This window comes from Allomuricauda sp. ANG21, assembly GCF_040705235.1.
Classification (GTDB): domain Bacteria; phylum Bacteroidota; class Bacteroidia; order Flavobacteriales; family Flavobacteriaceae; genus Flagellimonas; species Flagellimonas marina.
This window is the reverse complement of record NZ_JBFCVT010000017.1, coordinates 1-57,671: the sequence shown is the minus strand read 5'-3', so window position 1 is coordinate 57,671 and position 57,671 is coordinate 1. Positions and strand designations below refer to the sequence as shown.

At 40.2% G+C, this 57,671-nt stretch carries 46 protein-coding genes and 1 tRNA gene (1 of these 47 running past the window's edge); 8 read left to right on the top strand and 39 right to left on the bottom strand.

What is annotated here, in order from left to right; all coding sequences use genetic code 11:
• The 9 genes from AB1A65_RS16770 to AB1A65_RS16730 all read right to left on the bottom strand — a co-directional run.
• Positions 1-267: the start of an Nramp family divalent metal transporter gene (locus AB1A65_RS16770; RefSeq protein ID WP_366591085.1), read on the bottom strand. Its footprint begins 957 nt before the window's first position; 267 of the gene's 1,224 nt are visible here — the first part of the coding sequence; the start codon lies at positions 265-267; its stop codon lies beyond the left edge, outside the window.
• A 155-nt stretch (positions 268-422) separates the two neighbouring features.
• Entirely contained in the window at positions 423-1,571 is a 1,149-nt protein-coding gene (locus tag AB1A65_RS16765; protein WP_366591084.1) for a transglutaminase-like domain-containing protein, read from the bottom strand.
• Between the two features lie 111 nt (positions 1,572-1,682).
• Complete coding sequence (locus AB1A65_RS16760; protein WP_366591083.1) at positions 1,683-2,906, bottom strand: DUF4861 family protein; 1,224 nt, start codon at positions 2,904-2,906, stop codon at positions 1,683-1,685.
• 215 nt (positions 2,907-3,121) lie between these two features.
• Positions 3,122-5,653, bottom strand: a complete 2,532-nt coding sequence (locus AB1A65_RS16755) for a DUF4962 domain-containing protein (protein ID WP_366591082.1) — start codon at positions 5,651-5,653, stop codon at positions 3,122-3,124.
• An 80-nt stretch (positions 5,654-5,733) separates the two neighbouring features.
• Positions 5,734-7,425 carry a GMC family oxidoreductase gene (locus tag AB1A65_RS16750; protein WP_366591081.1) on the bottom strand — a complete coding sequence of 564 codons (1,692 nt, stop codon included), beginning with the start codon at positions 7,423-7,425 and terminating at the stop codon, positions 5,734-5,736.
• Between the two features lie 14 nt (positions 7,426-7,439).
• Positions 7,440-8,714, bottom strand: coding sequence for a VCBS repeat-containing protein (locus AB1A65_RS16745; RefSeq protein ID WP_366591080.1), 1,275 nt, complete (start codon positions 8,712-8,714; stop codon positions 7,440-7,442).
• Between the two features lie 294 nt (positions 8,715-9,008).
• Positions 9,009-10,424: a sialate O-acetylesterase gene (locus AB1A65_RS16740; RefSeq protein ID WP_366591079.1), complete on the bottom strand. Its 1,416-nt coding sequence runs from the start codon at positions 10,422-10,424 to the stop codon at positions 9,009-9,011.
• Between the two features lie 12 nt (positions 10,425-10,436).
• Positions 10,437-11,849, bottom strand: coding sequence for a hypothetical protein (locus AB1A65_RS16735; protein WP_366591078.1), 1,413 nt, complete (start codon positions 11,847-11,849; stop codon positions 10,437-10,439).
• Positions 11,850-11,894: 45 nt separating this feature from the next.
• Complete coding sequence (locus tag AB1A65_RS16730; RefSeq protein ID WP_366591077.1) at positions 11,895-12,899, bottom strand: Gfo/Idh/MocA family oxidoreductase; 1,005 nt, start codon at positions 12,897-12,899, stop codon at positions 11,895-11,897.
• 117 nt (positions 12,900-13,016) lie between these two features.
• Between AB1A65_RS16730 and AB1A65_RS16725 the strand changes: the two genes are divergently transcribed.
• The gene (locus AB1A65_RS16725; protein WP_366591076.1) at positions 13,017-14,426 is read left to right on the top strand and encodes a Gfo/Idh/MocA family oxidoreductase; all 1,410 of its coding nucleotides are present in this window, start codon (positions 13,017-13,019) and stop codon (positions 14,424-14,426) included.
• 261 nt (positions 14,427-14,687) lie between these two features.
• Here AB1A65_RS16725 and AB1A65_RS16720 read toward each other — a convergent pair whose 3' ends face one another.
• From AB1A65_RS16720 to kduI, 12 genes are all read right to left on the bottom strand, one after another.
• Positions 14,688-15,806, bottom strand: coding sequence for an amidohydrolase family protein (locus AB1A65_RS16720; RefSeq protein ID WP_366591075.1), 1,119 nt, complete (start codon positions 15,804-15,806; stop codon positions 14,688-14,690).
• 407 nt (positions 15,807-16,213) lie between these two features.
• Entirely contained in the window at positions 16,214-16,987 is a 774-nt protein-coding gene (gene agaR, locus AB1A65_RS16715; RefSeq protein WP_366591074.1) for a transcriptional repressor AgaR, read from the bottom strand.
• Between the two features lie 631 nt (positions 16,988-17,618).
• Positions 17,619-19,226, bottom strand: a complete 1,608-nt coding sequence (locus tag AB1A65_RS16710; protein ID WP_366591073.1) for an altronate dehydratase family protein — start codon at positions 19,224-19,226, stop codon at positions 17,619-17,621.
• Position 19,227: 1 nt separating this feature from the next.
• Complete coding sequence (locus tag AB1A65_RS16705; RefSeq protein ID WP_366591072.1) at positions 19,228-20,676, bottom strand: tagaturonate reductase; 1,449 nt, start codon at positions 20,674-20,676, stop codon at positions 19,228-19,230.
• 17 nt (positions 20,677-20,693) lie between these two features.
• On the bottom strand, positions 20,694-21,992 hold the full coding sequence (locus AB1A65_RS16700) for a TRAP transporter large permease (protein ID WP_366591071.1): 1,299 nt from the start codon (positions 21,990-21,992) through the stop codon (positions 20,694-20,696).
• Positions 21,993-21,994: 2 nt separating this feature from the next.
• On the bottom strand, positions 21,995-22,456 hold the full coding sequence (locus tag AB1A65_RS16695; RefSeq protein ID WP_366591070.1) for a TRAP transporter small permease: 462 nt from the start codon (positions 22,454-22,456) through the stop codon (positions 21,995-21,997).
• On the bottom strand, positions 22,453-23,358 hold the full coding sequence (locus tag AB1A65_RS16690; protein ID WP_366591113.1) for a TRAP transporter substrate-binding protein: 906 nt from the start codon (positions 23,356-23,358) through the stop codon (positions 22,453-22,455). The genes AB1A65_RS16695 and AB1A65_RS16690 overlap by 4 nt, the downstream gene beginning before the upstream one ends.
• Before the next feature lie 83 nt (positions 23,359-23,441).
• Positions 23,442-24,110 carry a bifunctional 4-hydroxy-2-oxoglutarate aldolase/2-dehydro-3-deoxy-phosphogluconate aldolase gene (locus AB1A65_RS16685; protein ID WP_366591069.1) on the bottom strand — a complete coding sequence of 223 codons (669 nt, stop codon included), beginning with the start codon at positions 24,108-24,110 and terminating at the stop codon, positions 23,442-23,444.
• A 12-nt stretch (positions 24,111-24,122) separates the two neighbouring features.
• Positions 24,123-25,163, bottom strand: a complete 1,041-nt coding sequence (locus AB1A65_RS16680; protein WP_366591112.1) for a sugar kinase — start codon at positions 25,161-25,163, stop codon at positions 24,123-24,125.
• An 18-nt stretch (positions 25,164-25,181) separates the two neighbouring features.
• The gene (uxaC, locus tag AB1A65_RS16675) at positions 25,182-26,585 is read right to left on the bottom strand and encodes a glucuronate isomerase (RefSeq protein ID WP_366591068.1); all 1,404 of its coding nucleotides are present in this window, start codon (positions 26,583-26,585) and stop codon (positions 25,182-25,184) included.
• Between the two features lie 22 nt (positions 26,586-26,607).
• Positions 26,608-27,378: an SDR family NAD(P)-dependent oxidoreductase gene (locus tag AB1A65_RS16670; protein WP_366591067.1), complete on the bottom strand. Its 771-nt coding sequence runs from the start codon at positions 27,376-27,378 to the stop codon at positions 26,608-26,610.
• The gene (gene kduI, locus AB1A65_RS16665; protein WP_366591066.1) at positions 27,375-28,205 is read right to left on the bottom strand and encodes a 5-dehydro-4-deoxy-D-glucuronate isomerase; all 831 of its coding nucleotides are present in this window, start codon (positions 28,203-28,205) and stop codon (positions 27,375-27,377) included. Before kduI ends, AB1A65_RS16670 begins: the two co-directional genes overlap by 4 nt.
• A gap of 726 nt (positions 28,206-28,931) precedes the next feature.
• On the opposite strand from kduI, the gene AB1A65_RS16660 reads away from it, so the two are divergent.
• The 5 genes from AB1A65_RS16660 (at position 28,932) to AB1A65_RS16640 (ending at position 33,694) form a co-directional block, all read left to right on the top strand.
• The gene (locus AB1A65_RS16660; RefSeq protein ID WP_366591065.1) at positions 28,932-29,879 is read left to right on the top strand and encodes a hypothetical protein; all 948 of its coding nucleotides are present in this window, start codon (positions 28,932-28,934) and stop codon (positions 29,877-29,879) included.
• A gap of 534 nt (positions 29,880-30,413) precedes the next feature.
• A tRNA-Met gene (locus tag AB1A65_RS16655) sits at positions 30,414-30,486 on the top strand.
• Positions 30,487-30,540: 54 nt separating this feature from the next.
• Complete coding sequence (locus tag AB1A65_RS16650; protein WP_366591064.1) at positions 30,541-31,899, top strand: site-specific integrase; 1,359 nt, start codon at positions 30,541-30,543, stop codon at positions 31,897-31,899.
• A gap of 74 nt (positions 31,900-31,973) precedes the next feature.
• The gene (locus AB1A65_RS16645) at positions 31,974-32,753 is read left to right on the top strand and encodes a hypothetical protein (protein ID WP_366591063.1); all 780 of its coding nucleotides are present in this window, start codon (positions 31,974-31,976) and stop codon (positions 32,751-32,753) included.
• 122 nt (positions 32,754-32,875) lie between these two features.
• The gene (locus tag AB1A65_RS16640; RefSeq protein ID WP_366591062.1) at positions 32,876-33,694 is read left to right on the top strand and encodes an endonuclease/exonuclease/phosphatase family protein; all 819 of its coding nucleotides are present in this window, start codon (positions 32,876-32,878) and stop codon (positions 33,692-33,694) included.
• Between the two features lie 28 nt (positions 33,695-33,722).
• Here the strand turns inward: AB1A65_RS16640 and AB1A65_RS16635 are convergent, their stop codons facing one another.
• From AB1A65_RS16635 to AB1A65_RS16620, 4 genes are all read right to left on the bottom strand, one after another.
• Positions 33,723-33,962: a DUF4236 domain-containing protein gene (locus tag AB1A65_RS16635; RefSeq protein WP_366591061.1), complete on the bottom strand. Its 240-nt coding sequence runs from the start codon at positions 33,960-33,962 to the stop codon at positions 33,723-33,725.
• Positions 33,963-34,107: 145 nt separating this feature from the next.
• Positions 34,108-34,719, bottom strand: coding sequence for a hypothetical protein (locus tag AB1A65_RS16630; protein WP_366591060.1), 612 nt, complete (start codon positions 34,717-34,719; stop codon positions 34,108-34,110).
• Positions 34,720-34,833: 114 nt separating this feature from the next.
• Positions 34,834-36,123, bottom strand: a complete 1,290-nt coding sequence (locus tag AB1A65_RS16625; protein ID WP_366591059.1) for a hypothetical protein — start codon at positions 36,121-36,123, stop codon at positions 34,834-34,836.
• A 108-nt stretch (positions 36,124-36,231) separates the two neighbouring features.
• Positions 36,232-37,425, bottom strand: a complete 1,194-nt coding sequence (locus AB1A65_RS16620) for a PQQ-binding-like beta-propeller repeat protein (protein ID WP_366591058.1) — start codon at positions 37,423-37,425, stop codon at positions 36,232-36,234.
• A 723-nt stretch (positions 37,426-38,148) separates the two neighbouring features.
• Between AB1A65_RS16620 and AB1A65_RS16615 the strand changes: the two genes are divergently transcribed.
• Positions 38,149-38,589, top strand: a complete 441-nt coding sequence (locus tag AB1A65_RS16615; RefSeq protein WP_366591057.1) for a LytTR family DNA-binding domain-containing protein — start codon at positions 38,149-38,151, stop codon at positions 38,587-38,589.
• 426 nt (positions 38,590-39,015) lie between these two features.
• Positions 39,016-40,839, top strand: a complete 1,824-nt coding sequence (locus AB1A65_RS16610; protein ID WP_366591056.1) for an alpha-amylase family glycosyl hydrolase — start codon at positions 39,016-39,018, stop codon at positions 40,837-40,839.
• A gap of 118 nt (positions 40,840-40,957) precedes the next feature.
• Here the strand turns inward: AB1A65_RS16610 and madM are convergent, their stop codons facing one another.
• The 14 genes from madM to AB1A65_RS16540 form a co-directional block, all read right to left on the bottom strand.
• Complete coding sequence (madM, locus tag AB1A65_RS16605) at positions 40,958-41,719, bottom strand: malonate transporter subunit MadM (RefSeq protein WP_366591055.1); 762 nt, start codon at positions 41,717-41,719, stop codon at positions 40,958-40,960.
• Positions 41,720-41,722: 3 nt separating this feature from the next.
• On the bottom strand, positions 41,723-42,103 hold the full coding sequence (gene madL, locus AB1A65_RS16600) for a malonate transporter subunit MadL (RefSeq protein WP_366591054.1): 381 nt from the start codon (positions 42,101-42,103) through the stop codon (positions 41,723-41,725).
• A gap of 5 nt (positions 42,104-42,108) precedes the next feature.
• The gene (locus tag AB1A65_RS16595) at positions 42,109-43,596 is read right to left on the bottom strand and encodes an acyl-CoA synthetase (protein WP_366591053.1); all 1,488 of its coding nucleotides are present in this window, start codon (positions 43,594-43,596) and stop codon (positions 42,109-42,111) included.
• Positions 43,597-43,716: 120 nt separating this feature from the next.
• Complete coding sequence (locus AB1A65_RS16590) at positions 43,717-44,454, bottom strand: hypothetical protein (RefSeq protein WP_366591052.1); 738 nt, start codon at positions 44,452-44,454, stop codon at positions 43,717-43,719.
• A gap of 345 nt (positions 44,455-44,799) precedes the next feature.
• Positions 44,800-45,552, bottom strand: a complete 753-nt coding sequence (locus AB1A65_RS16585) for a DUF1080 domain-containing protein (protein ID WP_366591051.1) — start codon at positions 45,550-45,552, stop codon at positions 44,800-44,802.
• Between the two features lie 247 nt (positions 45,553-45,799).
• On the bottom strand, positions 45,800-47,230 hold the full coding sequence (locus AB1A65_RS16580) for an alpha-amylase family glycosyl hydrolase (protein ID WP_366591050.1): 1,431 nt from the start codon (positions 47,228-47,230) through the stop codon (positions 45,800-45,802).
• On the bottom strand, positions 47,223-48,419 hold the full coding sequence (locus AB1A65_RS16575; RefSeq protein WP_366591049.1) for an alpha/beta hydrolase-fold protein: 1,197 nt from the start codon (positions 48,417-48,419) through the stop codon (positions 47,223-47,225). Before AB1A65_RS16575 ends, AB1A65_RS16580 begins: the two co-directional genes overlap by 8 nt.
• Before the next feature lies 1 nt (position 48,420).
• Positions 48,421-49,563, bottom strand: a complete 1,143-nt coding sequence (locus tag AB1A65_RS16570) for an alpha/beta hydrolase-fold protein (protein ID WP_366591048.1) — start codon at positions 49,561-49,563, stop codon at positions 48,421-48,423.
• Positions 49,564-49,601: 38 nt separating this feature from the next.
• A complete protein-coding gene (locus tag AB1A65_RS16565; protein ID WP_366591047.1) occupies positions 49,602-50,741 on the bottom strand; it encodes an alpha/beta hydrolase-fold protein in 1,140 nt (379 codons plus the stop codon).
• The gene (locus AB1A65_RS16560) at positions 50,738-52,717 is read right to left on the bottom strand and encodes an alpha/beta hydrolase-fold protein (protein WP_366591046.1); all 1,980 of its coding nucleotides are present in this window, start codon (positions 52,715-52,717) and stop codon (positions 50,738-50,740) included. Before AB1A65_RS16560 ends, AB1A65_RS16565 begins: the two co-directional genes overlap by 4 nt.
• A 127-nt stretch (positions 52,718-52,844) precedes the next feature.
• Positions 52,845-54,530, bottom strand: a complete 1,686-nt coding sequence (locus AB1A65_RS16555) for an alpha-amylase family glycosyl hydrolase (RefSeq protein WP_366591045.1) — start codon at positions 54,528-54,530, stop codon at positions 52,845-52,847.
• Positions 54,527-55,495, bottom strand: coding sequence for an alpha/beta hydrolase-fold protein (locus AB1A65_RS16550; RefSeq protein WP_366591044.1), 969 nt, complete (start codon positions 55,493-55,495; stop codon positions 54,527-54,529). The genes AB1A65_RS16555 and AB1A65_RS16550 overlap by 4 nt, the downstream gene beginning before the upstream one ends.
• A gap of 16 nt (positions 55,496-55,511) precedes the next feature.
• Positions 55,512-57,413, bottom strand: coding sequence for a glycoside hydrolase family 13 protein (locus AB1A65_RS16545; protein ID WP_366591043.1), 1,902 nt, complete (start codon positions 57,411-57,413; stop codon positions 55,512-55,514).
• 15 nt (positions 57,414-57,428) lie between these two features.
• On the bottom strand, positions 57,429-57,671 hold a 243-nt coding region (locus AB1A65_RS16540; RefSeq protein WP_366591042.1), incomplete at its 5' end, for a glycosyl hydrolase family 65 protein.

Here is a 57,671-nt window from a genome sequence, read left to right as displayed (position 1 = left end):
ACTCACACCAATACATATGGCAAACCATCTACCGTATTCTTTCGCTATCGCCCCCAAAATGGACTCACTATGCAAAACTCCAAAACGTGTACTCATATTTGTATAGACAATCATAAGAACGGCGGCGGCTACCACTACCCACAAAAAGGCATAGCCCTGGGTCGCTCCAATTTTGGTTGCGGTCGTTATACTGCCAGGCCCCAAAACAACAGCTGCCATTATAAAACCAGGGCCAAGGGAGCTAAATAAATCTTTAAGCTTTTTCATTTTCATTGACTCAAATAAATTGTCTTGCCACGCATATCATGTCCAATTTCTATGATTCCTACTTCAATTTTTGATCTAACAGTTCCGGCCTTTAGCTACAATAACCGTTATATTACCCAAAATATCGCTGGTTTCGAACTCCATTTTCATTCATTTCAATTCAGTTCAGAATCAAAATGTTGCACAACTAACTTATATTCAGGACCAGTGACATTAGCAATGTTTAGAGACCTGAGGAACCATATGTGCTTTTCTTTTGTTAGATTGAGAGTTGACTGCGCCTTAATGCTCCTCCACCTCCCTTCCATGCTGTCTTTGATTTGATATTCTCTTAAGTTTGGTGTCGTGGAATCAATGATGATATGAAGTGTGTCTTTCCGGATTTTTATATCTATATCAAGAACATTGGGTGTCCATTCAATCTTTTTTTCATCCTTGACCTTAATAAACCAATCCAGTTTTTCTTGTGACACCGGCACACCGTCTCGATAGTACGTGTTGCTGTTAAAATAATCATCCTGATAGACCATCAGGGCATTGGTATATTTCGCAGGATGGACTGTATGGCGATTACCGAATACATAAAACTGCACCCAAGTGTATGTTTGGGCAAATTCTTCTTTGGTTCTTCCAATTTCTTCATCAAATTCAATAGAGATTCTTCCGGGGCCTTTCATCAAATCCATATCAACTCCATTATTCTTAATAAATTCATTTCTCACCTCCAATGCTGAAAGCGGTATCCCGTTCTTTTCAAAATGGTGGTCATATTTGGAATCTGACAAGAACCACTTTCCATATTCATTGGACCATATCTCATTTACACCGTGGTTGCCGTCAGGGCCTCCTTTGGCACCAGGACCTGCATTTATTGTCCTTGTAACATAACCGTATGAATTCATTATCGCATTTTGAACCCGCATAAAGTGCGCGCAGTGAAATCCATTACCTTTTAGGGCATTATCCAAAATGCTCTCAGCATATCCTCCCCCGGGATAGCTCGGGTTATGGTCTTCAATTTTAATCACTGATTTTATCCAATGTCTCAACAATAAAATCCTTTCAAATTCACTTTCCTCTCCTTTGAAAATGGTATCCAGTTGGTATTTCTCCTTGAGATGTTCAAACCTAGGGTCATTAAGATCTTCAAATGAACGAAACTCGGTATTCGGCACGTATTCCAGATTGGTGCTGACTTTCAACCATTCATAAGTAACAGTTTTGTTCTCGCAGCCTAAAACAAGAATTAATATCAATGAAAACACCATCCCCTTCTCTCGTCTAAACCTTCTTATATCGTTCAAATGAATTTTTTTTGGGAAGACGCCTTACTCGCTGATGCTAAACTCATTTTCTTATTGTAAATCTTCATTATTTGAACTTTAGTATCCCATTATATCCAATTGGCAAATACTCTATTTTACCTCAACGACGAGGGGAGTACTAATTTTTTCGACAAATGCCGACAAGTAATTCTCCCAATCGTTCCTTATCTTAAACTGACCGCTTTCTTTCCATCCGAATCCTGCATAATAGACTACTCGATTATCAATTACCTTTAAATGTCCATATACATTGCTCAAGTCCGTTTCTTTGGTCTCGTATATTTCATACCCTTCATAATAGACTTTTGGGATGACAATCGCCATCCCCAATTCCGAATCTTCATGAGGCTGCCAATAACTCAAATAACCTTTTACTGCATTGGCGGTCACAAACCCATCATTCTCATGTAAAGTAAGTCCAGCGGAAATCCGATCGGTTCCATGAATCAATATTTCGTATTTGGCAAGGTTACTCCCATAGTCCAAAGAAATCCTCTGTGTCTCGCGTATGACCTTGTCTTCGGCATACCAATCGTCATAGGTCAGCTCAAAACTTGTACGTATTGGGCCGTTTGAAATAGTTTTCCACGATACAAAGTTTTTGGAGAAATGGTAGGAACCGTTCTCTTTTATCGCAACACCACCTACACCCCTACTTGCGCCAACATGGAAATTATCCAAGCCCTCTCCCGTATCTTTATGATAACTCCCTTTCCCCGAAAGGGTTTCTTCATACCATTTGTCAATTATGGGATATTCGACTTTTTTTAACCAAGCATCTATACCGCTTGTCAAAGTGCCTCCGGGAATCCCCTGCTCGACCATTTTCTGGGCCGAGGGTCCAAATGTCCTAAAGGCAACCTTATTGTTCTCCCAAGCATAGTCATCTGTTCTTTCAGGAACAAATCTCGAATAACATCTCATGTCCCATTTATTGCTATTGCCATTAGAATCAAAAACGACCTCATACTCTTTTTCAGAAAATCCGGATATTTTAGGCTGGAATAGAAGGCTTTCATAGACCCCATCCCCATCTTCATCGATAAGTTGGGATACTTGAATCTCATTGGTCTCCGCATCAAGTATATAGAAGTACTCCAATGGTTGGGTAATACTCAAAAGTTCTTTGTTAAGTGCTACCGTCTCGAATGACCTGTCATTCTTTAGCTGGTTTTTAATTACGATTGTTTTGTTGTTCCCCAACTTATTTGAACAGGCCATCACGATGCATAAAATGGACAAGGGCAATACCCTTCTCTTATATAGATTGTGCAAAGTGTTCAAGTTACCTCTATATGAATTGTTTTGGCCCATCGTCAAATCTTCTTAATTGATATATAAATTTTGCAATTCTTCCATATTATATAATGAACCCGATTATCAGAACATAATATCCCCAATCCAACATAATCCATCCATTTTTTGTTCCGAAACTTTGGAAAAGCGGGCAATAAATGATCTCTGAAACAAAAAATACTTTTCCACCATGAATATCTTCGCCAAATCCCAATCATGATTGTCCACTCCTTTTATTCAATAACCGTCCTTTTGATTTCATTCCCATATTTATGGTCAACAATCATTTTGGCAACCGGCGCTTCACTGCCTATTGAAAATCCTCCCTTCTCCCCTTTTCCCAACCATCCAAGTATGCTTTGTTCCCCTATCTGAAACCCGTTTATATTATCATCGTATCTAATTCTTTTTACGTCAAGAGGTTTTTCATTTACACGATGGGGAACAATAAGACTCAGAAAATGCAATTCTTTGGCTTTTTCCACATTCGAAGCAGAGAAATGCCATTGGTTGGGTTTTCCGGCAGCATTTAAATCAGGTGCCACGTCAAATTTATCGGTTTGATCAAACTGCAATTCTCCTGATGACATTATATAAATATCCAATACGGCATTTCCCTTTTTGACCTGTAACCGTTGTTCTGAACCATCCACTTTGATTCTTTCCAAAGCATGTAGTAAATAACTAAAAATTGCAGGGTCTTCTGTTTTAATATAGTCCTGTACAACAATCCACGGTTTTTCTTTATCATGGCTAAATACCACAGTTCTTCGCATCTCCTTGGTTTCAGTATCAATCCTCGGCAGAGGGTCATCCAGGTTTGCCTTCCAGTGTTCAATCTCTTTTTCACTGGTGGGCAAATTGTAGCCTTGGGGGCATTCTGCAGTCACTATCGTAAGTCCATCCGTAGTTTTATAATCTTCAATTTCACCCTTTGCAGCCATTGATTGAACGTGTTGCCCTCTGCCATTTACCAAAATTGCATTATGCGCTTTGGTCTGTCGGGTCCACAAGAAATGATGGGGGCCGCCATAATATGGATAATACCCTGAATCGATAAGTAGAGACTCGCCAAATGCGTTTATTTGAAAACTGTTCTGGTCCGCATGGCTATGGCTAAACGATCCGAAGGGGCTAGATTTGAAAAGCATCCAGACATCGTTTTCAGCATTCCCTAAATCTGAATGCATTGCAACCCAACCAATATCAGTAAAAATCTTGGATTGATCCAATGAATTAGGATTGATCGGTTCAACTTTTGTAGGCTTTGCATTAAGAACACTTATAACATCCTCCATGAAAAAACCCTGCCACAAATATTCTTTTGTTAAAAGTGGCATACCATCCTTCTTATTTGTGACAATGTTTTCAGCTTGCCATAAAAGATAAGGATCTCCATATATATTGGCATATCGCTGTAAAAGCAATTTATCCTTTGGTGAATGGGAATCTTCACCTCCATCTCCAAAGGCACCCCGGGTTGCATAGGGAGGATTGCAATAGAGTCCAAAATAACCATTGTTTCTAAAAAACGGTTTGTTATATAAATTAACATCACTGCACAAGCTCAATGCCTCGACAAAATTGGTCTGGTACAGATTGTACGTACTATTGTATGAAAGTCCCTGTGACCACCCCCCATCATCCCCGCCCCACGTCGGAAAAGATGTTATATAGCATTGAATGACGTAATCCAGCCATTTCTCTGCGTCAGGTAAATCCCCAAGTGTTGCCAATCCTGCCAAACCGGTAAACGCCAAGGACCTTACCGTGTGATTATCCCATGGCTCTGAAATAAAATTAAGGTCATGATACCTCTTCAACATTTGGTTTCCGCGCTCCTGAATACTTGACAAAACAATTTTCCGCTCATTTGAGTCCAATTCATCCTTAATCCAATCATAAACCATACCCATGCGTTCCAATAATGGCATACTCGCCTCAGTATTTCCTTCAAAACCTGTGCTTTGTGGAACCCTGAAGGATGTTATTCCATTCGGATTCCAACTGGCAAAGTGCAAAAGCCATTTTTTTGCTCCTTTTAAATATCTTTCCTCCTTGGTCAGCTTCCAAGCCAAAGCCATCCTTACCATGTTTGCAGTTCCCGTTTTGACCGGCTTATAGATTCTTCGCCATTCAGTAACATCAAAAACGCTGTCCTTATAAGGTGCCGGCTCAGGGTACAGAGATTCTGTCAGTGCCGAATCAGCAATGGAGCGGCACAATTCCCAAAAAGGGACGTCACTTGGATTTGCGTTAATTCTTTTTTGAAGGCTATTGACAAGGGTAGAACTTAAAAAAATTCTCGGTTTTACGCCCTTGACCTGTTCCTTGAGTTCAGATATATTGGGCATTACCAAAGATGGAATTCCCTTATCCACCATAAATGTCCTTAGCTTTGTACGTCCGAAAACATTCCCAACCGAATCACTGAAGGTAACCAACCAGCTATACCTTCCAGGTTCCAACGTTTCCTTCATTGCCACAACCGTATTTTTCAGCCCTACATCCTTATAAAATACTTTCTTCCCACCCTCCTCTTTGAGCAATAAAAAATTATATTTATATGCCTTTTGGTTTTTTGGCCATGTAAATCCAGGTGGATTAACTTGAATGAGCTGTTGATCTATTGGGTAGTAGGGCAAGGACCTTCCATCCGTATTACCTTCGACCACCAACAAGGAGTCATAAAAAACATTATTTGTTGATTCGCAAGCCGTTAAGCTTATCAAAAGTAAATTAATCAGAATGATCGTTTTTCTCATAAAGTAATTTCTATTGCCAATAGTGGGATTAGATAACCATGGATTGGTGTTGGACTGATTTCAAATTCCCATTTATCCATTTAAATGATTCCTTTTTTCATTTGTTCAACCGCAAAATTGACCGCTCTTGCGGTTAGCGCCATATATGTAAGGGAGGCACTCATGTGTCCTGAGGATGGCATGCAAGACCCATCGGTAATAAAAAGGTTTTGTATATCATGACATTGATTATACGCATTTAGGACAGATGTTTTTGGATCATGCCCCATTCTTGCGGTACCCATCTCATGTACAGAATCCCCCTGAATGGTAGGTCCCTCTTTGACAGTTATATCTATTAGGCCTGCAACCTCAAGGATTTCCCTTACCTGCTCCTTCATGTCATTCCTCATTTTCATTTCATTCTCACCAAAGCTCGCGGTCATCCTCAGAAGAGGAAGACCCCATTGATCTTTTCGCTCACCATCCAATTCCACTTTATTTTCGTAATATGGCAGGCATTCCCCATAGGCAGACAGCCTCATTTTCCATGGCCCAGGTTTGGTAAGAGATTCCTTGAACCCACTACCAATCCCTATCGCAGATGGGTCTATACCTTCCCTTTTTGCCGCTCCCCATATTCCAAATCCTCTCAAATAATCCATTTCTTGGCCTTTGACATTCCTAAATCTAGGAATGGCAATGGAAGCAGGCCTATATCCCATATCGATTTTATCTTCAAAACCCTCCAATATTCCAAAAGAAGAAATATTTTTATGATGGTCCATCAAATAATGTCCCAACACCCCACTAGAATTGGCCAGACCATCTGAAAACCTGGAAGTCTTTGAATTCAGTAAAATCCCAGTTGAGGCCAATGTGGATGCACATAAAAATATCACCTTTGCATAATATTCAGTACTTTCGTGGGTATTCTTATCAATCACCCTAACCCCTGAAGCTTTGTCCCTTTTCTCATCGTATATTATGGATTCAACGATGGCATCCGACCTCAAAGTGAGCTTACCTGTATCATATGCTGCAGGCAAAGTGGAACTGTTACTGCTAAAATAAGCCCCGAAAGGGCAGCCCGTATTACAGACATTTCTAGTTTGGCATTGCGACCTACCTTTGAACTGTCCAGGTTCCACTTTGGTAAGATGGGCCGCTCTATTCGGTATCAATTTGCGGTCACCGTAATGGGCCTCAATCCGTTCCTTAATTACTCTTTCCGCAAAATTCAATTCAAAAGGTGGCAAAAATTGGCCATCTGGAAAGTGGGGGATATTTTCAATAGACCCACAGACTCCAATAAATTTCTCAACATAATCATACCAAGGGGCCAAATCTCTATATCTAAGGGGCCAATCCACACCAATCCCATCCTTTAAGTTTGCTTCAAAATCAAGGTCGCTCATTCGATATGCCCCTCTTCCCCAAATTAAGGAACGCCCTCCTGTTTGATATCCCCTGAACCATCGATAAGGTTTATCCTCAGGGAAAGAGTATGGATGCTTTTTATCGTTTACAAAAAAAGGTTTGCTCGCGGGACTGAAATTATACTTCTTGCTTTGTATGTGATATTGCTCTCTATCTTCAAGAGTATCATATTTCAGATGTTTAAAATCCCATGGAGCCTTTGCAGTGTTGGGATATCCCTCAATATGTTTTACCTCCCGTCCCCTCTCAAGGACAAGTGTCCGAAGGCCATTTTCGGTCAACTCTTTGGCCGCCCAGCCACCCGTCATTCCCGATCCGACCACAATGGCATCATAGGTATGGTCATTACTCATAAAATACCGTTATATTATTCAACTTCCTCAACAATCCTGTTTATCAATATATCACCATGCTCAATCCCATGGTTTCCACTTCCTTTCCATAAGTGCCAAACTTTGGAACAGATATCCAAATCCGTATCCCCATCGATGTCACCAACAAGCGCATCATGTCCCCCAATTTTGTTGTCCAATATCACTCTTTCCACAAACTCTACCCGCTGTCCCTCACCTATATTTTCCCAGATGTACCAACGCGGAGAGGCTCCTTCGGGCAGAAGCGTTTCATCCTCCTGATCACACGTGAAAATGTCCGAATCACCATCATTGTCGAAATCCCCTACATACAGTGAATGAAAAGAGCCCCTAATTCCACTTGCTGACATGGGCAGGAAATTAGTGGTAAAATTTGGTGGTACGGATCCATCGTTTTCCAACCATGCAGCCCTTGAAGCTTTCTGATCTGAATCCGTCATTACAATGTCTTGGTCACCATCCCGATCCAAATCTATGATCCAACTTCGGGAAGACAATCCAAAAGGACCCCTCTTACCAAATGGCAATGGATGCCTCTTCCATCTTTTACCATCTCCTCCATTTTCCATCCACCTATCGGGAAGTACCAAGTCGTTGTCCCCGTCACCATCCAAATCACCTATGCCCCTTGGAAAGAAACCGGAATGGATATGGTCGTTGTCAACTAGCACATCAAGCGTCACCAATGTTCTTGACCACTTGGAAGCAGTACTCGGACTCTCTGGGACATTATACCAATAAACTCCTTCGGCCTCCCCCATCAATACCAAATCCTCTTTACCATCTTGATTCATGTCAGCCACCACAACATCGTGAATGTTGGAATCGATACTTTCATCAAACACATATCTTTCAAATTCCAATTCCGAAATGTTATGGGTATTCCTATACCAAAAACCCCCTGCGATAACATCTTCCCATCCATCCCCATCTACATCAAAGGTTGCCGAGCCCAATTGCCTTATTGGACCGACCGTACTGCTTAAAACATGTTGATACCAACCTAAACTTCCTCGGTTCTCAAACCAATAATAGACATCACGACCAGTAAAGGCATAATCTAAGTCGCCATCATTATCAAAATCCGCCAAAGCCGGACAGCCATAACCCCAATTCATTTCACCAGGTAAATCCGTAGTTATGAAAGCGTGGTCGAACATACCATCACTTATCCCTTTCTTTTCTGGGATTTTTTTTCCATTTCCTCCACAGCCAAGAACCAAGAACCCCAAAAAAAACAAACGGTATTTAAAAAACATAAAACTCATCTGGATATTTAAATTAAACAACTAAACGTAAGAATAAAGTAATTTTAAAAATATAACGAAACTTTATATTAACCAAATATATTTCGTTTTATAATTATATTATAGGTGATTATGCTCTATTATTAGCATATCGTAAGTTGTTGACCCAGGGGCACCATTGCCAGATTCTCTTGCTTCTAAATCCACTGGTAATCTTAATAATCTCTGAGATGATTTCTTCAAGCTACAATCGGCCACCTTGAATCGAAGACCTCCTATTCAGACAAGATAAACAGCAGGATTCTGGAATGGAATTTATTCATCTTTCCAATTGTCCGTCCTAAATGAAGAAGCGGGCAAACCTGACCCATTGATCAAATTGCCTTCCGTACAGTTATCAAAAGCATATCGCACCGCCAAGGGCTCATTAACTCGTTCCGACCAAACTTCTATGGTTCGGTCCGAATTGATGCGCGCCTGTGCTTTATAAAAAACCCTATCCTTTCCAGCTATTTTAAACCCTCTCAATTCACTACCTGCATGGCCAAGCCCTTGCCCGAACTTAAACCCCAATTGCACTTTCCCGCCTGAACGATCCACTATTGTATCATAAATCGGTCCGCTATATAGGACATTGTCCACTCCATATGTATTTGCCAAGGCCAAAGAAACCAATCTTTCACCAATGAGTTTTTTTTCTGCAGGGTGTATATTGTTGCATTCTCCAATGTCCAAAGTCACTACCATCCCTGTATCGTTCAAATTCAGCATCGTTTGCATTTGGGCCTCTCTTAAAAAAGCTGAATTGACTGAAGAATCTTTTTTATAACCAAAAGGGGCGAGTTGTACGAAATAAAACGGCAAATGTTCATTGCCCCATTTGTTTCGCCAAGACTTAATCAATGCAGGAAAAAGTTTTCCATACTCCTCAGGCTCGGATACATTCGACTCCCCCTGATACCAAATCACTCCACTAATGGAATAGGGGACATACGGGTGGAGCATACCATTGTACAATATTGATGGCACCACATTCTTGTGTTTTTCAGGCATTTCGGTGGGGAGTTTTATCCCATACAAAGATAGAGTCTGCCCATCCATCCAAGCCTCAACACTCGATCCGCCCCAAGCAGTCTGAATCAGACCAATAGGGACGTCCAATATTTTGTTCAACCCAGTCCCAAAGTGGTACGCCAGGGCACTGAAGTCTTCAACAGTCGAAGGTTTGGCAATGGTCCAATTTCCCGAGACATCATCCAGTGGCATTAAACCGGCCTGTAAATCAGCTTTAAAAAGACGAATCTTTTTGTTTCTAGAGTTTTTTATGGTTTCCGCGGCGCCATTTATTGGCGATGCTCCATCATGGAATCCTTTCAATGGCATTGCCATATTGGATTGTCCTGAACACAGCCATACCTCACCTATCAATACATCTTTAAAGACTATTTCATCGCTCCCGCTTATAATGACTTTATATGGCCCTCCGGCATCAGGTGTACTCAACCTTAAACTCCATTTTCCATTTTCATCTGAACGGGCTTCGGCTTTACTGCCCCAACTTCCTGTTATTTGAATACTTGTCCCGGGCTTATCATGCCCCCATATGGACACTCTTTCATTTCTTTGCAAAACCATGCCATCATTAAAAAAAGACGGCAATTGAGTTTGGGCAAAAATGGATGGTGAAAGAGCCAATACCACAGCAAAAAAAAGAATCTTGACTTGCAACATAGAGAGTTTTGATTATTTGTTAGTAAAAAGATTAGCGTAGTGTTCCAATGGAAGAAACATTCCAGCACTTTCGTCATAAAATTCATTATGGAGATGGAACATACCTTTTTCAGGTCTGTTCCATGATGATTTGCCCCTTGGGTGGTATCCCACCATTTTGTCCCAATTCCTATAGTTTTGGTGCCCATTGGTCTCCAGCAAGCCAACTCCCAGTTTAGGAAAAGGTCTCAATCTTGCCGCAATTGATTTGTTCCAGTCCACCATTACTGGGTTGACCGTCAGATCGGCACAAAAACAAGGCACCTTTTTTTCTTGGGCCAAACGTGCAATTTTCATGGTCATGCTCAAGGTCTTTGCAACAGGCTTCAATGCCATTGCCGAATACCCCATTTCTATCCTCAACAGGGCATCTTTATCAGTATGTGCACTTTCATCTGCCGCCACAATAACACCTAAATCAGAGACATCCACCTCCAAGTGTTCTGGAAATGGTTCTTCAACCATCAATATTTGATCAAAAACCCCAATTTTCCTGCATTTGTCCAAAAACTGCTTGAAGATATCCTTTGTTTCATACCGACCATTCGCATCCAAATAATAGAAAGTTTTGTCTTTGTCGGCTTTAATATCTTGGGGGGTCATATTGTTCACCTTCTCATGTATGACGACCAATCGCCGTATGTCCCTTTCCAGCATTTCCACCTGTGTACCCGGGGAACCAATTTTTATTTTTAGAATATTGTAGCATTGCCCGGCAAGCCGTTCAATCTCCGATTCGGAAGTTGAAAAGGAGATTGATGGTATACTTGCAATTTTATCGTGCCTAAAGGAAAGCCCTATTCTGTATGCATCGGGCACAAGGTCATCGAAGGATTCAATTTCATTCTGTTTTGCAAAAAGCAACCAAGCTGCATTGTCCACTGAAACCAAGGAATTCAAAGTAAAGGTTTTCCTTAAATCACCATTGTTGGTGATTCTCTTACCATATCCATGCACTTCGTCAAATATATCGTCCAACATTTGGATGGGCGAATCAAATGAACTCTCCTTTATAATCTGCACGGCCCTTCCCGTCAAGTTATACATCAGTGAATTACTTCCGCTTTCCGACCATATGGATGTAACTCCGGAATCGGACCATAACGGACTCTGCACTCCCAGACCAATAGCCTGATTTCCTTGTGGACCATGCATCTGGGCAGCAACTTGCCACAATCTGGTAATATAACCACCTTTGAATCCATAGGAATCAATCAAAGGCTCTCTCTCAAATTCAACATCAACCCTATCGATGGACAGGCGTTTTTTCGGTAAACGATTATATTTGGCACACATAATATTTGGCACTCCAAGGGTTACTGCCCCTCCCAATATTGCTATTTTTTGCATAAACTCTCTCCGGTCATTCTTCCCATTTGAATTCATAAGATTATTTTTCTTCCTATCAAATAGATACATCCCAATACATCATTACTGGGATTTAGTTGCCTTGTCCATTATTTCATCAATGAAAACCCAATCACCATTTCTTCCAACGCTCACATGTGCAGCCTCCATAAAAGCGAATAGTTCAATGGTTTCATGAGACCCTACCGGAACTTCGCCCGTATCAAAATACCTGAGAATTGCATGATGCAAAGGCTCCAAGCCTTCAAAGTCATCCATATTGACCAAACCTTCATCCGTAAAGACCCTCCCGCCAAAGCTTATTCTAGTGTTTTTAAATCCTCTATAACTGCCAATCCGATCATCCGCCCAAACCCCTATAATAAAATCAAAATTTTTACCGCTCATTCTTCGTACCTTTATACAACCTGGCTTCATTACGGTATACAATAGTTCAAGCCCATGTATACCATACCAGTAAAGCTCTGGAAGAATAGATTGGTAGGATATCGGGGCAAAAATATCTGCGCCGAGCACTTTTCCGTTCTGACCATTTCTTATCTCCAAAGCACTGCCCATAAAACGCAAAGAAGAAGATGTAAAGAAGGTACCGCCATACTTTTCTGATATTTTGGATATCTTGATAACTTCCTTAAGACTAGTCGCCATAGGCTTATCAATGAAAACTCTTTTCCCCGATCGGAATATTTCCTTTGCTTGTTTTAAATGAAGTCTTGGATCCACCGTACAAAGCAAGACATAATCCACCTTATCCAATAATTCATTCAGAGTCCTAACCACTTCAACTCCCATATCCACAATTTCCTTGGTAAACCTTTCCACTCTATTGGCACTGGGCGGAAAATCCTTGCTTACGGTCGTAAAAGCCGTTGTGACCCGATAATTTTCCGAACTATTGAAGGCTCTTACCAAAGCTGGACTATGGGAAGTATCCATGCCCACAATTCCTACTAATTTTTTGATCGGCCCCTTACCGCCAATGACCCCCGATACATTCGGCAAAGCCATCCCAATGCCAAACAATGATGCGGACTTGGCAAAACTTCTTCTATTATATTTTTTCTTCAATATGATAATTAAAAAAGGTTACAAAAGATATTATTATATTAAAAGCTTTCTTTTAAGTTTTGTTTTATTTTGCAATATAAGAAATCTATTTATCTTTGAAGTTAAAATCTAAAAATTATGGCTAAGTCAAATGATGCTAGACGAAACTTCATTAAGTCCCTTGGCGTGCTTGGAGCCGGTATGGCCACAGGATGCATATCAAACCATACTACGGAAAAGCCATACATGCCATCCCGAACGCCAGGAGCTAAATATATGGGCGGATTTTCCGCCCCTCCCTTGAATATGGTCAGGTGTGCTTTTATTGGTGTTGGTGCCAGAGGAATCACCCATGTAAGACAACTTGCCGAAATTGAGGGGGTGGAAGTGGTGGCCATCAGTGATCTTTATGAAGATTTGGTCAAAGTCGCGGAAAAGGAATGTAGGGAAAACAATAGTGGTCGGCACCAAAATATTGCACTTTTTCATGGTGACCATGAATTATGGAGAAAAATGCTGGAAGAGGTAAAGCCTGACGCGGTGTTCATTTCAACTCCTTGGCGCTGGCATGCACCTATGGCCATAGCCGCCATGGAGGCCGGGGCGCATGCATTTTTGGAGGTTCCTTTGGCGACGACAGTGGAAGATATTTGGAAAATCATCGATACCTCTGAAAAAACACAGAAGCACTGCATGATGATGGAGAATTGCAACTACGGACGAGAGGAGCTATTGTTTTTGAACATGTGTAATCAAGGGGTCATCGGAGACATCCTCCATGGAGAAGCCGCTTATATCCATGAACTTAGATGGCAAATGGAGCATGAAAATAGGGGAACAGGTTCTTGGCGAACGTACAAATATGCCCATCGCAATGGAAACCTTTACCCCACACATGGATTGGGTCCAGTTTCGCAATACATGAACCTAGTGAGAACTGAAGACAACTTTTCCCGTTTGGTTTCTTTTTCATCCCCGGCCATTGGGCGAAAAAAATATGCTGAAGTAAATTTCGATGAAAATCACAAGTGGAATAAATTGGAATATAAGGGAGGGGATATCAACACATCGATCATAAAAACTGTTTTAGGAAAGACTATTTTGGTCCAATGGGACGAAACAAGCCCCAGACCATACAGCAGATTGAACATGATTCAAGGGACAAAAGGAATTTTGGCAGGTTTTCCAACTCGTGTTTCCCTGGAACACGGAGTAGAAGGAATTACAAACGATCATCACCAATGGGTCCAAGGTGACAATTTACTAGCAATATATGAAAAGTATGAACACCCACTATATAAACGACTAGGTAGCCTTGCAGCCAAAAGAGGGGGGCATGGAGGCATGGATTTTATTATGAGGTTCAGGATTATAGAATGTTTGAGAAACGGAGAGCCTTTGGACCAAAACCTTTATGAAGGAGGCTTTTGGAGCGCCGTTGCTCCATTGTCCGAGGCCTCTGTTTCCGAAGGGGGCACACCCCAAGATTTTCCAGACTTCACAAGAGGAGATTGGAAAAAGACAGAGCGGTTAAAGATAATTACCTAGTGTACAACCATTTCATTGATTACAAAAAAAACACAAAATATGGTTTTATTGCATTAGCACATTCTCTTTGCAGACAGAACCCATACGATTCCCTAAAAACTAAATACAGTCGCAGAGATTATAAGTTAGATAGAATAAAATCGGGATACGCGTATTCCAAAACCCAACACATCGCAATTCATTGGTCAAAAATGGTCTGAAATTTCAATCAATGCCTGTGACTCTTTTTTAATAACCAAAAAACTCTCTGGCCTTTCTCATTTATTTCCAAGAATCTGGAAATAGTCTCTCGGCATTGGATCTATAAATCTTATCAACGACTTCTTTGGGAAGCCCCAATCCCTTGACTGGCCTATCTAATTGGGGTACGGTAAATATTTCCTCCGTATTAAAATAGCGCCAATCGTTTGCCCAAACCCCCATCATATATTCCTTAATTTGACCTTCATCTGTATGCTCATTTTCCTGAAAATCGGTCGCATATAATATTCTATCCTGATATTTCACAATAAAGTCTATGACTTTATTTCGATTTATTTGTGACTGATATTGCAAATGGCTAATGCGTTCCGCCAAATCAACGCTTCCGTTTGGAAAACGATCCAAAAAATCTGCCACTTCATCCGTACTCCATTCAAGGCTGGCTAAATGAAGTGCCACAAAGGACAAATCGGGATGTTTGGCAAGAGCACTGTCCCTATGTGCAATCTGCTCTTCATAAGATGGTTTTTCAGGATGCAAATACATATGGTACTGTGGATGCGCACTAAAGTAGTCTCGATCGTTTTTTACCGTCATGGAGTCCAAAGGAAGCCAACAATTACGAGGTTCCCCAGCATGTGTAAGCAAAACCTTCCCTTGCTTTTCCATGAATTGAAAAACAGGGTCGAGCTTTGCATCATCGAGAAAAATCAACTCACCGTTCCTATCCTTAAATTCCATTCCAATGTTCTTCCAAGTTTTTACTGAATTTGCCCCTAAGTCAAAATCCCTTCCCAATTGTTTGATTGCCTTGTCCGACCAATCCACATCATCCCACCCTTCCAAGGAAATATAGGTGCTAAAGGCCATAACATCAGGTCGTTCCTTAAGTTGCTCTCTTCTAAGGATTTGTTGTTCCTCAAGCGGAGGGTTCTCAGGATAATCGAAAGAAATGTTCAATAACTTAAAATTATGCTGTTTTGCCATCTCCATCACCGTCTCACCTCCATTCACATGGACGTGAACATCGATTTTTTCGACTTTGTCAAAATCTTTCATGGTATAACTATCAACCCTACTTTCATTTGGATCAGCTTTGTTCACCTTCTCCCCTCTCTCGACACAGTGAACATTGGACAGAACAACGATGGCCACCAATAATTTAACATAGCCTCCCATTTAATTGAATTTAAATTATTCGAAACATTTAACTTATACTAATTTTCTAAATTATTATTATTATTTGAATTAAACAAAATATATAAGTATATAAACATTTTCTTCTTGCTTTTAATTTCTTTTTATTGGTTTTTCGAAAGATAATTAGCCTGCGCAGCGAAACTTATTTGCTTAGCATCCCATGGCAAGTTCTAAAAATGTTACACACAACGTTTCGATTTTTGTGGATGGTTGCTGGTAAGTTTCATCCAATCAAGTACACGTTTCCCATACCAAGCGTGTACAGAAGATATAAAGGTAGGCTGTCTGTATGGTAAAGTGGGAATTAGGGCTCTCCTATTGGATTTGAAGTTCCCATTCCATTTTTAGCCTTATATAGGCCCTAGGCGATGAATACTATGAAAGCCTCAAGCTATGACAACTTTGAGGCCTAAACTTTCAATTGCCTTTTTTTGCTCATTGGTAATGCCTTCATCAGTGATAAGAATGTGAATTTTTGTCAACGGGCATATAAATGCTAGGCTTCTTTTTCCGATTTTGCTTGAATCTGCCAACACAATTATTTGATTGGACATTTCAATCATGGTCGCGTTCAAATGTGCCTCCTCTATGTTTGGAGTGGACAACCCGTTTTCAATATCCAACCCATCAACGCCAAGAAATAGTTTATCACAAAAGTAACTTCGGAGGTTTTTCTCAGCAGCGGTCCCTATCAATGAAAATGACTTGTTCCTCAAAACACCTCCCGGGATGATGACATTAATCTCATTGTTGTTGTAAAACTGATTGGCGATATTCAGTGCATTTGTTATTACGGTAATCCCAGCTTTTTTATCTATGTTTCTTACAAATTCCATGGCGGTCGTACCCGAATCCACCATTATGGTATCGCCCTCATTGACATATTCAGCCGCCTTTAAACCTATGGATTGTTTGGCCTTGATATTAATTTTATCTTTTTCAGAAATGTCATAGTCTATCCCCACAGGATCAACCCGCAAAGCCCCTCCTCTTGCCCTTATCAGGATATTCTTTTTTTCAAGCTGGGCCAAGTCATTTCTAATCGTAACTTCACTTACTCCAAATGTTTCGCTCAAATTGTTGACATTAACTTTACCTTTTTGGTTAAGCTCTTTGATAATCAACGATCTACGTTCAACAGTTGACTTTTTATTGGTCATAATCTACATTGTTTTTGATCCTAGCTAAAGACCTTTGTCAAAAGCATAGTGCCAATATATTAAAAAAAAATTGTTTCGAAACCTTAGTTTTTATACTAAATTGAATTTCACAAACACCTTTTCAAACAAACGGTACCAATTTAATGGCACCATAAAAACCCATAAGTGCTTCAAGGCAACGAATTATCAGGTTTTGGATTTGAACAGCTCCATTCACACACCGTAAAGATGGCTTTTATGGCAATATGTGATGCCATCAGAGTAACCATGGTAGATTAAGCGTCTGATTACCTTGATATCAAAAGGACCAAGTACTTGCAGTTGGAAATACATTTGTAACCAGATGCAGACATTCCCTAGGATACAAAGTGGCATACACACTGTCTTATAACCAAAGAAACAGTTGCTAGCCGAATAACTGCTATTGAAATTTGCTGTAGCCTCTTACAAATATGGCCCTTTAGGCAGATTTGCTGGTCAATCCCGTGAATTGGGAAAGGTTGCTATGCATTTCTTTATGGGACGGACTTTAAATTCGATATTTATATATCGAAATTTAAATTGACCAACCTCAACAACTTTGGTCCAGTATCGGTCCCTGTGAAAGAATCTTTGGAAGAACCAGTAATTTTTAAAGTGACCCCCCCCGTCTCCAAGGAATAAAATCATTTTGGTTCAAATACATTGCCTTAGTCCCCGTCACACCACTTGCCACGTCCAAAACATAATCCAAAAGTTCCTCTCCCATTTGTTGGATCGATTTCTCTCCTCGGATGACAGCTCCCGTATCAAAATCGATGATATCAGGCATCTTTTGTGCCAATTCAGAATTTGAGGAAATCTTTATGACTGGAACTATGGGATTTCCCGTAGGGGTGCCCAATCCAGTTGTGAACAGAATGATATTGACCCCAGAACCCGCCATAGCCGTAGTGCTCTCAACATCGTTACCAGGAGTGCACAATAGATTCAATCCACTTTTGGTGATGTATTCACCATAATCCAATACATCCACCACAGGTGAAGTGCCTCCTTTTTTTGCGGCTCCAGCCGATTTCATGGCATCTGTGATCAGCCCGTCCTTGATGTTGCCAGGAGATGGATTCATATCAAAACCTGAACCCGAAGCCACTACTGATCTTTCAAAAGCTTCCATCAGTTGTAAGAACCTGTTGGCTTCTTTATCGCTTATGCAGCGATTTACCAGTTCCTGCTCCACACCGCATAGCTCAGGAAATTCCGAAAGCAATACGGTGCCCTGTAAAGCGGCAAGCATGTCTGACACATGTCCAAGGGTCGGGTTTGCGGATATGCCCGAAAATCCATCCGATCCCCCACATTCCAATCCAACCTTTAAAGCGGACAATGGTGCTGGTCTTCGCTCAATTTTGTTCGCTCGCTTTATAGCTTCGAAAGATTCTTTAATAATGACCTTTAGCATTTCATCAATCGTGCCCATCTCTTGCTGTTCGTACATGAGAACCGGTTTCTTAAAATTCGGGTTGATTTTGTTCAAGGCTTCTTCAAATATTTTAACCTCTAAATTTTGGCAGCCCAAACTCAATACAGTGCATCCGGCCACATTCGGGTTGTTCACATATCCTGCCAACAATTTGGCCAGGGATTCCGAATCTTGTCGTATGCCACCACACCCCCCTTGATGGGTAATGAATTTTATATCAATGTTCTTAAAAACCCTATCAGGTGATCTGTCCTCATTTTTGTCCACTTCGGTCCCTCTCACCAAGGAGCGTAGCAATAAACGGTGGTCGCTTATCCTTTCGTTGAGCAACTCCTTTTCAAAGACCTCCTTAAGGATTTCTATATTTCTATTTTCACAAAAAACAAGAGGAAAGAACAACCACACATTTTGGGTACCTATTTGGCCATCCCCGCGATGGTAGCCCATAAACGTTCTGTTTTGCCATTGGGCAATGTCTGGCGCAGTCCATGAAGTGGTTTCGGTCTTTTTATGTACCTTTGCACTCTCATGTTTTACATTTTCAGTAGTGAGAACATCCCCTTTATCGATGGGATGGCATGCCTTTCCCACCAATATCCCGTACATGATAATGGATTCCCCACGGGCAAAGTCCTTCAAGGCAATTTTATGTTTCGCCCTTACACCTGATATAATGGATATGTCCTTTCCATCCAAAAAGACAGTATCGTTGGCCTTCAAATTCTGAAGGGCCACGGCCACATTATCGGCCGTGTGTACTTTTATGAGGTTTTGCATCTTATGCAATCAGTTTTGATGAATAGTTTTTAAATCCAACTTCGATACCATTGGCCTCCATTTCTTCAAGTGCCATAATCACGGCCTGTTCCAATTTTTCCACTTGGGTCAGATCCGTGCCCCAAAAATCAATATTGCCCAAAATTTTTGACACGGTTCCTTCAATTGATGTCATATTCCAAGCCTCTATAAAACTTGCCATTTCCTGCTTGTCATCCCTTACCGGAAGTTGTGCCCCATTCCATTCCCCCTTATAAAAACGAATCAGGCAGGCTAGTGCAAATACCAATCTTTTAGGCAACTGACCTGTATTTTCGATATAGGTGAGCAAGCTGGGCAGCACCCTTACCTTGAATTTTGAAACTGAATTCAGCGCAATGCTGGACAGCAAATGTTTTATGAACGGATTCCTGAAACGGTCAAAGATATCGATGGCAAAATTTTCGAGCTCGTCCCTGTCCATTTCCAAGGTAGGGATAATTTCCCCAAAAACCGCCTCCCTTACAAATGCCCCTGTAAACGGATCATCCATGGTTTCCTTTACGGTCTCATTGCCATACAATAGGGAGAGGGGAACCATAACAGTGTGTGCACCATTCAATATCCTTACCTTTCGGGTCCTATAGGGTTGCATGTCGTCCACAATCTTCACATCAAGATCTATATTGGAAAAAGGGAGTTTTTTCTTTAGTTCACTACCTCCTTCAATGACCCATAAAAAGAAGTTTTCTGCGGTCACCAGCATCCGGTCCTCGTATCCCAATTGGGCATTGTATTGTTCAATGGTATCCTTTGGATACCCAGGAACTATTCTGTCCACAAGGGTATTGTGAAAGGTATTGGCTTCCAAAAGCCACGTTTTGAAGACTTCCCCCAACTCCCATTTGACGACATATTGTAAAATAATGTGCTTGAGCGTGTCCGCATTATAATTGATGAGCTCACAAGGAATAATCGTCAATCCCTTGCTGTGATCCCCATTGAAATATTGGAACCGCTCATAGAGCAACCGTGTCAATTTGCCTGGAAATGAGCTTGGGGGCTGCATGTCAAAAGTATCACTATCATTGAATGCAATTCCTGCCTCTGTAGTGTTCGAAATGATAAATTGAAGCCCCAGCTCTTTGGCCAGGTCACAATAAACATCAAAATTCACATGCGGGTCAACCCCTTTTACAATATTGGAAATGAGATGTTTCTCTTGAACCGTCTTACCATCCTTGATCCCTTTTAAAAAAAGGGTGTACAGCCCATCTTGATCATTCAGCTTATTAATCAATCCCTCGGACAAGGGCTGGATTACCGCTATCCCTGCATTGAAAGCAATTTCATCATTTAGCCGTTGAAAGGCATACTCCACAAAGGCACGTAAAAAATTCCCTTCACCGAACTGTATAACCTTAATGGGTTGCTTGTCGCTTACGGGAACTGTATTTCTATTTAGCTTCATTCTTTTTACTTTGATGATCAGTAACCAAAAAATTTCGGCAACCATAAACTTAATTCGGGAATGTACGTAACCAAGAATAAGGCCACTATCATGGCCATGAACAGTGGCAGTAAGGGCCGAACCACCTTTTCAATTGTGGTTTTCGCCACCCCCACCCCTACGAACAGAACCGACCCGACCGGGGGGGTACATAGACCGATGCACAAATTGAGGATCATGATGATACCGAAATGGGTGGGATCCAAACCTAATTTTGTAACTACGGGCAAAAATATCGGTGTGAATATGAGCACCGCAGGGGTCATGTCCATAAAGATGCCCACAAACAATAGCAATAAGTTGATTATCAATAATATTACAAATTTATTGTTGCTGATTCCCAGCAGGGCTGAACTGATATCCTGTGGTATGTTTTCATATGACATCACCCATGACATACTCATGGACGCTCCTATCAACAGCATCACAATAGCTGTCGTAGCTGAAGAGTCCAGTAAAATCTTGGGTAAGTCTTTCACATTTACTTCTTTGTAATAAAATCCCAAGATCAGGGTGTAGAGCACCGCTATGGCCGAAGCTTCGGTAGCCGTAAAAATGCCTGAAACAATCCCTCCAATGACCACAACCAAAAGCATGAGGCTTGGAAATGCAGCAACAAAGGTCCTGAACATTTGTTTCAACGAACTAGCTTGTCCAATTTTATACTTCCGTTTCTTGGCCCAAATCATCGCAACGGCCATAAGAAAAAGTCCGGTCAAGATTCCAGGAACATATCCGGCCAAGAAAAGTGCGGCAACAGAGACCCCCCCACTGGCCAAGGAATACACGATAAGAATATTACTGGGAGGAATAACCAGTCCCGTAGTGGCCGAGGTTATATTGACAGCTGCACCAAATTCCTTGGAGTAGCCTTCTTTTTCCATTTCCGGTCCCAGAATACTTCCCATTGCAGAGGCAGAGGCCATGGCAGATCCTGCAATGGCACCCATGAGCATGGCCGCAATAATATTGATAAGGGCCAATCCACCGGGCAAGGCTCCTACAAGTGTCTTGGCAAAGGCGATGAGCCTATGGGCTATTCCACCCTTGTTCATGAGTTCTCCCGAAAGCACAAAAAAGGGTATGGCCAACAAGGCAAAACTGTCCAGTCCTGTGGCCATTCGCTGGGATACCGTGGTAAAGGCAGGCATGGCAGGTATGCTTACCAACATGGTCAGTGTTGCCGAAACGGCAATGCTCCAGGCAACCGGTGTGCCTATGGACAGTAAAACGATAAAACTGAGGACCAAAACCAATATCGGTACATATTCCCACATAACTATTTCAATTTTAAAAGGTCTGATGTTTTATAATAGATGATTAAAAAACCGCTAATGGGGATGACCATATATACTACAGCCAAGGGTATCTGTAGGGAAGGCGATTGTTGCCCCAGCATAAAAGAAATGTACACCAATCGTATGCCCCCTACAATAAAAGCCGTAAGTGCAAAAATGATGATCAGGACATTCACGATGATCATCAACCGTTTTTGAGTCTTTGTATTGGCCTTTCTCGGCAGTACATCTATGGCTACATGCATATTGCGCCCCGAAACGTAGGCCGCACCAAGCACCCCAAGCCATATCATCAGGTATCTCGCCAACTCATCGGTATAAGAGCTTGGGGATCCTACCACGTAACGGGTGAGCACCTGCCAAAGCACGTTGATTACCATTACCCCCATAATAATGGCAAGCATTTTGCCCAAAATCAAATCTATTTTTTGTCTTACTTTCATTGCGAGCCCTGTATTTCCTTTATCAATTCATAGATTTCCGGATCATCCTTATATCCTTCATAAAGTTTCGCCACTTTTTGCATGAAGGGTTCTTTATCCGGTCTGATAACCGTCACTCCTCCTTTTTGTACTTGTTTTAGGGCTTCCGCTTCAGCTTCGGCCCAAAGTTTTCGTTGATAACCTATCGATTCATCTACAGACTCCTTGAGCCATTGTTGTTGCATTTCAGATAAACGGTTCCATGCTTGGGTGCCTATGATCAATACATCCGGCAACATGGTGTGCTCATCCAAGGAATAATATTTGCATACTTCATAATGTTTGGAAAGGTAAAAACTGGGAGGGTTGTTCTCCGCGCCATCCACAACACCTTGCTGTAGTGCGGTATATAGTTCGCCCCATGAAATGGGAGTTGGTGAACCGCCCAAGGCCCGTACCATATCCACAGCGGTAACGCTTTCCATGACCCTGATCTTCAATCCCGACAGACCCTCGGGGTTATTGATGGGGGTTTCCTTGGTATAAAAACTCCTGCTCCCAGCATCGTAATATCCCAAACCCTTCAACCAGTACTTTTCTCCGTCGTTCAGTAATTCCTTGCCAATGGGACCATCCAATATTTCAAAGGAATGTGCCTTGTCCCTGAACAAAAAGGGCAGTCCAAAAAACTTCATTTTGGGAGCAAAGTTTTCCATTACACCTGATGATACCTTGGTCATATCCAGACTGCCAATCTGTAGTAACTCCAAACATTCGCGTTCTGTCCCCAACTGCTGGCTGGGATAAATTTCCACCTGCATGGTGCCATCGGATTTCTCCTTTAGGACCTCGCCCATCCTGACCATGGCCTTATGGACCGAATGGTTGACATCCAGCCCATGACCCAGTTTGAGCGTAATCATATCTTGACCATTATCGCAGCCCCATAAAAACAGGACGCCAATAAATGCCAATGGTCCGTACCATGTGATGAATCTGTACATTCTTACTTTTTAATCTTTTTAATGATTTTCAGGACTTCCCTTATCTTTTGAGTAAGCCCATCAAAGTCCTTGTTGGCCAGGATATCTTTGGATATAAGTTGCGAGCCCATGCCCACACAGGTGACCCCGGCCTCAAACCATGCCTTTAAATTGTCCTCTGTGGGACTTACACCTCCTGTTGGCATAACACTTGTCCACGGTTGTGGCCTTTTTATGGCTTTCACAAATTTTGGCCCATAAATGTCACCTGGGAATAGCTTTACAATCTCACAGCCCAGTTCCTCTGCCTTGGCAATTTCGGTAAGGGACCCGCAGCCCGGTGACCAGAGTATCTTTCTTCGGTTACATATCAGGGCAATATCCTCTCGGAGCACAGGGGTTATTATGAAATTGGCGCCCAATTGTATGTACAATGAAGCGGCGGCGGCATCTGTAATGGAACCCACACCCATGATCATTCCGGGGAGCTCCTTAGTGGCGAAGTAATTAAGTTCCCCAAAGACTTCAAATGCGAAATCGCCCCTACTGGTAAATTCAATGAGCCTTGCACCGCCATCATAACAGGCCTTCAAGACCTTTTTGCCCAATTCCACATCAGGGTGGAAGAAAAGGGGCACCATCCCGCTTTCCTTCATTACCGATGCAACTTCCAACCGTGTATACTGTGCCATAGTGCTGTTTTTTTACCTTGCTACCCTTCCAGATGCATCCCCATCCAATAATTTTTCAACTTCTGGAACCGTGGCCAAATTGGCATCACCATAAATGGTGTGTTTCAAACAGGAAGCGGCCACTGCAAAATCCAATGCTTTTTGACCGTCATTAGGATAGGTCTTCAATCCATATATTAATCCACCCATAAAACTATCGCCGCCACCGACACGATCAATTATATGGGTAATCTGGTAGGTGGGCGATTTATACATCTGTTTACCATCGTACATAACCCCGGCCCAGGTATTATGCGATGCACTTATGGATCCCCTTAAGGTGGTGATTACTTTTTTTGCCTTGGGAAATTTTTTCATCACCTGTTGGCAGACCGATAGAAATGCTTCTGCGGTAACGTCATGGCCATGCTTTGCAACGTCCAACCCTTTGGGATGGATTCCGAAGTGCTTTTCGGCATCTTCCTCGTTCCCAAGTATCACATCACAGTGGTTGACCAATGCGGTCATGATATCTTCGGGCTCCTTGCCATATTTCCATAATTTGGCACGATAGTTCAAATCGGTGGAAATTGTGATTCCCATTTTACTGGCCGTTTCCACAGCTTCCAAGCAGGCATCCGCGGCCCCTTGGGAAATGGCCGGGGTAATGCCCGTCCAGTGGAACCAGTCGGCCCCTTCAAATACTTTTTCCCAGTCCACCATTCCTTTTTCTATCTGGGCCATGGCCGAATGTTCCCGGTCGTACACCACTTTGCTGCCCCGGCTTACGGCACCGGTTTCCAAGAAATAGATCCCCAATCGGTCACCACCATATATGATATTGTCAGTTGCAACTCCCCGCTTTTTCATTTCCATCAAAGCACATTCGCCAATATCATTCTTAGGGAGTCGGGTCACAAAATCCACGGGGACACCGTAATTGGCCAAGGACACGGCCACATTGGACTCACCACCCCCATAAATCGCCTCAAAACTACTGGTCTGGGAGAACCTTAAAAACCCTGGAGGTGCCAATCGAAGCATTATTTCCCCAAAAGTGACTACTTTTTTCATCATTTTTTGCCTCCCTATTTAAAAATCAAAATACCGATTGGCATTGTTATAACATATGTCCGAAACCATCCCCCCGACCAATTCCATATCATTGGGCAACTCCCCACACTTCATTTCTCCTCCCAAAAGATTACAGAGAACCCTCCTAAAATATTCGTGCCGAGGATAGGATAAAAAGCTCCTTGAGTCCGTCAACATTCCTATAAAACAACTGAGAAGGCCCATTGAGGAGAGGGCATTCAGCTGCTTGATGATTCCCTCTTTCTGATCCAAGAACCACCAAGCTGAGCCAAACTGAAACTTTCCTTTAATCTTGCCATCATTAAAATTGCCGATCATGGAAGCCATCACCTCATTGTCGGCCGGATTAAGATTATACAATATGGTCTTTGTCAGTTTTCCTTGCTTATCCAAAGTATCCAAATACTTGGCCAATGTACTTGCCTGTTGAAAGTCCCCAATGGAATCCCAACCCGTATCCGGCCCGAGGTATTTTGCCATTCTTGTGTTTGTGTTGCGCAATGCCCCAAGATGGAATTGCTGGACCCAACCTTTGGCATGATATTGCTTTCCTAGAAACACCAACAGTGCGGTTTGGAATTTTTCTTTCTGTTTTTTTGTCAAACTTTGTCCCTTTTTTCGTTTTTTGAAAATGGCCTCTACATCTGCATTTGTCGATTCCATATAAGGAACATAGTTTAGCCCATGATCGGATAATCTGCACCCATTTTCATGGAAATAAGAAATTCTGGAGGCCAAAGCCTCCTTCAAATCTCTATAGGTAAGTATTTCTATACCACTAACTTGGCCAAGAAGATCCAAATAATGGCCATAGTCCGATTTGGAAATCAGAATGGCCCTATCAGGTCTGAATGATGTACTTACTTTTACACCAAAACCATGTAGTTTCAACTCTTTGTGATATTCCAAGGAATCTGTTGGGTCTTCGGTGGTACAGATCCGTTCAACATTCATTCTTTTGATGAGTTGCTGGCACCCATAGCTATGGGTCCTTAATTCGGATGTAGCTTTTTCATATATTTCAAGTGCCGTTTTTTCATTCAATAAATCACCAATATCAAAGTATCGCTTCAGTTCAAGATGGGTCCAATGGTACAAAGGATTTCTGAGGGTGCTCGGTACTGTTTTTGCCCATGCCAAAAACTTTTCTTTGTCAGTGGCCCCACCTGTTATGCATTCTTCCGAAATCCCCGATGTGCGCATAGCCCGCCATTTATAATGATCCCCGCTGATCCATGCCTCCGTCAGGTTACGGAAATTGTGGTTTTGAGCAATCTTTTTGGGCGATAAATGACAGTGGTAGTCAATAATCGGCATTGGTGCCGCATAACTGTGGTACAGTTCTTCGGCCCAGCGATTGTGCAATAAGAAATTATCGTCAATGAATGTGGTTCGTGACATACTCGATACAGACCTTTAAAAGTTATCTTCCCATCCAACCCCCATCTACAGTGAGAATCGACCCGTTCATATAATCACTTGCAGCTGATGACAAGAACACAATGGGACCCTTAAAGTCCTCAGGCCTCCCCCACCTACCCGCTGGTATTCGAGCCAATATTGCCAAGCTTCTTTTTTCATCCTCGCGCAAGGCCTTGGTATTGTCCGTTGCAATATAGCCTGGGGCAATAGCATTCACTTGAACGCCTTCAGAGGCCCATTCGTTGGACAAAGCCATCGTCAATTGACCAATGGCCCCTTTTGAGGCCGCATACCCCGGAACTGTAATCCCGCCTTGAAATGTCAACAGTGATGCTGTAAAGACGATTTTTCCTTTACCACGGACTACCATTTCCTTTCCTATTTCGCGGGTCAAAATGAACTGGGAATTCAAATTCACCTCAATCACTGTGTCCCAATAAGCATCGGGATGATTCACTGCAGGTTTTCTTAGGATTGTGCCTGCATTGTTTACCAAAATATCAACAACGGGGTGAGCCATCTTCACTTCATTGATAAATGCATACAGAGAATCACGGTTTGAGAAATCACATTGATATGGATAGAATTTTTTACCAATTTCCTGAATCCGATTTTCGATTTCGGAACCCCTTTTTTCAAGACTTGCGGATACTCCTATTATATCGGCCCCTGCTTCTGCCAAAGCCTCGGCCATCGCAAAACCTATTCCTCGCTTACAACCCGTCACAATGGCGACCTTCCCATTTAAGTCAAACATCTGCCCCTTTCTCATCTCATCTCATTTGGATGGCAAACATCCATATCCCCATAGTCCAGATTTTCACCAGCCATGCCCCAAACAAAAGAATAATTGGATGTTCCAACTCCTGAATGTATAGACCATTCCGGTGAAAGTACGGCTTGATTGTTTTCCATGAAAATGTGCCTAGTGTGTTTTGGTTGACCCATAAAATGGCTAATGGCCTGCCCTTCCTCCAAGTCAAAATAGAAGTACGCCTCCATACGTCTCTCATGGGTATGAGCCGGCATTGTATTCCACACATTGCCATCCAACAGTTCCGTCAACCCCATTTGCAACTGACAAGTTTCAACAACACTGTTGACAATGAGCTTGTTTATAATCCTTCTGTTGCAGTATTTGGGATTACCCAGTTCCACGATATCGGCATCTTTCTTGCCCACTTTTCTGGTGGAAAAAGATTTATGTGCCGGAACGGAATTGATGTAGAATAAAGGTGTACCTCCAGTCTTAAAAACAACCTCTTTGGCTCCTTTGGTAATATATAGGGCCTCCTTTTTGTCCAATTCATAGGAAATGCCATCAACCATGACTGTTCCCTTGGTTCCTACGTTGATAACGCCCATTTCACGACGGTCCAGAAAGTTTTCCGACTTCAGGTAAGGGAGTGTTTCCAGCACCAAATCCTTTTTCACCGGTTTTGCACCCCCAACGACATAGCGATCATACATGGAATAGGTAAAGTAGATTTCATCGTCCGAAAAAAGATTCTCAATCAAAAAATGTCGCCTCAGTTCTTCAGATCCATATTGCAGTGCATCCTTTGGATGTGAAGCATATCTAAATTCGTGTTTGGTCATAAAATATGGTTTTGGATACAATTAATTTGCCCATTCATTCTTTATAAGGACATTCCTGAAAACCGATTGAACTCATTTTCCCAAACACGCAGAACAAGTATGAACCCGACGATTATCTTGGTCTTTGTATTCAGGGTGCAAAAATTCGCCCAAACAATAAATTGGATGCCCTATAAAAGTATTTGGTGCCCATAATACCTAATCGATACTGTTCTGATTCCGTTGCAATCTCGAAAAATGCTAAACGTCAATGGAGTCCAACACAAATACATTGCGAATATATAAATATAAAACGAAAGTTATATTCAATCATTTACTTTTCTAATCAAAACATTTAATTTCTTTACGTTATTTTTATATTTTATTTATTATATTTAGACAATGAAAATTAAATTATTACTGTTATTTGGACAAAAGACAGCATTTGGCCAACTTCATATAAAGAAACACCCATCTATACCCAATAGATTTACCTTAAAGCCTGAGAATCTGTAAAGTTTGTCGATAGGTTCTCATTAATATCAAGCTTTAACCGGGAAGCATGGTTATTGGCCCAAAAGTGACAAGAACCAAATGATACACCAGAAAATATCCAGAACATAAATAAGAATACGATATAGAATTGAAAGTAAAGTTCAATTGGCACATTAAAATTATTAACATTGGGTCTGAACATAAAGACGGATGTCATATATCAATATGAAAACCTTGTATATAAACAAAAAAATGAAAGCAAGTTATTTTAAAATGTGGTTTCTATTGGCATTGGTTGCAATGGGCTGCAGAGATCAACAGACAAAAAAAACAGAGGGTGGGTCCATGGATGATTTCCCTTCCCAAATGGTGAGGTTTTTGCCAATTGCTGAAAATCCGATATTCAAGGGGACAGGAAAAGCGACCTGGGACAGGAATATTAGAGAGAGAGGCTATATTCTGTATGATGGGATTTATAAAATGTGGTATACCGGATACAATGACAGTATCTCGGAGGAACGATTTCTTGGTCTTGCCCTATCTAAGGATGGCATTCATTGGAAACGGTTTTCCGAACGTCCTCTTTTGAAGGGATTATGGACAGAGGACATGCAGGTGGTCAAATACAATGATTTATATTACATGTTTGCAGAAGGCAAAAATGATGTCTCCCATTTATTGACTTCATTGGATGGCATTGAGTGGACTCCCCAAGGTAAGCTTTCAATTTATAATGTAAATGGAGATTCCATTGTCCCTCCCTATGGTACACCTACTGTATGGGTTGAGAATGACAGAAAATATCTTTTCTATGAAAGAAACGATTTGGGTGTATGGTTAGCAACTTCCAACGATTTTAGGACATGGACAAATGTACAAGAAGAACCCGTTTTGAAAATGGGACCCTTAAATAATGATTCTGGGGCCGTTGCCGCTAATCAAATCGTAAAATACCATGGCAAATACTATATGTTTTACCACGGTTCTGCAAATCCCGATTGGATGAAACCCGGGGCTCAAGCCGAATGGACCTCCAATGTAGCTATGTCAAAAGATTTGATAAACTGGACAAAATATCCGCAAAACCCCATTGTAAAGGGGGACCACTCAAGCAACATTTTAGTTTTTAACGGCAAAGAACATATTCTTTACACAACACATGACAACGTTTGGAAATATGACCATCACAATTCGAATTAAATGGAGAATAGCATGTTGCTATTTTGAATGGGCTAAGACAATTCTAAAACCAAAGGATTTGAAAATCTCTACGAGTAAGTAACCCGTGATACCACCTACGGTCAATTTAATAAAAGTTAAAAAATATATCAATTATTCTGTATATCAATACGTTGAAATTCCATGATATTAGCGGATTAAACCCATAACCCGACCAATTTCTTTGAAATTTTGATTATAGTTGGTTGGATAAGTAAATATTCTTAGAATTATCTCCTAAAATCGAACTAATCAAAATTAAACTATTTGCAAATAATTAATTATCAATTAGTTAAATATAAATAAACGGTATACAGAACGTATATCGTCAAGCAAAACTTTGGTGCAAAGGTAAAAACCACATCTGGCTCCTGAATAAACATACCAATCCTGTGAAATTACATTTATTTATGGTATTTTTGCTGTTCTCTACCGCATACGGAAACGCATACGGGATGGATATTATATAAAATTCAAACAAAATTTAACTAACTGTCAGTTAGAAAGTTATAAAACCGCGGGGTAGAGCAGTAGGTAGCTCGTCGGGCTCATAACCCGAAGGTCACTGGTTCGAGTCCAGTCCCCGCTACAAGGGCCAAAAAGCCTAGAACCAACGGATTGTGTGCCAGCAATCCGTTTTTTTATGCCCGATGTTTCCCTATTTTTACGGACAGTACACGGTACCGTACACGTTTTTGACATGAAACGCGCCTTCTCAGAGCCAAAGATATACACCGGTGGGGCCGATGCGAAAAGCTGGTCCAAGCTCCCCAGGAAAGAGCAAAGGGACGCCCTTGCCAAGGACTGGTATGTCTACTATTCGTTCCGCGACCCTTCCACCGGAAAGTTGAAGCGACAGCCCAACATCAAGGCCGGCGCCAACCGCTATGGCACCAAGCGGCAACGCTATGCCCACCTTAGGACCATCCAGCGCAACCTTGCAATGCTCTTGGAGGCCGGTTTCAGCCCCTATGCCGACAATACCGAACTGGAGAGGGAGCTCTTTGACAAAAAGGAAAGGGCCACCGATAAGGGCACAATTGCCCCCATTGAAAAGGAGAGGACCCAACGGCAGACCATTGCGCCAAGGGAAAGTGAGCCCGGAACAGGGGTGGCCGAGGCCCTTGCCATGGCCCTATCCATCAAAAAGAGCACCCTTAGGGAATCCACCTATATCAAGTTCAGGAGCAGGGCGAACCGTTTCGGAAAATGGGTGGAGGAACGGCATGGAAAGGGGCACAACGTTGCCCTATTGGACAAAAGGACGGTAATGGAATACCTCAACGATGTTCTTAAGCGCACCAGTGCCCGGAACCGCAACAATGCAAGGGCCGACCTGAGCTCCCTTTTCCAGACCCTGGAGGACAATGACATCATTGCCAAGAACGTTGTCAAGGGGATACCCCAACTGCGCACCCAGCCCAAGCGCAACAAGACCTATGCCCCCGATCTTCTTGAAAGGGTGGAAGGGCATATGGGCAAAAATGACCCCCTGCTATTGCTGTTTGTGCGCTTTGTCTCCTATTGTTTCCTCAGGCCCATAGAGGTCTGTAGGCTCAGGGTAAGGGACATTGACGTTTCGGACAAAAAACTGTACCTGCGCACAAAGACCAAGCTGGACAAGACCAAGATAATCCCCGACATCCTTTTGGGGGAGCTACCGGACATTTCCGATATGGCCCCAGAACACTTCCTCTTCACCCCGGAGGGCATCGGAGGGACATGGGACACCTCGGAGGAGAACAAAAGGGGATATTTCACAAACCGGTTCAAGAGGGTGAAAGTAGAATTAGGGCTGGGAAAGGAATATGGCCTGTACAGTTTCAGGCATACCTATATCACCCAACTCTACCGAAAGCTTGCCAAGGACAACCCCTCCTTCGTGGCCAAGAGCAAACTGTTGCCCATAACCGGCCACAGCACGATGGATGCCCTTGAGAAGTACCTCCGCGACATCGATGCGGAACTCCCGGACGATTATTCCCACCTGTTCGAAAAATAGAAAATGGCAATTGGCCCCATTGCCATACCCTATTTTAGGGTTAAATTTCGTTGTTTTATACAGAATCATACCCTATGGACCCCTTCGGACTGCTGAAAGGACACGATCTGACCAACATGGACCCGATGGACCGGCAACGGCTCTTGGTGTCCCATGGGCTCATGGAGCCAATTCATGTAATTGCCCTGACAGTTGAGCCCAAGCAGGTGTTTCCACCTACGGGTCCTCCCGTGATACGTTATACCCAATACCTCACCATTGCCCTGCACTCCTTTTTGTTGGACCAGTATGCCGACATAATCGATGGGCCTTTCTTTGGTTTCTTCCATGATTTCAATGAAGATACATTTGGCCTGGGCAAGAAGAGGACCAAAAAACTGGCCCTCCAATACTATACGCTGTTGGCCGATTCCATGATCACCAAGAGCATCAGGTTCATCCGTATCCAAAAGGATAAAACTGGCATCGAGTCCGTCAACAACATGGGAAAATTGGAAATGTTGGATGGGCAACGGAACGCATTGAAGGATAATCTCGCAAACAGTGGGCTCCTGGACCACTACCTGATGGGAAATGGGGGGCATTTCTCCGTTGACCTTGTTGGCAATGATACAACATTGGGGCACTTCATTGACTTTGAAACGGGACTGAAGATCCTGTTGTCCCTGAACCATTCCTATGGTTTTGAGGCCAACCCTTACTCTGAGGCACAAGAAAAAATATTTGAAGAACCGAATGAGGTCAAGAAGACCACTCCCAAGATAAAGAAGAATCCCGTTCTATCTGATGAAGATGCCCTTGATTATTTATTGAAAAATGTTTTTGGTTCTAAGGGAAACAAAAAAACCAAATAATTTAAAAGGTTTTTAAAATAGGTCATTATGGCTTCTTTATTTCTTCAAATAACATTGTTACGGAAATCCATAATGCCACGAAAAGATTTTTCATAAATTGATAAACAATCAAAGCCAACCCCATGCTGAAAAGAATAACCCTAGTAGTGCTCCTACTGGTTTCTTGTCACCCTGTCTTCTCCCAACAGGAAGAAATCACCTTGATCTCTTGGAACATCAAAGACTTTGGAAAGACCAAGAACAGTGATGAACTTAATAGGATTGCTGAAATTATAAATGACACCGATATTTTGGCCATTCAAGAAGTAGTGGCAGGTTATGGTGGTGCCCAAGCCGTTGCTAAACTCACGGATATTCTTAACCGTAAAGGAGCTAAATGGGATTATGTCATCAGTGACCCAACCAATAGCCCAAAGTACGTTACCGAACGTTACGCCTTTATCTGGAAGACGCATAGGATAAAAATCAAGAACCGAGGTTGGCTCATTTCCGAGTTGGATTCCTTGATAGACAGGGAACCCTTTTTGTTGCATTTTTATATGGATGGGAAACAATTTACAGTAGTCGATTATCATTCAAGACCCTACAACAAAGACCCAGAAAGTGAAATTGAAGCCCTTTCCAAGTTTGTTATCGATTCTTTGAAGACCCCGGTAATCATCGCAGGGGATTTTAATGTGGATGAAAAAATGCCTGTTTTCAACCCCTTAAAAAAAGTAGGATTCCAAACCGCCATTCGCAACCAAAAGACCACTTTAAAACGGAGCTGTGAACGAACTGATTACCTCAACTACCCTATTGACAATATTTTTTATTCGAATGAGATTCACAAAGTGGAAGGAGGAATCATTGATTTTGTAGGGTTTTGTGACGCGTTGGAAAATGCTAGGAAATTATCGGACCATTTGCCAGTTTTTTTGAGGTTTTCATTTAAGAACTAAGCCTTTTTCATTGATTCTTGATTTTTCACTATCTGGAAACTATAAATGCCAATAGTAGAATAAACATTACCATGACCAAGCACCCACTACTTTTTGATTTTGAAAAGGTTTTGCGATAGGTCAGGCCAGGAATTCCCGTTCGCAATGAATATCCCTTAGAACTTAAGCTTCCTTGTTTTCCTCTATAAGATGGCGAAATCCCAGATTTGCTGATATTGACACCAAAACCTTTACCTAAATTGACCCGTTTATTAAACCTGAAAGACATATTATCGCTTTAAAATGAAATCCTTAATGATCTTATCCATATGCGTAGGCAAATCGGCCTGTTTTATCTCGTAATTTTTTACTTTCATTTCATCAAACCATTTGCTCCAATAGGCCCTAATAACATCTCCTTCATAAGGGTTACCCTAGCCAGGGTTGATTCCTAAAACCAGTACTTCCAAATTCGATAAATCTTTGTTTGCCAAAATGAAGCCCAAATCCTTGTCCTCCATTCGTTTTTGCCAATCAGCAGTGTTCAAAATATTTGACTTGACCAATTGGGGAATTAAATAACTCGTTCGGTTATCTTCCTCCATCTTGGCATCTTTATGATACATATAACCATCAGTCAATATCACTACTATATTTCGATAACCCTCATCAAGACAATAGTCATCAACCTTATTTTTAAAAAAGCTCCAAATGTCTGACCCCACATAATTGTTGTCACCTATGGCAGACTCATAAATGAGCTTTGAAATATTTCCGTATTTCTCTGGAACTCTTAATATGCTGTTTTTGTTTACATTTTGTTTAGTAAAATGAGTCTTAAGTTGGCCAATTTTTCTGTTAAAGGCTAGGTCTGATGGCTCGGGATCTATAAATACCAGAATCTTATCATCAATCTTAATGACTTTTTTGTTCAAAAGATACCACTCGTAGCTTTGGGCCACAGATTCAAGATATCCAATGTCACGCTGATAAAATTCAATATGCTTGTCAAGGACATTGAAAAGAAAAGAAACGAACGAGTCCACTGCACAATTGAATCCACATCAATATCTTATATTCAACTTGGAGAAATGGCAACCAAGTATTAAAAGCCAACTCCTCTAGGACTGTCCCAGAGGAATTGAACCACCAACAGGGTTTTAATTTACAGGACCAACACCCATCAAACTTTTATATCGAACCTTTATGTCGACATAATTTTTCATGATTTCAATATACTCTTCAAGGTTTTTAGGTTTCCGTAATCTATCCTGATCAGGATATTGCCCTAGAATGTCTACCCATCGCTGATCTTCAAAAAATTTTTCATCAATTGTACAACCTTCATATTCTTCAAAAGGTTTAAAATAAATATAACCATCAGCCATGTCGCCTAAACGAAAATTTGGATAGCCAATAGAAAAATAGCTAGTATCTCGTAAATCTCCGAATGGTGTTCCATAAAGATCAAAGCCAACACGCTTGTCTACAAATGAACTTAACGCTTCATCTATTTTACCCATAGCTGGATATATTAATCTGGATTTAGTTTTATTATAAAAGGGATAGTGAAGAAGGATGGTGAAAACTTTATCAGGAACCATTCTATAAACAAGATTTCCAAAAGATCGATCATTCAAGTAAAAAAATCCTTCCTTATAATAATCATATTCTGGTTGGTGGTATTTTGTAAAAGCGTGAAGCCCCCCTGTCAATATTATAATCTTCTCATTTTTATTAATAATAGTTTCTTTAATGATATTTGCTCGATATTCTTCAGTGCCTCCTTTATAAAATATTTTTTTTATGGTTTCGGGTGTCTTAATTCCGAAACTCGATTCTTCACTTGCAGACCAATCAAATTTATAGCTAAGATTAATAATTCTAAATTTTTTGTCAAACTTGGAAAGAGATTTGTTAAATTCCCAAGCGGCCCTATAAACATCCATATACTCCTTTAACCCCCAACCTACGTTATAATTATACATAATCTGCCTAGCTATGTCTTCATTATAAACTGGAGCTGTTATTAATGAATCCAATCTACTCTGGTCTTCAGAAGCGCCAAATTCCATTCCAATGCTATAAACCCCGGCGTCGTATAAACTAGGGATTAAGTCTTGTACAAATAGCAAGTTATGCTTTACGCCATGGTCTTCAGACAAAAAAATGATATCATGATTCTGAAATTTGTCAATCACATATTGCTCAGGGCTCTTCCAATTAGATTTAAGATAGGATACGAGCCTATTTGCATCCTTATCTTTAACCCTTTTGTAGTTCAATAAATGATTTGTCTTGATTATTTTTCCATTACAATCAATACTATCTGAAGCACAAAAGTTTTCTTTCTGAATTATCTGTTTAGTGCTTGCGTTTGTATAAAAAACAGTTAATATACTTAATGTCAAAATACTCCCTAGAAGGTTAATCCTTAATTTCATGTCCATGATTTATGTTAATGGCGATGAACAACAGAATCCTTACGGTTTGAAGAAAAATAATTTTTCCCTAAACAAACGGTAGGGGTTTTAAACCAGTTGCCCAATCTTTGTTTATTATTTATGATTATTGTCTTTTAAATTAATCGCATATAGATATCCATCGGAACTTCCAAAATATATTTTATTGTCTTTTATAGAAGGAGTCGATAGAATAGAACCCAAAGTGTGAATCATTGATTCTGACTTTACAATGTCATCACCATATAATTCAAAACCTTCTTTGAAATTTCCACTAGAATCGAATATTTTGGAATAGTTTTTTTTACTTGCTTCGGTTTGAAAAACCCATTTTTCCTTTCCAGTTTCCTTATGTAAACCCAGTACCTTTCCATCAAATGTTCCAAAGTAAACAACCCCTTCATGTTCTATTGCACCTCCATAAACTCTCATGTTTAATTTTTTATCCCAGATATGCCCCCCATAATCTTTATCAAAACAATAGAAGATATGGCCATCGGATGTACCGACGAACAACTTGTTCTCTACCATCAAGGGAGTTGCCACAACCCAACCACCAGGATGTTTAAAGTTCCATCTACCATGGCCTGTCTCAGCGTCAATTGCATAAATATTGTAGTCCCTACTTCCAAAGTAAACAATACCTTCATGAACCACAGCCCCTCTTTGCACCTCCCCTTTAGGGAAAAATGTATCCCCTATAGTGTCAAACTTCCACTTCAAACTACCATCTTTCGCATTCAAGCAATAAAAAAAACCATCAAATGAACCAATGTAAACATTGCCATCACTTATTATTGGTGTGGCATGTACCACATCATCTGTTTTAAACTTCCAAGTCACCTCTCCCTTAATGTTCAAGCAATATAAATTGCCATCACCACTGCCCCAGAAAACATTTTCTCCGTAAACTATAGGTGAAGACAAATAGTAATCCCACATGTCGTATTGAACTTCTCCTGCTGACCTAAACTTCCATTTTAGTTCACCATTTAATTTATTTATTGCATACAATATTCCATCACTACTCCCTACAAATAATGTATTAGCCTTTATAAATGGAGATGAGTGCACCTCTCCCATTGTCTTATACTTCCATTTTAACTTTGCCGTATGCCTATCTACTGCATAAACTGTACTATCCCCACTTCCGAAAAAGATAACATCCTCATCAATTACGGGGGAAGCATAAACTCTTCCGTTGGTTTTGAATTTCCAATTCTCGGTTTGCCCGAAAGCAACATTGGTTAAGAAAAACACGGCCATTGCCGTGAAAAAGGTAAAATTCATAGAAAATTGATTTAATACATTCATAAACGTTTCACTGTTAACCATAAACACTGGACGTCTTTGTTATACTTGATGATATACGGATTAGCTTATTTCATTGTTGACTTCTCAATGCAACCAGTAACTTCCATATATCTTGGTTTACCGGCACAATATTATTAATTGACATTTCACATATGAAATACAATATCCATATAACCATTTATTTGCTATAAAATGCCAATAAGTACAGAATTGAAGGTTTGTAAAGAACCCAAATCAATCATTCCTCATTGTGTTTTTCGTATAAGATTCCATGGTTTTCATGTACATCATTTGGTTGAATTTATAATTTTTAGAACCTTTAACAAAAGACCGGTAATGAAGAACTTCATTTTTAAAAAGAATCTCTTATTGAAAAAAGGTATCAAGCATTTTTCCTATTGGTTAGCATTCATCCTCTTTTTTACATTTATCTGGGGTTCATACGATTTTAACTATTCCCGAAATTTTATGATTCAAGTCTTTAGCCTGCCATCTAGAGCAGTACTGGTATACGTCACCATATATATTCTTTACCCTAAATTTCTAATCAAAAAAAAATATGCCCGGTTTATTCTGTTCTACATAATCACACTTATTTTTTCATCGGTAGTAATCCAGAGAACCATCTTTATTTACATCATACAACCTACTTACCTATTGGACTTTACCAATTCAAGGTTTTTTGAAATCACAGAAATAATGAATACAATTTTAGACGTAAACATTGCTTTAATGGTACCTCTCGGATACCAACTTTATGCCGATTGGAATAAGGTATTTGAAAAAGTAGTGGAATTGGAAAAAAAATACTCAGCAACTTTTATTCACAACAATTTCATCTACTTAAAAGTTGAAAAAACTCTAGAAAAAATATTTTTAAAGGATATAATATTCATCGAAAGCCTTAAAAATTACATCAAGGTAAAAACAATCAACGGAGAAGTGATTGCTTATAAAAGTATTTCCACTATTGAAAATGAGTTACCGTCGAACAAATTTTTGAGGGTACACCGTTCCTTTATCATAAGTATTGACTTCATCAAATCGTTCTCACCAAATAGAATTTTACTCCAAGGCATAACTATACCCATAGGTCGAAAATACAAACAAAAAGTAAAGGAAAATTTAGGTTATTTCTAAGTTTAATGGCAAAAAGATGTAAAATCCCGCAATCCTCTCCAATATCCCCCCCCGCACCTATTACAAAGTATATGTCAATGCGCTGACCTACCCGAAAATTCCATTGTTTATCCACCTACTTGTATGCCATAAATTTGTTAATCCATCAAATAGGCTTAGACGTTTTTAATCAGTCAAAGAACTAGTGATAAGTTCAGAAATTGTATTTTCAAATCATTTAAATCAATCAAACATAAGTGAATTATATCTCCGAAATAGGTTCAGATAAATTAATTTGTAACTACAGCAATACAACTACTATACTGACAAAAAACCACTTGTTTATTATCTTTTCAATTGGCATATGTATCTACTAGACTGTTGTATATATAATCAATTTGTTTAACCTACAAACTAGAATTAATGTTACCGAAAATATTTATAACCATGCGAACAAACATTTTAATTCTACTGTTATTTATTCCTTTATTGCTGTCCTCCCAAACCTTAGAAAGGATTGAACCACCAAATTGGTGGGTAGGAATGGAAAGTCCACATCTCCAGATCATGCTTTATGGGCAGAACATAGCCTCATATAACGTAGTCATAGATAACCCAGGTATTCGGATTGATAGTAGTTACAAACTCGATAGCCCAAACTATCAGTTTCTGAACCTGTATTTAGAAAAGAATCTAAAACCTGGGGTAATTCAAATCAAATTAAGCGATGGGGACAACCTGATAGTCCATGATTATCAACTCTTTCAAAAAGGAAGTAAAGAATCGGAACATCCATCAATAAACCCATCTGATGTCATTTATCTGATAACACCTGACCGCTTCGCCAATGGAGATTATTCGAATGATACAACAGACGATACTTTGGAAAAACTTAACCGAAACAATCCTGATGGCAGACATGGCGGAGATATCAAAGGGATACTCAATCACTTTAGTTATATCAAGGATTTGGGGGTCACCACAATTTGGCTAAATCCATTTCTGGAAAACGACCAAAGTGATTTTTCCTATCATGGCTATGCAATTTCCGATTTCTATAAAACAGATTCAAGGCTAGGCTCAAATGAGGATTTCATTGAACTTGTAAAAAAATGTCATCAAAATGGAATGAAAGTTTTGATGGATCAAGTTTTCAATCATTGTGGGTCAGGTCACTGGTGGATGAAGGATTTACCTTCTAAGGATTGGGTAACCCAATGGGACAATTTTACCCCTTCAAACTTTGTTACCAGAATTGCATCTGATCCATATGCTCCTAAAAGTGAGTTTGATCAATTGACTAAAGGATGGTTCGATAGGAACATGCCCGATTTAAATTTAGAGAACGAAGTTTTAAGAACATACATGATTCAAAACTCCCTATGGTGGATTGAACATTCGAAAATTGATGGAATAAGGATGGACACCTATGCATATCCCAATCAAGAAGCCATGGCAGAATGGATGTTCCGTATTTCAAAAGAGTACCCGAACTTCTACGTTGTTGCTGAAACCTTGGAACAAAAAGCCAGTTATCTTTCTTATTGGGTAGGACATACCAATAAAAATGGATATGTATCGAATATCAAAAGCGCAAGTGATTATCCTTTATATTTTTCAATGATATCCGCATTTGGAAGGGATGGAAACGTAATTGAACTGTATGATACCCTCGCTGAAGACTTCATCTATGCAAACCCCTACCAACTCAAAACATTCAATGGCAATCATGACCAGAGTAGACTCTATGCCAAATTAGACCAAAACAAGGAAAAGGTCAAAATGAGCATGGCCTTTCTTCTAACTACCAGAGGCATTCCTCAGATTTACTATGGAGATGAGCTCTTAATGAGCAAAAGCAAACCCGACGGTCAGTTAAGAGAGGATTTCCCTGGCGGTTGGAAAGAAGATTCAAGAAATGCATTTGAGAGTCGGGGAAGAACGGCTGATGAAAATGAAATTATTTCTTACCTAACCAAAGTTTTGCAATGGCGAAAAAATTCCACCCCAATCCATAATGGAAGATTAACCCACTATTTCCCGAAAGACAACATTTATGTTTACTTCAGACATAATGAACAAAGTAAGGTCATGGTTGTTTTAAACAACAATGATAGGGATGTTGAAAAATTTCCCCTGAAAAGGTTTAAAGAGTCGTTAAATGGGTACACCAAAGGCCGCGACATCCTAAAAGATGGGTATATACAATTAAATACACCATTAAAATTAAAAGCCAATGAAGCTCTGATCTTAGATCTGATTGAACAGTGATTTTTAGATAAATGTAGGTGTCTGCGTTTTTAACGAGGGTAATTCAGTTTTGAATTGCCTTCTTTTACTTAGCAAGCTCAGCGAACTGGGATTAGGGTTCCTCAATGCAGATTAAAATTTAATTTGATATGTGTGGAGACGCCAAGAATCGTAGGATAACATAAAATAGAGATGGACATAATAGGCACCCCATTCCTGTATAAAATGTAGAGGTCAGAGCTCCATAAGGAACCAACTCTTCATCTGTGGCCGCAAGTCCTGCAACAACACCGCTGGTTGTTCCAATTAGCCCGCCGTAAACAATTGCGGAATGTGGGTTGTCCAATTTTATTTTCTTTGCTATCAAAGGTGTGCCAATGGTGGTACAAATGGTCTTTACCACCCCAGTTGCCACACTAATGGCAATTACCTCTGAGCTTGCCCCAATGGCAGTGCCCGTCACGGGACCCACTATATAGGTGCAGGCTCCAGCTCCAATAGTAGTTAAACTCTCGATATTGGTATAGCCCAAACTCAATCCAACCAAAATCCCTATGCTAAAGGAAATGAAGACCCCAATTAGCAAAGAGACAAGTCCGGCCAACCCCGCTTGTTTTATTTTTGAAAAATCAGCACTCATAGCCGTCGCCACCACAGCAAAATCACGAAGCATGGGTCCACCAAGCAGTGCCAAGCCCGTAAAAAGAGTGATGTTTGAAATACCTTTTTCATCCCCTAAAAAAGCGAGTGACAAACCTATGATAATCGATATGGCCACCCCCGGAATTTTATTATTGGTGACATGCTTTGAAACCCAAAAGGAAATCAACATGATAACTCCAACACACAGGAAGGCAAACACAAACCCATTTTTCCCAATAATAGTATTGATGATTTCCATGTATTATTTTTTATGAGAATCCAATTTATCTTGCCTCCCGATCTTGGAGAGCAGGGGGACCAGCAGCATGCATACTAAAGTGGCACCTATACCCACAATAACTGCTAAAAACCCACCGGAAAGAGCTGCTCTTACATTTAACGTGGAGGTCATCGCCACAATAATCGGAATGTACATGGAACTCCAGAACCAAACTCCTTTCTCAGTCTCTATAGCCAGCCACTTCTTTTTTCGGAGATAAATACTGGAAATCATCAACAGAAGCATGGCGAAACCAACCCCACCAATGTCCCCTTTAATATTGATTAGTTGGCCCAATAGGAGACCTAAAAGTTTTCCCATTAGAAAACATGCCGCCAGCAGTGCCACTCCATAAATCCTCATCTGTATTATTGATTAGATATAAACAGTTCTTTGATATTGTTCTTGGTGACCTTACCCATGACATTTCTTGGCAAATCGGCCATGACCATATATTTCCGAGGTGTCTTATAGCCAGGTAATTTTTTGTGCAACCAAGATTTCAGCTCTTCAATGTCAAAACTTACTGTCTCGGCGATAAGTGCAGCTACAATTATTTCCCCCCATTCCAGATTCGGAATACCAACAACACCACAGTCCTTTATTTTTGGATGTTTGCGGAGGACTTCTTCAATTTCCAATGCCGAGATTTTATATCCACCAGACTTTATGATATCCACGGAATTTCTACCAAGAATTTTAAAGCTGTCACCGTCTAAAACTGCAATATCACCAGATTTGAACCAACCATCAGAGGTAAATGCTTCCCGGGTTGCTTGGGGCTTGTTCCAATATTCTTTGAAAACATTTGGTCCTTTTACTAATATTTCACCAGGTTCCCCAACTTGGACGGGTTCATAATTCATATCCCCCAACCTAATCTTAACTCCGGGCAGTGGCTGGCCGATATGACCGGGCCTTCGAATACCATCATACGGGTTGCTAATGGCCATACCCATTTCAGTCATTCCGTATCTCTCCAACAAAATATGGCCACTTATTTTCTTCCATTGTTCTAAAACACTGATTGGAAGAGCCGCTGAACCCGATACCATCAGTCTGAATCCTTTAAGTTGATTGGAGATTGATTTCTGTTCTGAAGGTTCTAAATCATTATAATGGGCAATCAATTTAAAGTAAATGGTGGGAACGGCCATAAACACGTTTACCTCACCTTTATTGAATAAATCATAGACTTCTTTGGGGTTGAACTTGGGAAGGAATTCACAACAAGCTCCACTCCACAGTGCACAGCTCAACATATTGATGATACCATGCACATGATGAAGTGGAAGTACGTTGAGCACATGGTCCTCTTTATTCCATTTCCATGAATCGACCAATGTGGTTATTTGAGCCTCGATGTTGTTATGGGTAGTCACTACACCCTTTGGTGAACCAGTCGTTCCACTAGTATATAGAATCAACGCACTTCGGTCCTTTTGAATATCCGGTAGCTCCCCTTTTTGGGACTCTATTTCTGAAATTGGTATAAAAAGAATCTCATTGGTATTGAAAAGCGGTGCCAAAAATAATCTAAACGCTTCTGAGAAAATTACGATTGACGCTTTGGTATCTTTGAGGATGTATTCTATGGAAGGTAAAGGGTGTTTTTCACAGAGCGGTACAGCAATGCCACCGGCCCTCCATATACCCCATTGAACAGTAGCATATTCAAAACTCGCAGGCACAAGAAAGGCTATTCTTTCTCCATTGATGTCTTTATGCCCGTCCAGTAATCTAAGCGCTACGCTTTCGGATTTCTCCAAGAGTTTCTCATATGAATAATTCTGACCTCCACTCTTGATTGCTGTTCTTCCGGTAAATGTAGTGGCTCTTTCAATTAATTTTATCATTGATTGGTTGTTTGGTGAAACTCAAAAATCCAAATACCATTGCCGTTCGATAATCCCATTGTATCATCGGGCAATCCAGTATAACAAATCTTAAAAAAGACTGGATATTTAAGTAAAAGCTTAGTTTATCTTATAAAATGGCTCTATCTGTTTTATCCGGATATCCTTTATTTTGGCAAATCTTTCATCTGGGTCGTTTACCAATGTCCATTCTTGATGTACCACCCTTACTATTCTTTTATCATTCTTAGTTATTCCATGCCATTCCAAGTCAAAAGAAATGCTATAGACATCTTTTTCAAGTTGCAAAACATTAACGTCTTTTGGGGCATGAAAATAGGCTTCCACTTCTTTATGGGACTCTTTTATGAGCTGTACAAATTGACCATACTCGGTCGCCGTTTTATCAAACAAATGGAATTCAAAATTATCATCCAGCAACTCTTTCACCTTCTGTTCATTACCTTCAAAATTATCCAAAATATAAAACCAGTAATGGATTAACGATTTACTTCTATTTTCGGCATATGCATCGATGAACCTGCCCGAACCTAAATTTTCAATTGGCAATAACTCTATGAGATTGAATACCGGCATATCAGAATCTTCACTTGATGTCAACTCAGTATAGTAGTGAAGCTTATAATTATTCTTGGTGCTGTCCGGCAAAATGTTCTGGTATTTTATATCAGCTTCAAGAATATAACTATCATTTTCGCCTTTTCGAACATCTATTTCATCAACATGATGTGAGTTCCGCCATTTTTCCACATAAGACAAAAAGCCTTTCATTCCCTCTTCTCCATGGATTGGCCCATTTTGGGTAACAATCTTAACACTGTCACTTAATATTTCCATATGATGGGCCAATCTTTGTGATGTTTGAGGCACTTCAAATGTTTGGAACCACCTATAGTATTGAGCTTTTATCAAATGTTCTTTGCCCACCATTTTCAAGGAATCTGCAACCGACAAATTTTGAGATCGAACCATTGGACTTGAGAGCAAGATAATACAGCATATAAATAGCGTTCTTAATATATTCATGATGATGAGAATTTATAATAATTACTGAAAATTATTTAATTATAAGTTTCAATCTTGTTATTGAAGGGTTGTCCTATGATCAGAAGATCATAGGGCATTGGGGTGCACCGGAACTGCTTAGAAAGTGAAAAACGGTGCTACGATTTCCTATCAGCATTATAGCACCCTTACACGGATATTTCTAAAGTAAACCTTTTGGCCATGGTGTTGGAACATGATATGTCCTTCTCTTTCGGAGTGAAAGTTTGGATTATCCTTGAACTTACTTTTGGTCAACAATGCCTTCATTTCTGGGCTGTCTATTTCAAAATCTATTACTTTAATTCCATTGAGCCAATGCTCCACATGCCCATCCTTATGCAAAAGTTTGGCCTGGTTAAAAGCCCCAATAGGATTCAATCTTTTATTTTTTGGCTTCATAAGGTCATATAAGGCCCCAGCAGACCTTATGGCTGCCGTATCGTTGAAGTTTTTATCATCCAAAATCTGAAGTTCAAAATTATCCAACCAATTCGGGCTATTTCCGTTGTTGGATTCCATTGCTAGATTTTCTTGTATGTGAAAGAAAACTCCTGAATTGGCAGCTGTGTCCACGGCCCATTCATACTCCAGTTCAAAATTCTTATACCTTTCCTTAGTAATGATATCCCGGTTGGCAACATATGGATTTGTAGTCAAAACCCCTTTTTCAACATACCAAACACCCTTTGGAAAATCATCAATTCCATAACCACGAAATGCTTCCGTGGACGTTCCATCAAATAAAACGACCCAATCTTTGCCGTTATCGGCATCTGTTTGTATAACCGCCGTGGACTTTTCGCCATTGTTTTTACATGAAATACTTAATGCAAGGAAAATGCATGATATGATAAAATAGTAATTGCGTTTTTTATTTAATTTTGTCATGATTCTAATATTTAAAAAATTATTTTGTTTCTATATTCTAAGCCAGGAGCGAGTGATTTTTAAGTAAAGGAATCCAATCCTTCTTTGTAGGCTTGGCCATGAGGACAGGAGTGATAAATCCAACTTCAACCCAAACTCTCTACATCCTGGGTTGAAGTTTTTATTTACTTTTCAATATTCAATCTTTCTCTTTAGGGTGAACCTCGAGGTTCTTGTGGCACATTAATTGGTTTCAAAACATAATAGTTTAGGATTGTTTCAATACGATAAATTCCCAAGGTTTCAATTCATAGTTCGACCGTTTGGAAAACTTGATTTCTTCATTCGTGAACACATCTAGCCCGACACAATGAAAGTCAGGAATAAAATTCACCTTCCGATTTGATAGGTTTCCAATAAAAATTATCGCATCACTGTTTCGACTCCGCTTAAAAGCTAAAACTTCTTCAGGACTGGAACTTGTCAACTTGGAATAGTTCGCTTTTGAAGAATCGGCGAACAGACTTTCATGCTTTCTTTTAATCATACCCAATTTGGACAACAATTGCCACTCTTCCCCTTGAGTTTTGGGTATTGAATCCTTTTCAAAAAACTTGAGCCTGTGACTCAGACCATATTCTTGACCAGAGTATATCAAGGGCATGCCTGGGGTTAGGTAAGAGAGTACCGTAAAAATATCCGTTCCTTCCCCCAATCTTTCTGATATGGTACCATTCCATGAATTCTCATCATGGTTGGTAATAAAATTCATAAGTATTCCTTGATCGTGATAAATGGAATCTATTTCCTTCATTCTCTCATCCCAATCCAAGACATTATTCTCACCAGAAACAATATTGTTCATGAGGTGGTGAGTTCCCCAAGAATAGACCATATCAAACAAGTCTTCGCTCATAAGTTCGGGCTCCCAAGCCTCTGCCAACATGAACAGTTCCTTCTCTTTCCGTAATTCAGGTATAGCAGCCTCCCAAAAGTCAAGTGGGACAGACCCAGCCACATCGCATCTAAACCCGTCTACTCCCTCGTTTACAACCCAGTGTTTCATGGATTCGATCATGTCCTTCCTTAATTCGGGATTGTTATAGTTTAAGTCTGCCACATCATTCCATCCCATGGAGGTGCCATCAGGGTTCAAAGGATCGGTAATTTCACCGTTTTCGTTTTTAGTATAATACTCGGGCCTATTGGTAATCCAGGGATGGTCCCAGCCGGTATGATTGGGAACCCAGTCAAGTATGACATACATTTCATTATCATGTATGGTCCTTACCAGTTCCCTAAAGTCATAAATTGACCCAAAATTCTCATTTATTCCCTTGTAATCGGCAACCGCGTAGTAGCTTCCACGCATTTTAGCCTTGTCCTCTTCATTATCAAGTTCTGAAACAAAAATACCCCCGGTCGCCTTTCTTTTTGCCTGTGAGATTGGAAATATGGGCATAAGCCACACATATTTCACCCCTAATTCCTTAATTTTTGGGATATCCCTGGTAAGAGCCTTGAAAGTCCCCTCACTGGAATACTGGCGTATGTTCGCTTCATAAATGACTCCGGACAACTTGGCTTTTTCCATTGAGCTTATGACATCGTTTGTAGTTGATTCATCCTTCTCGCTCTTAAGTTTACAGGAAAGAAAACAGGCTAATATCATAAACGTCAAAAGTACCTTTTTACTCATCTTTCAAATCATTTAAGGTTTGTTCCAAAGCAAAGTTGGGATTTGGGTCCACCGAAAGTGCCTTTTCAAAACACTTTATGGCTTCGGCTTTATTGCCAGCATTATTGTAGGCATAACCCAACATGGCATGTGCTGTTGGCGAAGTTGGGTAGTTATGAATGTTCAAATTGAAAAATTCATAAGCCTTTTCCCTCTCTCCTCGATTAAAATTAGACCAAGCTACCATATTCACTACATTTTCCGGGGGGAGAAAGCTTGCTCCCAAACTTTTAGAAAGCGCATTATAATGTCCGGTCAACTCTTCAATGTTTTTGGAAGCAGCATCTTCTAAAACATAATCTTTAAAAATGTACTTTAAACCGTAGTACAAACTTATCAAGGGAGCACTATTGTGGTCTTCCTCCTCAAACAATTGGAATTCAACATTCGTATATGGCACACCATTATTTCTCAAGGTCGCATAAAACAGTTCATGACCATTTCTCATATTGGCAATCATTCCATTGGTAGTTCCGTAAGAATTGGCTCCACTAAAATAGAATCGTTTGCTCTTGTCAATTTTCTTTATTAGGGTAGTATCAATCTTCTTAGATATATAATTATCATCCCACCAAAAGCTAGGATCTATGGCTATATAAGAGTTAAATTCCCTGTTTTCTAGATATGCCTCTGCACCCAATAGACCCCCGAGAGAATGACCAACAAACACAGTATAATTTTTTATCCTATAACTCTCCCTAACCTCTGGTAAAAGTTCTTTCTCCAAAAAGTCTAAAAATCGGGTTCCCCCACCGCTATCCTTCAACCATTTTGAATTATCCTTCCCATCATATCCTATCAGGGATTTGGTTGGGGTCATGTCCCTTGTCCTATTTTCCTTTGTTTCCACGGCAACAATTACCAATTCAGGAATTTGCCCCTCCTTACTCATCACTTCCACTGTGGTACTGGCCGAATACACATGATAATCGCCATCAAGCAGAATTGCCATTGGATAGTCCGTTTGGCTATTTTCGTAGGATGGTGGCAGGCTCACGATATATTTCCTGTCTTCCCCCAATATCTTCGATGCCAATACATACTCTGAAGTATTTAGATAAATTGGCTTGCTTTCTTGTGATATCACCTGAAGTGAAATTAAAATCAGCATTATCAAAGCCAACTTTTTTATTCTTTCCTTTTTATTCATTTTAATTGTTAATTTGATTTAGTTTGTTTCCCTTGTTAACTCCTGTTCCTTCAGAATCAAATTCCAATGCTTTTTTGTAGAACTTTGAAGCCTTCTTTTCTTGTCCGATGTCAACATAGGCATCACCAAGTGCTTTATAGGTCCTTTTGGATGGATAGTTCTTTACATTAAGGTGCATCAATTCCAGCACTTCTTCTTGAACCCCTTTTTCCTTCCTTTTTTGTGCAATGTTCCGTACCAACTGTTCTGGAGGTAGAAAGGTCTTCCCTGTTTTATCTGTTAGTTGGGAATAATGATCAACAATATCCTTTATCGTGAGTTCCTCAACATTTTTCATAGTAAACCCATTATAAACAAATCGAATGCCTAGATACCAACTCATGTAAGCACAGGTTCCATGGTTCTCCTCTGGTAAATAATCCAATCGGATATTTTCTTGATTCGACCCCATATTTTTTAATAGGGCATAGTAATACTCCACTGCAGGTCTCATGAACTCAAATACATCCGGGTTTCGTTCATAGTTGTCAGCATTTGTCAGATAAAACTTCTTATTTTTTACCATTGCAACATTCTCCGGAGTTGTAAAGGACGCCAACCACTGATTATCCCATGCAAATGCCGGATCCGAAGCTATAAATGCATCAAAGGGACTGTTATTGATATATGCGTATCCAGAAAAGAGTCCACCATATGAATGACCAGCTAGAATTCTAAATCCATTGGTTCTGTAAGAGTTATCAATTTCGGGAATCAGTTCCTCGACGATAAACTTCAAGAACTTCATTCCTCCCCCACTTGCAGTATCATAATCTGAATACGTTGGCGTTAAATCCCTCGTCCTGTTGGTGTTCGTAATTCCAACAACAATGGATTCTGGAATTTCACTTCCCTTGCTTAAAAACTCTACAATTCCAGAAGTATAAGTAAATCTGTAGTCCCCGTCAGTCATATAAATCACTGGATAGTGATTGTCAGTCTCACCGTACGACTCGGGAAGGCCTACTATATAACTTCGGTTTTCATCCAATACTTCGGATCTTATATAGAACTCCTGCCCCAATAAAATTTTCTCATCTAATTGTCCAAACAAGCCTTGCTTTGTGAGCAGCGTTATAAAGACAATGATTATTTTTTTCCACATTTCAATAGTTTAAACATTATACATAGCCATAAATGGCATTACCTTAATTCATTCATCTTTTCCTCTATCTCAGAGGACTTGCCAGGGTTGATTTCTAGGGCCTTTTCATAGTAACTTTGGGCTTCCTCTTTTTTGGACGCCCTTGCCAATGCGTCTCCCAATCCAACATAACTTTCGTAAGAACCATAATTATTGGCGTTCATTCTCAATAACTCAATAGCGGTTTCGAGTTCTTCATTCCTCAATCTGAACTGTGCTATATCGTTTATAAGATTTTCGGGAGGTATAAAATCCGAGCTGGTTCTCTCGGTTAATTGATTATAATGGTTTTGGATTTCGGACGAAGACCTATTGTAAATATCATCCAAACGGAACGGATCATAAACAAACAACAGTCCATAATAAAGACTAATGTAAGCCGAAGTACCATGGTCTTCATCCAAAAAATAGCCCAGTTTTACATTTGCCTGGGGAAAACCCAAACTCTTTAGTCTTGCATAGAACAATTCATGCCCCCTCCTCATATAGGACACCATTCCCTCATTTCTTTCATAATTGTCTGCAGAAGACAAATAAATCCGCTTGCGAAAACCAGTGTCCACCAATTTGTCTTTGAGGTCATCCAAAATAATTTGATTGTCCCACCATAGGCTTGGGTCTGTGGCAATAAAAGCATCAAAATCACTATTTTCTAGAAAGGCATGGACTGAAAACAGGCCACCCAACGAATGTCCTGCGAGCAACCTATAAGAATTAGTCCTGTACATCTTGTCAACCTGTACCAATAATTCATCCTCAATAAACCGCAAGAAAGAATCTGCTCCCCCACTCGATGCATTATTGTCGATGGGTGTAGGAGTTAAATCCCGGGTCCTATCTGTATTGGCAACACCAATCAATATCATCTCAGGAATTCTATTCTGTTTGCTCAAAAATTCCAATAGTCCGGACGCCTGATAAAATCTATAATCCCCATCCGAAATTACCATTACCGGGTAGCGGTTCTTGGTGGTGTGGTATGATGCTGGCAAACTCACAAAATACTGTCGTTGCTCAGATAAAATATTGGACCGAATCAGATATTCACTTCCAATTTGGATGCCTGCTTGGTCCTGTGCATACGAATTTTGAAAACAACAGATTATAAAAAATACTGGCAACAGTAATTTTCTTCTCATGGCTTTTCGTTTAAAATGAACTGCATCGGAATATGAAATCGTCGACTCCAAGATTTTTCGGAATGATCATCCCCTTTAAACTCCTTGGTTACCCAGTATTTTGAGGTAACTCCCTTATTCTTAATTATGCTATCAATTGGAGTCTGATATTTCTTATAGAGGCTATCCAAGCCTTTGGTGCCATAATCAAAGTATATTTTTCGATCTTCGTTAGGATTAAAACTATTTTTAATGTACTCCGTTATGGCCTCTGGGATAGCGTCTCCTTTTGTATTTATGTCCCCAACCCAATGTGTGGACAGACATGCTGCACCACCAAAAATCTCCGGATATTCCACAAACGCATACATTGAAATCAGACCGCCCATGCTCGAACCAGCTATGAAGGTGTTTTTTAGGTCGGTATGTGTGGAAAATCTATTGTCTATATATGGTTTAAGCTCTCCAGTAACAAACTTTAAGTAGTCATCGGATTTTGCAGTACCCTTCAAGTCCGTATTTACAAAAGAGTGTCTAATTGCTTCTTCAATCATTGCAATTGGCTTTTGTGGAAAATACTCCGCATGCCTATATGCCCCATTGTTCCATATGCCAACAACGATGGTCTGCTTGATTTGGTTGTTGTACATCATCTTGGACAATGTTTCATCAACTAACCATTCCTGGTTGTTCCAAGTAAGTGTACTGTCGAACAACATTTGACCATCGTGCATATATAGCACTGAATATTTTTGTTTCCCATCATAATCAGGGGGAAGCCATACATCAACGTTCCGTGGAGCCACAAAATCTGATTTGAAATTTTTTAACCTTACTATTTTTCCATACTCCGGTGTGGGTTCAGTTTCGTCTACCAGGGCTTTATACCTTTGACGCACATTCTGATATCCCTTTATTTGATTCCAATATTCTTCGAAATTGTTTACAGATGAATGCCAATAGGGATCAGGTATCTGTACCTTTGTTTCTTCCCATGTCCTGTTTTTGAAAAAATCGCGGTCAAGCGAACAGTTTTCCATCTCCTTAAATGGGGCCAGAAACACATACCCATCCAACAGATCCTTCAATTGAAAGTCCTCATAACATACACCCAGGTTACTATTATCTTCAAGTCTACCCATGGGAGTTTCATCCAAATCGAATCCTATGGGAAGGTTACCGATTAATTGCATAATCTGCTCCACTTTACCATTTCCCGGGGATGTATTGTAAGGCTGTTTTCCTGGAATGTTTTGAAACGGCGCATGAACTAGAATGGAAAATACCTCATTGGGGTATTTGGAATCAAGTCTATTCCCAAGGCTCTCAAATGAAAAGGTGCATTCCCCATCAACGATTCGATGCTCCCTGTATGTACGATACGCATGCGGTACCCCTACCAATATCAATACTTTTTCATTTCTATCTAAAACTTCTTGTTTGATTACGTTCGTCCTAAACGTGTTGGGCTCTCCCTTGTGGAAGACCTCATGTAACTCCTCAAATCGTGTACCTCCGTCATAAGCACTCCAATCATAGCGATAACTTATATTTACAATTCTAAATTTTTTGGAGTCTTTTGGCAATGTCCTGTTGAATTCCCAAGCGGCTTTATACAAGTTCATATATTCCATATATGCCCATCCAACATTATAATAATACATGATGTCTCTAACCATCTGCTGATTATAATCCTTGGCGGTTAAAAGCGAATCCACAACTTCCTGTTTCTCATAGGCCCCGAACTCCATCCCAAGATTTGTCACCCCGTTTTCGTAAAGTTTGGGGATCAAATTTTGAACAAATTCCAAGTTGTTTTTTATAGCATGGTCCTCTCCTAGAATTACAATTTTGCGGTTGTTAAATTTAGAAACAACATATTCCGAGGGTTCCATCCCGTTTTTCTTCAAAAATTCCCTTTCCGTTTGAAAGTTGATTTTTTGAGCTTTACAAATACTAAGGCATGCTATACTGATAAGCAGCCCAATTTTTTTCATTCCTATAACTTTCATGGCCATAAAATTCAATTCTAAAAACAATATTTCCTTGAAGTCTGCCATTGCTCGCCAATAAGAGGTATTATTTATCCAACAATACACTTACTGCATGTCAAGCTGACTTCTGTTACTTTTTACTTAATAGTACCGTTTGAAAGTCCGATACAAATTCAACCATCCCATTTTGGACCTTCGCTTCCTTTCCTGAGTACGAATCGATCAACATATCACCTTCCTTGAAGCTTGTCCCAACAGGAATACTCTTTAGTTCTTTGTCCAAGTCAAGACCCACAACAACAACATCATTCACATTCCCAGACTCCAAGATCCTTTCAAAAACATAGGGTTCTTCCGACAACATTTGATGAACTCCTGCTCCTACTGCGGGGTGATGTTTCCTAAACCGTCCAAGAGCACCCCAGTGTTCCATTATTTTCTGGGTTTTACTTTCACTTTTGATTTCATCCCAGTTCATAAATGAGCGTAGATTTGCATCACCATTAGCTCCAGGAACCGATAATTTCCGAGCAGACTCATCCCCATAGTATATTTGCGAAGTTCCAGGGGTCAACAATAAAATGTTAGCGGCACGGTACGGGTTTTTTCTTTCTCTATCATAAGGAGATCCATCATCATGCGAACTGAGGTAATTTAAAATTTGTTTCCCTTTTAAATCCCCGTAAAGGCTATTATGATACTTTGCAAACAAGGATTCGTAATCCATTTTGGCGGCATCCGATTTGAGCTCAAAATTTATCAATCCATCAAATCCATTCTCAAAATAATTCACCTTTCGGTCTCCAAAATCAAATTGTTTTCCTGAACTTATTCCATAGCTGTAAACCTCACCTACCAAATAGAAGTCATTATCATCTAAAACGGAACCATCGTTTTGTTGTTTCCAAACATTGAATGCATGTTTACATTCCCGTTGAAATTCATACCACACCCATTCATCAACATGTTTTACAGTATCAGCCCTGTAACCATCAATACCATATTCAACGATGTAATCTGTCAACCATTTAATGATGTAATATTGAGGAGCTCTTGGATAGCCTGTCCTTTCAAAGAATTGGTTCAATTCTTCCAATTCCTGTTCATATCTCCCCTCAGCTTTCCATTTTTTAACCAACTCGGAAGGTAGCTCCACATTGGTCTTGCTCTCAGTTTTGATATCCGGTAAATTATCCACCAAAGTACATTTTACGGTTCCCTCGTAGTCCTGGAAGGAACACTTAGGTTCTGTTCTTACCCACTCTGGATTCCACTGAATATCCTCATCCGTTACCGGACCAGTGTGATTGATGACCGCATCCAATACAATTCTAATCCCATGCTCATGTGCGGTGGCCACTAGCTCCCGCAAATCGTCCTCAGTACCAAAATTTGGATCAATAGTAGTCCAGTCCTTTGTCCAATATCCATGAAATCCGTAGGTGTTTCCAGTACCTTCGTCTGTGGCTCCATGAATCTGCTCTACAATTGGCGACAACCAAATGGCATTCACCCCTAATTGAGTGAAGTACCCTTCTTTAATTTTTTGGGTAATTCCCTTTATATCACCCCCTTCAAAACCCCTTAAAACTCCTGTTTCTTGAGTTCTTGAAAAATTAATGTCATTAGAAGGATCACCATTATAGAACCTATCTACCAACAAAAAGTAAAGATTGGCACTTTCCCATCGAAAGGGAATATTGTCATCAATTACCTCGCTTACCGTTTCTTCTTCATTATTGTTGGTCTGTTGCTTATGTGTATTGCAGCATATAAGAGTAATACCGACAACCAGACCTAAAAAACATCTTTTCATTTTTTTTGAGTTTTACCAAGTAAAAATCGAATTGGAACATCTAATCGCTTTCTCCATGAAGCTTCGGAATGATCGTGCCCATCATACCTTCTGTTCACATAACCAATATCCTGAAATCCAGACATATAGAAAGTTCTATCAAGACCTTCCTGGTGAGGTATGTATTCCTTGTCCAATGTTTCGGTTCCATAATCAAAGTAAAATCTGTGCCCGTCTGAAGATGGAAGATTTTCTTCCAAATAGGCGTAAAAAGCGTTAGCATACTTAGTATCCGGATTACCAAGCCCTATCCAATGTGTTGACATACAAATGGCACCGCTGAAAACTTTGGGATATTCGCAAATAGCGTACATAGAGATCAGCCCTCCCATACTAGATCCGCCAATAAATGTATTGGCTACATCAGTTAATGTAGAAAAATGGGTGTCTACATATGGCTTGAGTTCCTCAACAATAAATTTTAAGTAGTTGTCGGATTCAATACTGTCCTTAAATTCCTTTTCTTTTTGATCAAGATCTTTCACATTAATATACTTGAATGGTTTCTGCGGAAAATAATCTGTCATCCTAATATCTGAATGGTGCCAAATTCCAACAACAATAGTTGGTTTAATCGCATCTTCTTTTATCAGGTCGTTCAGGGTTTCGTCAACACCCCACTCTTGTTTGTTCCAGGTGGACTCAGAATCAAACAGCATTTGGCCATCATGCATATATAGAACAGCATATTTTTTATCTTTTGAATATCCCTCTGGTAGCCAAATGTCCACATTCCTTGGGCGCACAAATCTTGATGGAAAACCTTCAATTCTTTGAATGGAACCTATAATACTGTCTTTTGAATATTCAATGCTTTTAATAGGTGCATTTTCTATTACATCAGTTCCTGATTGGGCAAAAACACCAGTACAAAGCAGTACCGTTAAAAACTTATAAATCCAAAATTTTTCTATAAACATCTTCATAATCAATTGTCTGTCTCTATTTTATTGTAGTGAATAAATAACTTCCCCTTTTAGGCAAGGACAAGTTGTCCTCCCATGTAAAACTTTCACCGGTTTCAATATTGGTGAACACCTTACCGCCAAGCTCCAGTTCTTCAAACCTTTTCAAATCAATATCCGTAGAGGTATTGTTTTTGTTCATAACGTGCATAACAATATCATCCCCTAAAATTCTGAAGAGAACATAAACCCCATTGAAGGGCACAAAATGGACGGTTTTACCCGATATGATTGCATTGGATTCTTTTCTATAATTCAATAATGTCTTGAGATACCCCTGAATCTCCATTTGATCATCCGATAAATTCTTCCCTGTAAAAGCATTGACTGAATCTGTAGCCCATCCACCTGGAAAATCAGTCCTAATAGAGCCATGATCTCCAAGATTGTCGATGTTGCTAATTAGGGTTTCAGTCCCATAATAGATCTGGGGTATTCTAGGAATCACCAACAAATAGCTTAGTGCCATTTTAGTTGACACAAGGTCTTCATTCAATTGTGTAAAAACCCTGTCCATATCATGATTATCCAAAAATCCCATTATCCTATTTGGACTTGGATATCCAAAATCATTGGCCAACCCCTCATATAACTTGATAAGTCCTTTGTCCCAACTCTCTTCCTCATTGATTCCTTCTACGATTGCCTTTTGCATTGGAAAATCCATGGTCGAGCCCAAATTGGATTTATAACCATCTAAATTATTATTGCCATCTTGCCAGTATGCCACCAATAAAGGGTTATTACTCCACTCCTCTCCCACAATTGAAAAATTGGGGTACTCGTTCATAATGGACCCTGCCCATTCAGACATAAAATCCTTGTCCGGATAGGGATAGGTATCCTGCCGAATTCCATGTAGACCCAAAATCTCAATCCACCAGATACTGTTCTGAATTAAATATTTCGCCATAAAAGGGTTTTTCTGATTTAAATCTGGCATTATGGGAACAAACCATCCATCATTAAAAAAAATCTTGTCGTGGGATGAGGCATAAGGATCTTGATTGGTTGTTCTTCTGTGGTTCGACATAATCAATTCCTGTCCACCTTCAAAAAGGTCCTGAAAATTAAACCAATCATCAAAGGGTAAATCTTTGGCCCACCAGTGTTGAACCCCACAATGATTTGCTACTTGGTCCATAATTAAATCCAAACCTTTTTGTCTTGCAACCTCTGACAGTCGGATATATTCTTCAAGTGTCCCGAATCTGGGGTCTACCTGATAAAAATCGGTAATGGCATACCCATGATAGGAAGATTGGGACATATCATTGGTCAGTAAAGGAGTTATCCATAGACTGGTGAATCCCATATCACTGATATAATCCAAACCATTTATTATTCCTGCAATATCACCTCCGTGACGCGAATAATCTTCTGATCGATCTACTGAAGTTTCATTCATGTTTTCAATAACATCATTTGAAATTTCACCATTTGCAAAACGATCTGGTGTTATTAAATAAATGGCATCAGAATTATCGAAGCCTTTATACTCAATGGACTTCTTTTTCCTGCCCCTTAAAACGTAAGGGTAAACCAACGGCTTTCTGCCACCCTCCTTATTGAATACAATCTGTATTGTTCCTGGGGATGCTTTATCTGTTATTTCAAAGTCTACAAATAAATAATTGGGGCTTTGTGCCTTGTTTATCCCAATAATGCTTACCCCAGGGTAATCTATGGACGGCTTATAATTTCCAATATTCTTACCATATACCAATAATTGCAGCTTCTCATTTTTAAAGCCCACCCACCAATTCGGGGGCTCTACCTTTTCTATCACGGTCGAATAATTTCCATTTATCTTTTGTCCATTTACGATCAACCCAAGTATTAGGATCAGTCCAATCGATACCTTATTAATTAGTTTCATTTTAAATTTTATTGGTTATACTAATTCATGTGTTTTCTTAATAACTTTTTTTATACTACCGTTCAGGTCAATATCAGTGACCTTATGACCATTTGTCTCAACATCAATACCATCCCGGTCCACTCTTACTCTGACTATCTCTCCTCTAAAATTCACCTTAAATGAATATGATTTCCACTGTTTTGGAATTTGAGGATTGAAACTTAACCGACCATCCAATACCCGCATACCGGCAAAGCCTTCCACAATGCTCATCCA

What these genes read in the sequence shown, in the direction of transcription:
- AB1A65_RS16760 (WP_366591083.1), bottom strand. Translation starts at nt 2,906, where the DNA reads ATGGGCCAAAACAATTCATATAGAGGTAACTTGAACACTTTGCACAAT.
- AB1A65_RS16755 (WP_366591082.1), bottom strand. Translation starts at nt 5,653, where the DNA reads ATGAGAAAAACGATCATTCTGATTAATTTACTTTTGATAAGCTTAACG.
- AB1A65_RS16750 (WP_366591081.1), bottom strand. Translation starts at nt 7,425, where the DNA reads ATGAGTAATGACCATACCTATGATGCCATTGTGGTCGGATCGGGAATG.
- AB1A65_RS16745 (WP_366591080.1), bottom strand. Translation starts at nt 8,714, where the DNA reads ATGAGTTTTATGTTTTTTAAATACCGTTTGTTTTTTTTGGGGTTCTTG.
- AB1A65_RS16740 (WP_366591079.1), bottom strand. Translation starts at nt 10,424, where the DNA reads ATGTTGCAAGTCAAGATTCTTTTTTTTGCTGTGGTATTGGCTCTTTCA.
- AB1A65_RS16735 (WP_366591078.1), bottom strand. Translation starts at nt 11,849, where the DNA reads ATGAATTCAAATGGGAAGAATGACCGGAGAGAGTTTATGCAAAAAATA.
- AB1A65_RS16725 (WP_366591076.1), top strand. Translation starts at nt 13,017, where the DNA reads ATGGCTAAGTCAAATGATGCTAGACGAAACTTCATTAAGTCCCTTGGC.
- AB1A65_RS16720 (WP_366591075.1), bottom strand. Translation starts at nt 15,806, where the DNA reads ATGGGAGGCTATGTTAAATTATTGGTGGCCATCGTTGTTCTGTCCAAT.
- agaR (WP_366591074.1), bottom strand. Translation starts at nt 16,987, where the DNA reads ATGACCAATAAAAAGTCAACTGTTGAACGTAGATCGTTGATTATCAAA.
- AB1A65_RS16710 (WP_366591073.1), bottom strand. Translation starts at nt 19,226, where the DNA reads ATGCAAAACCTCATAAAAGTACACACGGCCGATAATGTGGCCGTGGCC.
- AB1A65_RS16705 (WP_366591072.1), bottom strand. Translation starts at nt 20,676, where the DNA reads ATGAAGCTAAATAGAAATACAGTTCCCGTAAGCGACAAGCAACCCATT.
- AB1A65_RS16700 (WP_366591071.1), bottom strand. Translation starts at nt 21,992, where the DNA reads ATGTGGGAATATGTACCGATATTGGTTTTGGTCCTCAGTTTTATCGTT.
- AB1A65_RS16695 (WP_366591070.1), bottom strand. Translation starts at nt 22,456, where the DNA reads ATGAAAGTAAGACAAAAAATAGATTTGATTTTGGGCAAAATGCTTGCC.
- AB1A65_RS16690 (WP_366591113.1), bottom strand. Translation starts at nt 23,358, where the DNA reads ATGATTACGCTCAAACTGGGTCATGGGCTGGATGTCAACCATTCGGTC.
- AB1A65_RS16685 (WP_366591069.1), bottom strand. Translation starts at nt 24,110, where the DNA reads ATGGCACAGTATACACGGTTGGAAGTTGCATCGGTAATGAAGGAAAGC.
- AB1A65_RS16680 (WP_366591112.1), bottom strand. Translation starts at nt 25,163, where the DNA reads ATGAAAAAAGTAGTCACTTTTGGGGAAATAATGCTTCGATTGGCACCT.
- uxaC (WP_366591068.1), bottom strand. Translation starts at nt 26,585, where the DNA reads ATGTCACGAACCACATTCATTGACGATAATTTCTTATTGCACAATCGC.
- AB1A65_RS16670 (WP_366591067.1), bottom strand. Translation starts at nt 27,378, where the DNA reads ATGAGAAAGGGGCAGATGTTTGACTTAAATGGGAAGGTCGCCATTGTG.
- kduI (WP_366591066.1), bottom strand. Translation starts at nt 28,205, where the DNA reads ATGACCAAACACGAATTTAGATATGCTTCACATCCAAAGGATGCACTG.
- AB1A65_RS16660 (WP_366591065.1), top strand. Translation starts at nt 28,932, where the DNA reads ATGAAAGCAAGTTATTTTAAAATGTGGTTTCTATTGGCATTGGTTGCA.
- AB1A65_RS16650 (WP_366591064.1), top strand. Translation starts at nt 30,541, where the DNA reads ATGCCCGATGTTTCCCTATTTTTACGGACAGTACACGGTACCGTACAC.
- AB1A65_RS16645 (WP_366591063.1), top strand. Translation starts at nt 31,974, where the DNA reads ATGGACCCCTTCGGACTGCTGAAAGGACACGATCTGACCAACATGGAC.
- AB1A65_RS16640 (WP_366591062.1), top strand. Translation starts at nt 32,876, where the DNA reads ATGCTGAAAAGAATAACCCTAGTAGTGCTCCTACTGGTTTCTTGTCAC.
- AB1A65_RS16635 (WP_366591061.1), bottom strand. Translation starts at nt 33,962, where the DNA reads ATGTCTTTCAGGTTTAATAAACGGGTCAATTTAGGTAAAGGTTTTGGT.
- AB1A65_RS16625 (WP_366591059.1), bottom strand. Translation starts at nt 36,123, where the DNA reads ATGGACATGAAATTAAGGATTAACCTTCTAGGGAGTATTTTGACATTA.
- AB1A65_RS16620 (WP_366591058.1), bottom strand. Translation starts at nt 37,425, where the DNA reads ATGAATTTTACCTTTTTCACGGCAATGGCCGTGTTTTTCTTAACCAAT.
- AB1A65_RS16615 (WP_366591057.1), top strand. Translation starts at nt 38,149, where the DNA reads ATGAATACAATTTTAGACGTAAACATTGCTTTAATGGTACCTCTCGGA.
- AB1A65_RS16610 (WP_366591056.1), top strand. Translation starts at nt 39,016, where the DNA reads ATGCGAACAAACATTTTAATTCTACTGTTATTTATTCCTTTATTGCTG.
- madM (WP_366591055.1), bottom strand. Translation starts at nt 41,719, where the DNA reads ATGGAAATCATCAATACTATTATTGGGAAAAATGGGTTTGTGTTTGCC.
- madL (WP_366591054.1), bottom strand. Translation starts at nt 42,103, where the DNA reads ATGAGGATTTATGGAGTGGCACTGCTGGCGGCATGTTTTCTAATGGGA.
- AB1A65_RS16595 (WP_366591053.1), bottom strand. Translation starts at nt 43,596, where the DNA reads ATGATAAAATTAATTGAAAGAGCCACTACATTTACCGGAAGAACAGCA.
- AB1A65_RS16590 (WP_366591052.1), bottom strand. Translation starts at nt 44,454, where the DNA reads ATGGAAATATTAAGTGACAGTGTTAAGATTGTTACCCAAAATGGGCCA.
- AB1A65_RS16585 (WP_366591051.1), bottom strand. Translation starts at nt 45,552, where the DNA reads ATGACAAAATTAAATAAAAAACGCAATTACTATTTTATCATATCATGC.
- AB1A65_RS16580 (WP_366591050.1), bottom strand. Translation starts at nt 47,230, where the DNA reads ATGAGTAAAAAGGTACTTTTGACGTTTATGATATTAGCCTGTTTTCTT.
- AB1A65_RS16575 (WP_366591049.1), bottom strand. Translation starts at nt 48,419, where the DNA reads ATGAATAAAAAGGAAAGAATAAAAAAGTTGGCTTTGATAATGCTGATT.
- AB1A65_RS16570 (WP_366591048.1), bottom strand. Translation starts at nt 49,563, where the DNA reads ATGTGGAAAAAAATAATCATTGTCTTTATAACGCTGCTCACAAAGCAA.
- AB1A65_RS16565 (WP_366591047.1), bottom strand. Translation starts at nt 50,741, where the DNA reads ATGAGAAGAAAATTACTGTTGCCAGTATTTTTTATAATCTGTTGTTTT.
- AB1A65_RS16560 (WP_366591046.1), bottom strand. Translation starts at nt 52,717, where the DNA reads ATGAAAAAAATTGGGCTGCTTATCAGTATAGCATGCCTTAGTATTTGT.
- AB1A65_RS16555 (WP_366591045.1), bottom strand. Translation starts at nt 54,530, where the DNA reads ATGAAAAGATGTTTTTTAGGTCTGGTTGTCGGTATTACTCTTATATGC.
- AB1A65_RS16550 (WP_366591044.1), bottom strand. Translation starts at nt 55,495, where the DNA reads ATGAAGATGTTTATAGAAAAATTTTGGATTTATAAGTTTTTAACGGTA.
- AB1A65_RS16545 (WP_366591043.1), bottom strand. Translation starts at nt 57,413, where the DNA reads ATGAAACTAATTAATAAGGTATCGATTGGACTGATCCTAATACTTGGG.